Source organism: Variovorax sp. 01T432, assembly GCF_056398605.1.
The window spans coordinates 57,011-106,163 of sequence record NZ_JBFTPS010000022.1; the positions used below are offsets into that span (position 1 = coordinate 57,011).

Here is a 49,153-nt window from a genome sequence, read left to right on the forward strand (position 1 = left end):
ACGGCCGCGCGCGCCGCGAACTCCTCGCGGTAGCCGGCCGGGAAGGCGCCGCCGAGCTGGCGCATCAGCTCGTTGCCTCGCGCCTCGCCGGTGGCCTCGATCAGCGCCGACTTCAGGTCGTCGTCCCATCGGCGGGCGGCGGCGACCAGGCGCTGTTCGAGCTCGCGCACCTCGACGGGCGGGATGCCGCCGGGCCGGGTGCGCACGGTGATCTGGATCAGGGCCAGGGCCGATTCCGACAGCTGCACGTTGAATTCGGAACTGGTGCCGTTGAAGGCCTGGACCAGGATCGCCTGCCACTTCTGGCGCAGCTCGGTCGTGTAGTTCTCGCGCGGCGCGTAGAGCATGCAGGCCACGTAGCGCTCGAAGGGATCGCGCCGCACGAACAGGCGGAAGCGCTGGCGCTCTCCCAGGTGGAGGATGCCCATGGAGGTGGACAGCAGCTCGTCGGCGCTGGTCTGGAACAGCTCGTCGCGCGGATAGGTCTCGAGAATGTTGAGCAGGGCCTTGCCCGAGTGGCTGCCGCCCGGGAGGCCGGCGCGCGCGACCACGTCGGCCACCTTGCGCCGCAACAGCGGAATGTCGGCCGAGCTGGCGCTGTAGGCCGTGGAGGTGAAGAGGCCGAGGAAACGGTCCTCGCCGCAGACCTGGCCGGCGGCATCGAAGCGCTTGACGGCGATGTAGTCGAGGTAGCCCGGCCGGTGCACGGTCGAGCGCGAGGTCGACTTCGTGACCACGAGCAATTCGGGCCGGCGCGCGTAGGCGCGCACCTCCGGCGGCAGCGCGGCGAAGGCGGCGGTCGGATCCTTGATCAGTTCGTGCAGGATGCCGAGGCTCGAATCCGGCACCACCTTGAGCGCGTCCTCGCCGTCGACCTTCACCAGCTCGTGGCTGCGGTGCCCGAGGAAGGTGAAGTGATCGTCGGCCAGCCAGCGCAGGAAGGCCTGGCCTTCGGCGAGTTCCTGCGGCGGGATCGGCGGCGCGCGCTCGTCGAGGCCCTGGACGATGTCCAGCACGCGCTGCCGCATCGCCTTCCAGTCGGTCACGGCCAGCCGCACGTCGCCGAGCACGCGCGTCAGGTCGGCGGCCAGCGCCTGGAGTTCGCCCGCGTCGGCCACGCGGTCCACCTCGACGTGGATGAACGATTCGCGGCGCGCATCGGGCGAGGGCGTTGCCGTCGCCAGGCCCTGCAGCGTGCCGTCGCCGTCGCGGATGACGGCGACCAGCGGATGGATGATCAGGTGCAGGGTCAGACCGTGGCGGTTGACTTCCATCGTCACCGAATCGACGAGGAAGGGCATGTCGTCGTTGACGATCTCGATGATGGTGTGGGTCGACTGCCAGCCGTGCTCCGCGATCGTCGGGTTGAACACCCGCAGCCGGGCGCGCCCCGGCTCGCGCCTGCGCGCGAAGCTCCAATGCGACAGCGCGGCGCCGTACAGGTCGGCCACCTGGCGATCGGCCAGGTCTTCGGGGTCCACCTGGCCGAAGTACTGCCGGGCGAAGCCGGCGAGCAGCTCCGCCTGGTCCGCGGGGACGCGGGTGCGGATCAGGTCGATGACCTCGCCCAGGCGTTCGCCTGGGCGTCCTGTCGCGGGTGCTTCGGTTTCCATGCGTGTCTCCTCATCGGCGCGTTGCCGGGCCATGGTGGAAGCGACTGTGAGGGGACACGCCGCCCTATTCGTAGAACGCGGGCGACAGCTTCTGTGCGTCGCGCTGCGCCTTGTCGTGGTTGATCCAGAGCTCGGCCTTGTCCCTGGCCATGATGTTCGCGAGCCGCTGCATCGAGGCGGAGGTCTGCCGCGCGTCGAAATTGATCGAGGGGACGCGCCGCTGGTCCCAGTTGTCCCTGAAGTGGGCGGCATCGCCGGACAGCAGGACGGCGCCGGTGCGTGGCAGCTTGACGAGCAGCGACTGGTGCCCCACGGTGTGCCCGGGCGTCGAGAGGATGGTGACACTGCCGTCGCCGAACACGTCGCGGTCGCCTTCGAGCAGGGTCACGGTCCCGACGGGCCGGGACCGAAGGGCGCTTCCGGTCGGGGACTCGTATTCGGCTTTCTGCACCAGCAGCATCGCGTTCGGGAACATGTCGACATTGCCGATGTGATCGGGGTGGCTGTGGGACACCGCGACGTACCTGATGTCCGACGGCTTCAGGCCGAGTTCATCGATCTGCGCCGCGAGTGTCCTGGGCCTGTGCCAGGTGATCGCGCGCGGGTCCGAGGGTCGCAAGCCCTCGGGCATGGCGGCGACCGCGTCGGCGAGGCCCGTGTCCCACAGCAGCCAGCCCTGCGCGTGCCTGATGAGGTAGCAGCTGTCGGCGAAGGGCATCGACTGGCCCACGTTGACGCCCGGCGACCAGCGCGAGATGTCCCCCGCCACGCCCTCGCCGCAGTTCAGGATGTAGAGACGCTGCACGCCGGACGGCGGCGCTTGCGAAACGATGGGCTGCGAGCAGGCCTGCAACAGCGAGAGCACCATCGCGAGGCCGGCCACCATCAGGCCGAGGCGCTTGATCGACATCCCGCGTTCCTTTTCCCGAGTTCCTTCTTCTTGTAACAGCTCGGCGTCGAGATGGCAACGTCGCCTCCCTCGGCCGCGATGGGGGCTATGGCGGGGTCCGTGGCTCGGACATCAGGCGGTACACGTAGAGCGACAGGTCGGCGATCAGGCGGTCGTCGTGGGTCGAGAAGTCGAGCCCGGTGAGTTCGGAGATCTTCGAGATGCGCGCGCTGATGGTCTTGCGGTGAACGCCCAGGCGCTGTGCCGCGGCTTCGTGCGAGCAGTTGGCGTCGAAGAAGACGCGCAGTGTCTGCAGCAGCTGGTCCCGCAGTTTCGCGTCCTCGCGCAGGAGCTGGCCGAAGTTGAGTTCCAGGAAGCGCTGCATGCCGGCCTCGTGCCGCAGGCTCAGCAGCATGCCGACCACCCCCGCGCGGTCGTAGACCACGGCGCCCGTGCGCTTGAACTGGCGCGCCACATCCATGGCGATCATGGCCTCGCGATAGGCCACCGGCAGCCCGTGCGCGTGGGCGCAGCGGCTGCTCCCGCCGACGAGAACGAGCCGCCCGCCCAGTTCTTCAGTCAGCCGCTGCGCGACACGGCGCGCCAGGCGCTCGGCATCGTCGAGCGGCTCGTCCGCGCAGAGGATGGCCAGCATCAGGCCATGGGTCGCCACCGCGCGCACGCCGTTCGGCTTGGCGCCCTGGATGACACGGGCGATCTGGCTTCGCACCGCCGAGACCGCGCGATCGGGGCTGCCGGCTGCGGGGCCCACTTCGCAGATGTACAGGCGCAGGGGGCCGCCCAGGTCCAGCCTGACGTCCGACGCCCGGTCGAGGGCGGCCGCGCGGGTTGCTTCGTCGGAGCGCAGCAGGTCCCAGACGATCGCATCGATGGTCTCCGACCGCGCCCGGCTGGCGGCCCGCTGTTCCAGTCGATGCACCGCGGCGATCATGGCCACCTGCGTGAGGGTCAGCTCGGTGATCTCCACGCTGCCGGGGCCGACGCGCCCGAGCACCCATCCGACGTTGTCGCCCTCGACCAGCAGCGGCTGGGCGCACCAGCGGCCGTCGTCGTTCTCGATGACGAGCCGGTCGGTGGTGGCCGATCGCGTGCCCGCGGATGCGTCCAGGGGCAGGTGCCGGACGATTCTCGGCAGCACATCGGCCGGGTCGCTGGCCTCGCTCCAGGCCAGCGAGACGCCTTCGCTGTCGACGATGGCGACTTCCGCCTGCAGGAAGTTGCCGGCGCTGGCCACCATGGCGGCCAGCCCACCTCCTTGCAGCAGGATCTGCATCAGGTTCTGCGTCAGGTTCGACAGGCTTCCGACGGTGTTGTAGCGCTGGCTCAAGGCCTCGTTGGCACGGCCGAGCTCGTCGACCATCTGGCGCTGCGAGGCATAGAGCTCGGCGTTCTCGATGGCGATGGAGGTCAGGTTGGCCAGCGCGACCAGGCGGATGTTGTCCAGTGCCGTGAAGGTCGAGGGCCTGCGGCGCCAGACCTCCAGCACGCCGATCACCGCGTCGCGCCCGAGCAGCGGCGCCGCGAGCGCGGAGCGCACCATCTCGACTTCCGCGAGATGGAAGAAGTCCCGGCTGATGTCGTCGCTGGTGAGGTAGTCCTCGACCGCGGAGGGCTCGCGCCGCTCCAGCACGCGGCCCGCCAGACCCTGGCCCGGCCCCATGCGCAGGCTCGCCGTCTGGGGCGAATGGTTGCCCACGCAGCGCTTCATCACGATCTGGTCGCCTTCGCCGAGCAGGACGCCGCAGATGTCGGCGGACAACAGCCGCTTGGCCTCCTGCGTGATGTGGAGCAGGATCTCGCCGAGGTCGTGGCTCTTCAGGATGCGCGTGGCCACGCGCTGCAGGGCCTGGACTTCGTCCAGGTTCTGCGAGGCGATGCGCTGGCGTTCGCAGGTCTGGAGGGCCAGCGCGACGCACTGCCGCAGGACCCCGATGTCCGCCGATTCCTCGATGCCGCCCATCGGGCCCTCGACCATGAGGCCGAGGGCGCCCGTGACGACGGGAATGAACACGCGCTCTTCGAAGCGGCGCGGACGGTCCCACTCGGACATGCCCTCCGGCGTGGGCGCGCAGGGCCGATCGGCGCCGTCGTCCAGCGCGGACCACTCCCGCCAGCTCCCGCCCGCGTGCAGCAGCACGCGCGCCCGCACGCCCGGGAACATCTGCGCCACGGCGCGCTCGGCCTCGGAGAGCAGCAGTTCGTACTGGCCTCGCATCGCCGCGGAGATGATCGGCTCCAGCACGACGGAGAGGGCCGCGCGCTGCGCTGAGAGTTCGGTGATGACGGAGGCGCCCATGTCGAAGGAGTGTCCCCAATAGGCCGCGGGTCGGCTATGGGGTGACTACGGCCTTCATGAGGGTCTGCGCCGCCAGCTGCCGGTAGAAGCCCGGCGCGTCGGCCAGCGAGCCGCGCGCGTCGATGACCACGGTCGGGTCGAGGGCGCCGCCCGTCACCAGTCGCAACAGGCGCCGGCGCAGGCGGATGCCGTCGCCGATGGCGAAGCTCACCGTGAGTTCGTCGCGGAAGCCGCGCCCGACGGGGAAGCCCCACGTCTCGGCGACATGGGCACCCACCGAGACGATCCTCGCGCGCGGCCGGGCGAGTCTGATCGCCAGGTCCAGCGGCCCGTTGCCGCCCACGGCCTCGAGCACCACGTCCGCGCCGAGCTCGCCGGTCAGGCGGCGCACCAGGGACTCGGCCTGGTCCGGGTGGACGGCCAGCGAGCCGTGCGCCTGCGCGAAGTGCCTGCGCCGCTCGTTCGGCTCCACCACCACCACGATGCCGGCCGCCGCGGCCTGCGCCGAGAGCGCGCACAGCTGTCCCACCGCGCCGCCGCCGATGACCACGACGCAGTCTCCGGGCTCGGTCGCCGCGCGTTCGACGGCGACCCAGCCGGTGGCCAGGTTGTCGCCGATCAGCAGGGCCGCCTCCGGCGAGCAGTTCGCGGGCAGCAGGCCGAGGGTCGCGTCCGCATGCGGCACGCGCACGTACTCGGCCTGCGCGCCGCCCAGGGGCGGGCCGAAGGCCGTGCCGGTGCCGAAGAAGGCCCGGTCGGCGCAGTGCCAATGGTCGCCGCGGTCGCACCAGCCGCAATGGCCGCAGGCCGAGAAGTCGGACGACATGACCCGGTCTCCCAGGCGGATCCTGCGGAGCGCGGAGCCCGCCTCGACCACCTCGCCGACGAATTCATGGCCCACGACCGAGCCCGGCGCCATCCCGGGGAAGTCCCCGCGCACGACGTGCAGGTCGGTGCCGCAGATGCCGGCCAGCGTGACCCGGACGAGGGCATCGGTGGGCTCCACGATCACCGGCCTGGAGACCTCCGCGACGGCGACTTCGCCGGGACTCTTGTAGATCAGGGCGCGCATCGGCCGGCTGCCTGGTTCACGGATGCACCTCCAGTTCGGCAATGCGTTGCGCGATCCGCGACGCGGCTTCGCGCAGCGCCTGCTGTTCCTGCGGCCGCAGCGCGAGCTGCACGATCTCCTTGAGGCCGTGGCGATCCAGGCGCACCGGCAGGCCCACGCGCGTGTCGGCGATGTCGTACGCGCCGTTCGAGCGCACGCATACCGCCATGACCTCGCCCGTGTCCTTCGCCATCGCGCGCACCATCGCCGCGGCCGACTCGGCGGGGGAGAAGTAGGCGCTGCCCTTCTGCAGCAGCTTGACCACTTCGCCGCCCGATTCGCGGGTGCGCTCGACGATCGCCGACAGGGTCTGGGCATCGAGCACCGATTCGATCGGCTTGTCGCCCGCGAAGGCCTGGCTCAGCGGGATCACCATCTCGGGCCCATGGCTGCCCAGCGCCATCGCGCGCACTTCCTGGGGCCGCGCGCGGCCGGTCAGGCCGACCAGCGAGCAGAAGCGCGCCGAGTCGAGCACGCCGGCCATGCCCAGCACGCGCCGTTGGGGGAAGCCGGTGTAGGCGGCGGCCAGGTGGGTCATTTCCTCCAGCGGGTTGCTCACCACGACGACGGTGGCCTCGGGCGCGTGGGTGCGGATTCCCTTGCAGACCGTCTCCATGATCGCGGCGTTGACCGCGGTGAGATCGGTCCGGCTCATGCCTGGCTGGCGCGGCTTGCCCGCCGTGATGACGACGTAGTCGGCACCGGCGAGGGCCGCCAGGTCCTCGCTGCCCGTCAGCGGGGTGGAGAAGCCATAGAGACTGGCGCCGTGCCACATGTCGAGCGCCAGCCCGGCCGCAAGACCGGGCACCACATCCACGAGCACGACGCGGGAGAACAGGTCGCTCTCGGCCAGCCGCAGCGCGGTCATGGCGCCGACGTGGCCTGCGCCGACGACGGCGGCCACGGGGCGCTGCCCCGGCTGTCCCGGCCGCGCCGGCGCACCGGGTGCCATGGCGCCGCGGCGGTACAGCGCGCCGGAGGGAGGCAGGACGAAGGGCGTCCGGCCCGTCGCGGCGGGTGCGGGCTTCGCGCCGGGGGCGGGCATGGCGGCGGGCGTGGCGGCTGGCCGGCTCGCGGCGGCCGGCGGCGCATCGCCGACCACCAGTTCGACGCCCAGTTCCCTGGCGCGGTCGCGCGCCAGGGGCGTCAGGCGGTCGCCCCGCGCGAGCACCAGGCGCGGCCCGGCGGCCTCGACATCGGCGGCAGTCAGCATCTTCATGGCCGGCCCTCCATCTGTTCGATCGCGGCCTTCGCCGCCTCGGCGGCGGCCTGCACGTTGCTCTCGGTGCCGGAGATGAACAGGCGACCGAAGCGGCCGAGCGCGCGCACCTCGATGATGCTGATGTCCGCCGCCTTCTCGGCCTCGTTGGCCGCCAGGCTCACATACGCCGCCGGCGAGAGTTCCAGGACGTAGAGGCTCTGCCCGGGAATCAGCAGGTTGCCCTTGCGCCACTTGTTGATGAGTTGCGCCTGGTAGGGATTGACGTTGGTCACGAAGGCCGAGGAGGCGATCTTCGGCTTGATGCGGTCGCTCGCCTTGAGCTGCAGGTACTCGAGCACCGCCTGCCCGGCCGCCAGCACTTCGGCCTGGGTTCGCGAGTGGATCTCGAGCAGGCCGAACTCGCGCTCCACGACCTGCAGCGCGGGCCGAACGTCGGCCGCCTTCAGCGCGATGTCGGCGCACCGGAAGATCTCGTTGCCGGGGGCCACCTCGATGTAGAGCTCGGACATGCCGGCCACCGGAACGTCTCCCTGGCAGGTGGCCGCCACGTGCGCGGCCGCCTGCGGCTGCATGCGGTCGACGAAGGCATACGTTCGGAGTTGAAATTCCATCTAGCTCACCGCGATTCCAAAAGGTGTGATCAATTCGGCATGGCCGTAGGCCCGTACCGGCCAACCGAGATAGCGCTCGATGACTTCCCCCGCGCCCGGAAGCTGCAGCGCGCCGCCGGCCAGGTGGACGACGCCGGGCCGCTCGCCGCCGCACTGCCGCGCGATGGACGCGGCGATGCGCTCGATGCCGGGGCGCAGGATCGGCATCGCCTCGGCCCCGCGCTCGCGCTTGCGGACTTCGGCTTCCTCGATCGTCAGGTGCAGGGCGCCCGCGAGGATCAGGTCCAGGTGATGGCCGCCGCCCGCGCGGTCGCTGAGCGAGGCGAGCGCGCCCTTGCGGAAGACGCCGACCCCGGTCGAGCCGCCGCCCACGTCGATGACGGCGCCGTCGCGCACGCGCAGCACGGCATTGGCGGCCGTCACCTCGTCGACCAGGTGGCGGCAGTCGATGCCGGCCTGCTGCAACACGAAGGCGCACGCGCGGCAGTCGCTCGGCGGCACGGCCGGCGGATGGGCGGTGGCTGCTTCGCCGACCGCGACGCCCAGCGCCTGCTCGGCCCTGGCCTTGAGTTCGCGCACCGCCTGCGCGGCGCCGTGGAAATCGACGACCACGCCGTCGCGCACCACCTGGGCCCGCAGGAAGTCCCAGTAGACGGGCTGCATGGCTTCGTCGACGGCGCTCAGGACGATGGTGGCGGTGCCCAGGTCGACGCCGAAGCGCAATGCCCCGCGTGCCTCGGCCGGCTGCCGCAGGCGCGACGCGGCGCCGGCCAGGAAGCGCTCGATGCGCTGGTGCTCCGCGGCGGCTGTCTCCGGTGGGCGTCTGGGGGTGGGCTCGGTGCGCATCGGCATCACAGCCCCATGGTCGGAGAGTAGATGTCGCGCCACGGGCGGTTCTCGTGGGCGATGCGCTTGATGTTGATCAGGTGCATCGCCGTCACGTTGTCCGAGACGATGGAGCCGCTCCAGGTGCCGGTGCCCAGCATGAACGACGGGTCGGTGCCGGCGCTGAAGCCCATGCCGCCCAGCAGGCTGGGCGAGTTCACGATGATGCGGGACGCCGGCAGGTCCGACATGCGGGCGATCATGTCCGGGTCCTGCCCGTGCAGGCCCAGGGTGTGGCCCTCGCCGCCGAAGGCCAGCACCTGGCGGCAACGCGCGTATGCCTCCTCCAGGTCGCGCGCGCGGTAGAAGGACAGCACCGGTCCCAGGATCTCCGCCGACAGCGGAGTCTGCGGTCCGACGTCGGTCAGGACGGCGCCCAGCACCTTGGTTCCCGCGGGCACGTCGAGCCCGATGCGCCGGGCGAGCTCGATGGCCGACTGGCCGACGGCGTCGGGGTTCAGCGCGCCGCGTCCCATGAACAGCAGCTCCGACAGGCGGCGCTGGTCGTCGGGCGACAGGAACACGGTGCCGTGCTGCTCGAAGGCCTTGATCGCCGCATCGGCGACGGGCTCGTCGAGCACCACGGCCTGTTCGGCCACGCAGGCCGTGCCGTTGTCGAAGGACTTCGAGACGACGACCATCAGCGCGGCCTCGGCGACGTCGGCCACCGAGCGGTGGATGTAGACCGGCACGTTGCCGGCACCGACCGCCAGCGTCGGCTTGCCCGAGGAGTAGGCCGCGCGCACCATCGCCGCGCCGCCGGTGGCCATCACGAGGGCGATGTCGCGGTGCCCCATCAGTTCGCGGGTGGCCGCCAGCTGGCCGCCCGAGAGGCAGTCGAGCAGGCCGCGCGGCGCGCCGGCCTGCTCGGCCGCGGCCGCCATGAGCTCGACCGTGCGCGCGCAGCACCTGGCGGCGCGCGGGTGCGGCGCGCAGACGATGGCGTTGCCCGCCTTCACCGCGGAGAGGCACTTGAAGATGGTGGTGGAGGTCGGGTTCGTCACCGGGATGATCCCGGCGATCACGCCCATGGGCACGCCGATCGCCGTCACGCGGTTGACCTCGTCGACCCACAGCACGCCCAGGGTGCGCATCCGCATCATCGCGTGGGCGCAGAACCTGGCGTTGAACAGGTTCTTGAGGATCTTGTCCTCGTAGACGCCATAACCGGTCTCGTCGACGGCCAGGCGGGCCAGTTCCTTGGCGGCGTCCTCCGCCGCCCGGGCCATGGCCTGGACGATCTGGTCGGCCTTCGCCTGCGTCACGCCCTGGAAGGCTTCGAAGGCCTGGCGCGCCGATTGCGCCTTGAAGCGCGCCTCGCCGATCGCGGCGAGCTCGGGGTCCATGTATGCCGCGCTGCTCACGTCTTCACCCGCCCTCAGCGCTGCTTCGGCAGGATGGCCTCGACGTCCTCGTGCGGACGCGGGATCACATGGACGGACACGATCTCCCCGATCTTGCCCGCCGCGGCCGCGCCGGCATCGGTGGCGGCCTTGACCGCGCCGACGTCGCCCCGAACCATCACCGTGACCAGTCCGCCGCCGATCTGCTCGCGGCCGACGAGGCGGACATTGGCTGCCTTGACCATCGCATCGGCCGCCTCGATCGCACCGACCAGGCCCTTGGTCTCGATCAGGCCCAGGGCGCCGCGCGGGCCGTCGAAGTCTGTGTTGCTGGGGTTGGAAGTGGTTGCCATCTGGGAGTCTCCGTTTGCGGGTTGGGGAAGTGGGTTGCGTGAAGGGGGCGTGTCAGTGCTTGACGAAGGTGGGCTCGCCGTCGAGCTGCACCGAATCGACGATGGCGATGACGGCCGCGTCGGTCGGGGTCGCCTGCCCGTCCGAGGCCACGCGGGCCGCGCTGCCCAGCGTCACGAGCACCACCTCGCCGACGCCGGCGCCCACGAGGTCGACCGCCACATAGACTGCGGTGGACAGGGCGCTGTTCTCGCCGGCGGCCGTCGGGTTGGCCGCGGCCACCGGCTCCAGCAGCAGGAGCTTGTGGGCGGCGAGGCCCGAGGCCTTGATGGACGCCACGACATTGCCGCGTACGCGAGCCAGTTGCATGTTTGTCTCCGTGATCCCCGGGTTCGGGGCACGACGCAACGGTAAGCGGGCGGCCCGCCAAAGTCATTGGCCATGCTGGCGCAATCGAGGCGCCCTCGATGGCCAGTGTGGCCATGGCGGCGGCAGCGCGCACTCCTTAGAGTTCGATGCAGCGGCTCACGGCAGGGCCGACCATAAGAGAGACTGGAGACAACCGGTGATTCAAGACAGCGACGCGCAATTCCACGGCACCGATGCCGATCCCACCTGGGCCGAGACCAACTTCTTCGGCTTCTACAACGCCGGCGAGCGGCTCAACGTCGGCGTCTACGCGCTGTTCCGACCCAACCTCGGGGTCGTCAGCTCCACCGTCTGCATGAACTCGCGACGCGCCGTCACGCCGTGGGAGGCGGACTTCTGCGACATGCGCGCGGCCATGCCCATTCCCGAGCCGCGCGACCTGCTGGACTTCGAACTGCTCAACAGCCTGCGCATCCGCTGCCTGGTGCCCAACCGGGTCTGGCACATCGCCTACGACGACCGGCAAGGCACGCGCATCGACGTGAACTACGAGGCCCTGATGCCGGCCTTCGACATCCACGACCCGGCGATGGACCCGATGTGCGGCTCGCAGTCGGCCGCCGGCAAGTTCGCATGGGGCACGGCCTACAACGGCCACTTCGACCAGACCGGCCAGTTCACCGGCAAGGTGGCGATTCGCGGCCGCGAAGTGCCGATCGACTGCGTCTCGACGATGGACCACAGCTGGGGCCCGCGCCCCGAGCGCAACAAGCCCAACATGAGCTGGCTGCACGCGCATTTCTCCAGGGACCTGGCGGTGCACGGCATCTTCGGCTTCGACCCGGCGTCCAACGGCGCCGAGCTCTGGCTGGCCCATGGATACGTGCTGCAGGACGGCAAGGTCCACGGACTCAAGGCGGGCACGGGCCGCGTGGCACGGCCCCAGGAGCGCTACCCGGAGCACGTCGTCCTCGAACTGACCGACGCCGCCGACCGCGTCTGGAAGGCCGAAGGCCGCGCGCTCACCACCTTCCCGTGGCAGTGCTGGCCGAACATGGTGTCCTTCAATTCACTCTGCGAGTGGACGATGCAGGGGCGGCAGGGGCACGGCGAGGTGCAGGACTTCTTCGAGCTGCCGCAGCTCAACGCGCTCAACAGCGCCGGCGCGACCGCGCGCCCCTCGCGTCCTCTCTAGGACGCAGGGACCCAAGGCCATCCCATGCCGCGCGCCATCCTGTTCGACCTGGACGGCACCCTCGTCGATACGCGGGCGGCCTCCTGGGAATTGTTCTCGGAGACGAACCTCGCCTTCGCGCTGGGCATCGATTCGCGCGAGGCGTTCTTTCGCGCCTTCGAGGGCAACTTCTTCGAGTCGCTGGCGCGCCTTTGCCCCGACCCGAAGCGCGGTGCCGCGGCCAAGGCCCACTTCATGGAGCTGCTGCGGACGCGCTATCACCCGGCGCTCATCCCCGGAATGGTCGACGTGGTGCGGGCGCTGGCGCCGCACTGCACGCTGGCCGTGATCTCGACCAACGGCATCGAGGCGATCCGCCGGATCCTGGTCGATGCCGGCATCGCCACCTGCTTCTCCCACGTCTTCTCGGGCGATGTCGAGCCGCGCAAGGTGAACTCGATGCGGCGCTTCCTGGGCGACCAGCGCTATGCGGCGCAACGGATGTGTTCGCCGGCCTACCACGACGGGCATGGCGCGGACGGCGCGCTGGGGGCGGATGACGTGGTGCTCGTCACCGACACCGTAGGCGATGTGGTCGAGGCACGCGAAGCCGGCGTGCGGGCCATCGGCGTGGCCTGGGGCATGCACACGGAGCGGCAGTTGCTGGACGCCGGCGCCGAGCGGGTGGCCCTGTGGCCCCAGGAACTGGTCGCGTGGCTGCGGCCGGCGGACTCGGGCGGCGCATCGTGCGCCTGCACCGTGGCCAGCCCGCGGGGCGCGGAAGCATCGGCACCCTGCGCCGCGTGTGCCCCGGCCCCGGCCGGCGCCGCCACCGGCGACCCCGTGCTCGACGCGGGGCGTCTTCGCCGTGACCGGCAGTTGCAGGCCCGCAAGGCGCCGATCGGCACGCTGGCGGGCGCGGTCCCGGCCGCGCCGCGCAAGCCGCGCCTGGAGGCGGATGCGGGCCGTCGCGAGCTGCTGCAGGCACTCCATCGCATCGTCGGGAGCGCCGCGTGAAATGCATGGCGCCCTCGGCTGCCGGCCGGCTGCACGCGCGGAATGCGCCGCGCCGCGCCCGCATCCGCTCCCCGTGACACCGCGCTCCCGGTTGCGGCGGTTTCACCCATTCCCCAGCTGAGTTCAACACAAGGAGACGAGTTTCATGAAAGCCATTGCCGAAGGGTTCAACAGTTTCGAGACGAGCAAGAAGCCGATCGGAAGCATCAAGTACCTGCCCGACCCGAAGTCGGTCATCGCCTTGATCCAGAGCGGAAAGCTCAAGGAGCACATCGTGCTCGCGCAGGGCGGCACGACCACCTTTCTCGCGCCGGCGCTGAGCATGGGCGCCATCGGGGTGATCACCTTGTCCGGTGCGCCGGAGTCCCACCTCGGGATCCTCTCGCGCGAATTCCAGATCCCCTGCGTGATGACCGCCTACCTCACGGACAGCGACTCGCGCTACGTCACGGGCGGCGACAACAAGGCCCACTTCGAGCTGATGATCAAGGCGCTCGACGGGAAGAAGGTTCAGCTGAGCTGCGACGGCGCCGAACTGGGCCAGATCCTGCTGGTGGATTGACAACACAACACGGAGACAACGAACATGGACTATCAGAAACGCTATCAGCCGGGCGACGACGGGCTTCGGTTCCAGGACCTGACCTACGTCGGCAACTTCAAGGGCCTGCCGCCCGTGCCCGACGGCATCCTCGGCGACCGCATGATGAAGGCGCGCGCCAAGAGCAAGGTGCTCGAGAAGGTCAGCAAGGAGGACGTGCTGAGGGACCAGTTCAGCATCGCCGAGCTGAACGATCTCAACAACTACCTCGCCTGGAACATCTGGGACGTGCTGGTGATGCGCGCGACCGAGGGCGCGTCCGGCATGATCCCGCGCCAGGAATACGAGATCCTGGCCTTCATGCACGAGTTCTATCGCTGGCCCGAGATCCTGCGCATGACGACCGACGAGGTCGGCGCGCAGGGCATCGTGGACATCGGCGCGACGGCCCGCTCCGAGGTCGGCACCAAGATCAACTGCGTGCATGACTGGTGCATCGGCGCGGTGGGCTTCGGGATGGGGCGCTGCGGCCTGCTGGCGCTGGAGGTGATCCAGCCCAACGACTACATCGAGGAGAGCAACGAGATCCTCAAGTTCATGCAGCGGGTGCTCTGGGGCAAGCGCCAGGATGGCTGGATCCTCAATTCGCAGGACGCCTATCGCTGCCAGATCCACGAGAAGGCCCTGATCGAGCGCCTGACCTCCCAGCTCGACCGCATGGATTCGGGCTCCGCCGAGCATGAGAGCGTCATCAAGTTCAACGCGGCGGCCGAGCTGCTCTCCTTCCTCGACCACTACGATTGCCGGCTGGGCCTGGGAGACACCGGCCCCTATCCGCTGCCCAACGGCAACCTGCTGATCATTCGCGACCTGTTCACGAACGAGGAAGCCTTCGAGTGGAGCGACGTCTGCGATCACGAGAACGTGCCGCACTGCTACACGATCGTGCTGGAGATCGACCCGAAGCAGATGGGCCTGGACGAGATCCGCGTCAACGACATCTCGACCACCTTCACGCGCCCGAAGAACTACATTCCGGCGATCAAGGCGGCCGCGGTCTTCGTGCGCGAGAAGTGGGACACGCCGATGGCCGAGGTCTACAAAGTGCCGGTCAAGGACCTCGGCAAGCGGCTGGAGGGCATTCAGCAGGCGACCTTCAAGCTCTACTCCAAGCTGTCGCGCCAGTCGCGCCGAACGCTGATCACCAACGGCATGTACGTCTACTACATCGACATGATCCTGCCGCATCTGCGGCGTGCCGGCACCTACGAGAAGGCCTGCACGGACTACCAGTTCTGGGAGATCGACCAGCGCGTGTCCAACTACTACTACGACATCACCAAGCGCGGCTTCGCGCAGGCGACGGTGCCGCAGAAGATCTTCTCGGGGGAGGGGTATCTGCCTTTCGGCGACAACGCGGATCGCCGCCGCTCGAAGTACTTCTGGTCCTGACCGACCGGGCCGACGGGCCGCACCCCGCCCCGATGGGCAGGGTCCGGCTCCCACGTGCAACCCCCTGGGACACCCTGACATGCTGTCTGACACCGACTTCACGACGCTCAACGCGATCTATCTCAAGAAGATGGCCACCGAGGCGACCATCGCCGATGTCACCGGCCTGCCGGCCGAGGTGGTCGAGCAGCATCTGGCGGCCGCGGACGACCACGGCTGGATCATGCGCACCCCCGGCGGCGTCATGCTGCTCACCGAAGGCGCGGCGGAGGTGCTCGCGTACTACGACGCGGCCTATGCGGCCGTTCGCGCCGACCCCGCGCTCGGGCAGTGGTACGAAGGCTTCGAGGCACTCAACACGCGCTTCATCGGCGCGGTGACCGAATGGCAGCAGACGGAGGGCGACGAGCGCGTCGAGCGCCGGCTGCTGCAGGCGGCGGAGAAGCTGGCCAGGGACATCGGCCAGCTGGTGCCCCGCATTCCGCGCTACGCCGCCTACGTGCGGCGGCTGGAGCACGGCATGGATCGGGTCGACCAGGGCCAGCGTGAGTACGTGTGCAAGCCGACGATCGATTCGGTGCACAACATCTGGTTCGAGTTCCACGAGGACATCCTCGCCGTGCTCGGACGCCCCCGGGATACAACGTGACTGGTGCACAACACGCGAACGCAATGGTGGCGGCCCTGATGGCGCAGACATACGCTCAACCCGTCGAGCACATCGACGCGGACGACCTGGCGCGCTTCGGCGGCAAGGCGACCGGCCTGGCGCGAATGGCCGCCGCCGGTATTCCGGTGCCGCCGGCATTCGTGATCGGCACCGACGGCTACCGGGCCTTCCGCGCGGCCGGGTCCTTGCCCGCGGCGATCGTCGCGCAGGCGAAGGAACAGATGGCCCGCCTGGAAGCCGCGACGGGCCGCCGCTTCGGCGCGCGCGATGCGGCCCCGCTGCTGGTGTCGGTGCGCTCCGGCGCGCAGGTGAGCATGCCGGGGATGATGGACACGGTGCTCAACCTGGGCATCACCGCGGGCGGCGCCCTGGCCATGGCACGCGAGACAGCCAACGCCGGCTTCGCGCTGGACACCTGGATGCGCTTCTGGCGCATGTTCTGCGACATCGTCCTCGCCATCGACGGCGAGGCCGTGGCGCGCTCCCTGGCGGCGCAGCTCGACGCGGCGAAGGCCGATCCCCAGGCCGGGACCTTCGAGGCGCTGGAGGCCGCGGTGATCCATGCGATCGCCGACCAGGGCGCGGCAGACGTGCAGGCCGATCCTCATTGGCAGCTGGAGCGCGCCATCGCCGCGGTGTTCGAATCGTGGGACAGCCGCCGCGCACGCGCGTATCGCGCGCATCACAGGATCGCCGACGACCTGGGCACCGCCGTGACGGTCCAGGCCATGGTGTTCGGCAACCGGGACGCCCGCTCGGGCTCGGGCGTCGCGTTCACGCGCGATCCGAACACGGGGGAGCGCAAGCTGTACGGCGAGTTCATGCTGTGCTGCCAGGGCGAGGATCTGGTCTCGGGCGCGGCGACGCCCGCATCGCTCACGCAGCCCGGCGCGCTGAGCGAGCAGCACCGGCGCGAACTCTTCGAGCACGGCCAGCGCCTGGAGCGCATCTACCGCGACGCGGTGGACATCGAATTCACGGTGGAGGGCGCGCGGCTGTACTTCCTTCAGGTACGCGCCGCCAAGCGCACCGCGCAAGCCGCGGTGCGCATCGCGGCCGAGCTGGTGGACGACGGCATCATCGCGCCCGAGGCGGCCTTGCAGAAGGTGTCGGCGGAACAGCTCAAGCGGCTGCTGCGGCCCTCGTTCGAGCCCGCCGCGCTGGCGGCGGCGCTGGTCCTGACCCGGGGCATCGCCGCGTCGCCCGGGCATTCCTACGGCGTCGCCGTGCTCGACGCGGATCGCGCGGCGGCCCTGGCGGCCTCCGGCGAGCGCGTGGTCCTGCTGCGCCCCACCACCAGCCCGCAGGACATCCGCGGCATGCTGGCCTCGCAGGCCATCGTGACCGCGCGCGGGGGCGCGCTCAGCCATGCGGCGGTCGTGTCGCGCGCGCTGGACGTGCCCTGCGTGGTGGGTTGCGAAGCCATGGAGATCGAGCCCGACCACCGGCGATTCAGCGTCGGCGGCCAGGTCTTCGAAGAGGGTGCGCCGCTGTCGGTCGACGGCGCCACCGGCCGCATCTACAGCGGCATCCTGCCGCTGGAGTCGGTGGCCCATGCGGTCGGGCATATCGATCGCATCCTCGCCTGGGCCGATGCGAAGTCGCAGGCGCGCTTCTGGATCGCCGGCGTGAACGGCAGCGACGCCCGCGCGGCGATGCGCCAAAGTCCGGGCGGGCTGGGGGTGATCGCCCTCACGGATCTGCTGATCGGCGCGGGCACGCTGGGCCAGTTGATCGACGCGATCAACGATCTCAGCCAGCAGCCGGAGCACAAGGACACCCAGGACCGATTGACGCGCCTCACCTACGACGCCTGCCGCCACCTGATGCTGGAGTCCTCCGGCGCGCCGATCGATATCCGCCTGCCCAATCTCGGGTCGCCGCGCGCGCAGCGCCTCATCAGCACCTGGGCGTCGCTGGCGCCGCGCCTGTTCCTGCCGCTCGGGCTCAAGGGGCTGTACATCCCTTTGTTGCGCGGCATCGTGGACGCCGCGCGAGACACGGGGCACGCGCAAGTCACGCCCCTGGCGGCCGCCATCACCGGCGTGGAGGAGTTCACGGCCTTTCGCCAGGCTGCCGCCGCACTGGGACTGGCGCGCGTGGGCGCGGCCTTGCAGAGCCCCGCGGGCCTGGCCGCGGCCTCGGACCTCGCGCGGGCGGGCGCGGCCCTCTGGATCGACATCCGCGAGGTGATCCGCACCTACTACGGCTACCCGAGCGCGCTGTCGTTTGCCGACGATGTGTTCGAAGGCTATGTCGTCGACGGCTATCTCCGGTACAACCCGCGAAGCACCCTCGGGCCCCATCTGCGCAGACACCTGGGCGAGCTGGTCGCCGGCGTCGGATCGGTGCCGGGGGCGAGGCTGGGTGTCGAGTGCGGCGACGGCACCGCGCTGTCGCTGCTCGAGGACCTCTACCGGGTGGGAATGCGCACCTTCTCCGTGCCGGCACCGAGCACCGCCGGCATCCGGCTCGGACTGGGCCAACTTGCTGTAAGGGAACCCTCATCATGACTGACTTGCGAGGTAGCGCGCTCGGCTTCGTCGAGACGCTGGGTAAGACGGCGGCAACGCTGGCCGCCGATGCCATGGTCAAGGCCGCGAACGTGCGCCTGGTCACGATGCAGCAACCAGGCGGCGGCATCATCACCGTGGTCGTGCGCGGCGATGTCGGCGCCGTCAAGGCGGCGGTGGACGCCGGCGCCGCGGCGGCGCAGACGGTGGGCAAGGTGCGCTCGGCGCACGTGATCCCTCGGCCGCATGACGATGTCGAGGACCTCCTCGAGCGTCCACCTGTCCGCTGAGGCGCATCGGCGAGACCCATGAGCGACGGCTCTCCCGGGCGGCAGGTGTCGCCATTGCGCGGCGCCTTCAACTTCCGCGACCTCGGCGGCCTGGCAACGCGCGACGGGCGCCGGACGCGGCCGGGGCGGCTGTTTCGCAGCGACACCTTGCAGGCGCTGACGCCGCAAGACATGGCCTATGTGACCGGCGTGCTCGGCCTCCGGGCCGTCGTGGATCTGCGCCTGGCGATCGAAGTCGCGCGGGAGGGACGCGGCCCGTTGGCCGCGTGCGAAGACATCCGCTACGTCAACGCGCCGCTGGGCATGGCCGCGGCGCAAGGCCTGCAGCCTGACGAGGTGCTGAACTCGCTGTATGTGGGCTGCCTGGGCGGCGGATCGATGCTGGCGCATGCCCTCGAGCATCTTGCCGCCTTCGCTGACGCTCCGACCGTGTTCCACTGCGCGGCGGGGAAGGACCGGACCGGCGTGCTGTCGGCGCTCGTCCTGCGGCTGCTGGAGGTCGATGACGACGCGATCGTCGCCGACTACATGGCCAGCGCCCACAACATGCCGCGCATGCTGGAGCGCTTCGCCACCTGGCCGCGATACCGCGACCACCTGGCGGCGATGCCGCCGCAGGTCTATGCGGTCGAGGAGCAGCCGATCCGGCGCTTTCTTTCCGAACGCGACGCACGGCATGGAGGCGCGCGCGCCTGGGCGCTCGCCAACGGCGTGCGCGCGGAGTCGCTGGCCCGCCTGGAGCGCGAGCTGCTGAGGGCTGCGTAGGCAGACTCGGTCGATGGCGGCCCTGTCCTGATCGGCAGATGGCCCGCGGATCGGTGAACCATTTCACGAATCGTGGCGCGACGCGAAGCGGCGTTGCCGTCTCGATACGTTCGGCCAGAGTTGCTCTGCCTAAGATGATTTCCTCATCCCCTCTCTGGAGGTCATCATGGACAGAGTTCCCGCCAAGGCGCAGCCGCAAGACCCCGTCGCAGCCAGACTGGGTGAATACATCTCGCGAGCCGGAGTCCTTGTCGCCGTCGTCATCGGCCTCGCTTCCTTCTTCCGGGGCTAGACACAAGGAGAGGGCGCGCGAGGCATATCGGCAAGAGGTGTGAGGCCATTGCTTGTGGCAAGCCCGAATGCTGCCTAGACTCGCCCTCATGCCAGCCAGCGTCCTTGCCTTCACCCACCTCGCCATCGCGGCGCTGCTCCTCGCAGCGACGCTCGCGCGCGCGGTCGCGATGAACAGGGCGCGTCGCCAGCTGACGCCAGCACATTCCTGAGCCCGGCGGTCCGCTCTCCCCCCTTCAGCGCAACCATCCACCGCCGGGCCTGACCTTCGCGCGGTCGCGGCCGCTGCCTGCAACAGGGCAGCCCGCATTTGATGGAGTGCGTCCATGCATGCAACGATTCACGGCGAGCGCACGCTCACCGATCTTGATTTCGCCCGTCTGAGCCGACTGCTCGGGCGCCACCTGCCACCCAGCCTGGCGGACCTTCTCGCGTGTGCGGAGGTCACCAGCTCGAGAGCCGTTCCCGCGGACATCGTGACGATGTACTCGCGCGTCGAGCTTGTCGACCTGCACACGCGCCGACGGCAGACGCTGACGCTGTGCTATCCCGCGGACGCGGAGCCTGCGGCCGGCTTCATCTCCGTGCTGTCGCCGGTGGGGAACAGCCTGCTCGGGCTGAAGGCCGGGGACATCGCGCGGTGGCAGACCCCGACAGGCGAAGCGTGCGCCGCGGAGATCGCGGCCGTCCTGTTCCAGCCCGAAGCGACGGGCGACTACGCCACGTAGCGCCATGACGCCTCGATCCATCCTCGCCGTGACCGACCTGGCCGCCGGTTCGGCGCACGTTCTCTCGCGCGCGGCCCATCTGGCCGCCGAGCACAGGGCAACCCTCAAGTTGCTCCATGCGGCCACGCCCGGAGAGCCGTCGACCCCCGATGCCGCATGTCGATTGGCGCAGCTGGCCTTGCAGCTTGGCCAGCGCCACGGCCTGTGCGTGCGAACGGCAAGCCGGACGACGAGCACCCTCGCGGACCTGGCGAGCGAAGCGCGCTGTGCCGATCTCCTGGTCGTGGGCACGATGGCGCAGCGCAGCCTGTGGTCCTTTCTTCGCGGGCAGCCCTCGGAGCGCCTGCTGCGGATGACACGACGGCCCCTTCTGGTGGTGCGGCAGGCAGCTGTCCGGCCTTACCAGCGCGTGCTCGTCGCCGTGGACTTCACGCCAGCCTCCCGCAAGCTGGTCGAGCATGCGTTGGCGATCGGCACATCGGCGCAGCTCGAACTCTTCCATGCCATCAGCACCGCGAACGAGGGCAAACTCCGCCACGCGGAGGTCTCGGAGCAGGCCATCAAGGCCTATCGGCACGAATGCAGGCGCTATGCCCAGGACCGGATGTTCTGGCTGACGGATTCCTCGGCCGCTCGTCGCAACCGCGTGTACTCTTCCATCGGGCATGGGGACCCGGCCCGCCAGATCGTGGTTCAGCAGCAGCACGGCGGCGCCGAACTCATCGTGGTCGGCAAGCACCCCGCATCGGCGCTGGCGGACTTCGTCTTCGCGAGCGTGGCACAACGCGTTCTGCGCTACGCCGCCGGCGATGTCCTCGTCGTGCCCCACGATGCCCAGCCTGCATCAGGGATGGCTGCCGTCCGCCGCCTGCAGCCCGAACGCGCGGTCACGCGGCGAATCCGAGCCGGCGCGCCCCCTTCACCGGAAGGCCCGGACGATTCCCGTCGACGATCCTCCTCATGGTGATCACGGTGATCACGGCGTCTGGAACGTCAAGTCCGCCCGCTCATTGCCGTTGACGACGAAACGCGTGACCTTGAGGGAAACGAATTGCAGGGTGCCGCTGATGTCGACGCGAAACGTCGTCTGCGCATCCGCGGTCTTGACGTTGTTGTCGTCGAAGTCGGCCTCGATGAAGGTGACGAGCAGGCTGCTCGTGGTGTCGGCTGCGACGCTGTAGGAAAGGCTGATGCTGCCGATCCTGCTGGTCTGGGCACTGCTGGAATACTCAGTGGCCGTCATGAGGGGACCCGCGTCGCCCGCCCTCACCGTGGATGGATAGACGTAATCGGGGAAGACGATGTAGGCACCGGCCATGTCTTCGGCGATCTCGGCGCAAGTGGCGGAATTCCGGTAGATGGTTCTCGCGGAAGAAAACGTGGCCGACGTTCCGTTGGCCATGAGGGTCCCCGAGAGATGCTCCGTCGTCTTGAGCACGGAGACTCCGTTGAGTGTGGCGGCGACAGCCGGGTCGTCCGCCAAGGTGCCCGATCCGGTCACGGCGGCGCCCGCGACGGTGCCGGAGACTGAAAAGCCGACGGTGATTCCCTTGTTGACCTGGTTTGCAACGGCAGTCTGCAGGGGGACGGACAAGCCTTGCATTGCCGGAACGCTGGCCGAGCCGCCGCCTCCTCCGCCTCCACAGCCGTCGAGCAGCATGGTCAGGAGGAGGGCCGCCCCATAGAGCTTCTTGTTCATGGTTTCTTTCAAATCGTCTCGGCATCATTGTTGGCGCCTCATGATGGGCAGTCTTGATGCAACGCAAGCAATGGGCATGGCGGACGGCTTCGACTGCAGGCTGTGCGACGTTCCCGCGATGTTCGCCACGCCACTGCAAGGCTTCGCAGAAGATGTCCGCCGCTCCGTGCCTTCGCCGACGCCGTGCTTCTGCACCGCGCTGCGCTGCTCGCGATGCGCAGTGGCCGGAGTCAGGGGGATTTCGCGCTTCTCTTCGGCCATTCGATTCTTCGCTCCCTGCCTTACGCTCTGCTCTGAAGAGATCAAGCACGAGACGAACCACGAGACAAGCCGAGAACAGCGCATGAGGTCCATCCTCCATCCGATCATCCGCGACCAGGCCGGCGCGCCGGAGCCGCTCTCGGCCGCGATCGCCGCGATTTCCGGCCAGCCGCTGAGCGCCGTCACCCGGGCGCTCAAGGCCGCCTGCCGCGATCTGCGGGGACTGGCGGGCATTTCCAGGGCGGTCGCGATCGAGGACGCTGCGCACATGGTGCTGGCTCGCTTCGGCTTTTCTCCTTCCCGGCTCTACGCCGATGCCCGGCGACGGCCGGCGCTCATCGAGCTGCTGCGGGTGTACGCCCGCGCGCCCGGCGCCTCGCCGCAGCGCCTGCTGGTCCTGTGCGAGGGCGGGGCCGCCTACGCGGTGCGCGGTGGCCAGATCGCGGCCTGCGGGTGCGCAGCACCGCGAGAGCTGGACACGGCGATTTCGGACGGCCTGGTCGATCCGCAGGCGCGGGTCAACTTCGCGCTGACCTTCGTCGTCAGGGCCCGGGTGCCGGTCGCGCAGCCAGACCATCGTTTTCTCGAACAGGCCGCCATTGCCGCCTACGCGCTCGCCGAGGCGTACGGCATCGAGGTCGTGCCCTTCGACTGGCCCTATTGGAGCATCAGCTTCCCTGGCGAGCTCAGCGACGGCGCGCCGGGATCGGAAACCACGCTCGTGTGCGGAGAGCACGAACTGCTCTCGGCGATCAGCGGCCGCGTCTGTCAGCATGAAACGGCAGCCGAGGCGACCAGGCTCACCCTGCAGCGCCTCTCGTTGTGTTGAACACCTCCCGCCCGACGCCACGCGCATCCTTCGGGCGCCTCGCTGGGTTTTCTGGTCGTTTGACCATGCCGGTGACGAAGTCGATACTGCGCGAGTAGATCGCAGGTCCACGACTGGAATCGCTGCCGTTGAAAGACCCAACCGTCAAACACAGGCTGACGGCGATCCTTGCCGCGGACGCCGCCGGATTCTCGCGCCTGATGGCGGTCGACGAAGGCGCGACCGTCGCCGCCCTCGATGCGGCGCGCATTGTGTTCCGGCAACACATCGAGGCTCACCACGGGCGTGTCATCGACATGGCGGGCGACTCGGTGCTCGCGGTCTTCGAGACCGCCGCCGGCGCCGTCGACGCCGCATTGGCGATTCAGCAGGGCCTGGCCCGCGCGGACGATGGCGTTGCGCAAGACCAGCGCATGCGCTTTCGCATCGGCGTGCACCTGGGCGATGTCGCCGAGAAGGATGACGGCACCGTGTACGGCAACGGCGTCAACGTCGCGGCGCGGCTTCAGGCGCTCGCCGATCCGGGTGGCGTCACCGTGTCGGACGCAGTGCGCGGCGTGGTCCGGGGCCGTGTCACCGCCACCTTCACCGACCGGGGCGAACAGCAACTCAAGAACATCGCCACGCCGATCCACGCCTATTCGATCGACCTCGCCATCGAAGCCGCACCTGCCTCCGCGCCGGCGCCGCGCCCGTCCAGGCGTTCCTCGAGCCTTTTCGTCGGGCGGCGGCAGGAGATGCTGCAGCTCACCAGGGCGCTCGACAGCGCCCGAAATGGGCGCGGGCAGGTCGTGCTGCTGTCCGGCTCGGGTGGCATGGGCAAGACGCGGCTGGCGCAGGAGATGGCCGCGCACGCTGAACAGGTCGGAGTTTCCGTCCTATGGGGTCGCTGCCTCGAAGAGCCTGGCGCTCCACCGTACTGGCCCTGGCGCCAGTTGATTCGCAGCTACCTGCAAAGCGCGGGCGACCCCCATCCGCAAGAAACCCTGGGCAACGGACTCGCCGACATCGCGAGCATCGTTCCGGAAGTGGGCGAGGCCTTCGCGTCGCAGCCACCGGGCGTCGAAGCGGCCCACAACGCGCAGTCCCGCTTCAAGCTGTTCGATGCGGTCGCCGGCTTCTGGCGGCGTGCCTCGCGGCGGCTCCCGCAAGTGCTGATCTTCGAGGACCTGCACTGGGCCGATGCCACCTCGTTGCGGCTGTTCGCATTCCTCGTCGCCGAGTTCGAGGACAGCGCCCTGCTGCTGGTCGGCACGTATCGCGATGCGGAGCTGTCGCGCCAGCATCCGCTGTTCGACACGCTGGCCGAACTCGGGCGATCGTCGGCATTTCGCCGGATCGAACTCTCCGGCCTGAGCGAGCGCGAGACGGCGGAGTTCATCGCCGCGGCGAGCGGCGGCTCCGCGAACGCCAGGCTGGTCGACGCGATCCACCTGCGCACCGAAGGCCATCCGCTCTTTCTCGAGGAGACGATGCGCTTCATGACGGAGACGCGCGCCCCGAGCGCCCCGGGCACGGCCGACGACGATTGGCGGCTGCTGCAGAAGGTCCCCACCGGCGTGCGCGAAGTGATCGGCAAGCGCCTCAACCGCCTGAGCACTTCCGCCGGAAGGCTGCTCTCCATCGCGTCCTGTATCGGGCGCGTCTTCGGGCTCGACCTGCTCGCGCAACTCGACACCGACAAGTCCGAGGACGACGTGCTGGTCGCGCTGGAGGAAGCCATGGCGGTGCACCTGATCGAGCCGGTGCCGCAGACGCAGCAGTTCAGGTTCAGCCATGCCTTGATTCGCGAATGCATCTACGACGAGATGCTGGGACTTCGCCGTGCCCGGCTGCACCTGCGCATCGGTGAAATACTCGAAGAGCGATCGGGCGCCGACGACCCGATCGTGCTCCCGCAACTGGCCTACCACTTCAGCGAGGCCGGACCCGGCGCCGTCGTCAAGGCGCTGGCCTATGCGCGACATTCGGCGGAGCACGCCGCGAAGTTGCTGGCTTTCGAGGAGTCGGTCCGCCTGTACCGGCTGGCGCTTCACCTGCAGAAGCAGAACTTCTCGAAAGACCTGGCCCAGCGCTGCGAATTGCTGCTCGATCTGGGAGAAGTCGAGTGGCTGGTCGGCGCCGGCGAACTGGCGCGCGCGGCCTACCAGGAGGCAGCCGAGCTGGCGCGCGACGAGGGCCTTGCCCTGCTGTTCGCCCGCGCCGCGGTGGGCTATGAAGCCAGCAACGTGGCCGCCGCGCGATCCGGCGAGGTGTCGGTGGCCCTGTTGCTGGAGGCGATCGCGCTGCACCAGGCCGATGACCCCTTGCGGGTCGAGTTGCTCGCGCACCTGTGCCGCGCCTATACCTACTGCAATCGCGCCGACGATGCCAGGCAGGCGCATCGGCGCGCCGTCGCCCTGGCCCGCCGTATCGGTGACAGCCGTGGACTTTGCCTGGCCTTGACCACGATCGCCTCGGCCGTGTATTGGCCCGACCAGCTGCATGAACAGTTGTCGGTCGCCCAAGAGGCCTGGGGCATCGCGGAGCGCATGAAGCTGCACCGCTTCATGCTGCAACTGCTGCCGTATTTCATGATGAACCTGGTCCGCGCCGGCGACATGCCCGCGCTCGCGCGCCTGAAGGCGCAGGGCTTGCGGATGGCGCGGCAGGAGGGTTCGCTGCACGACCAGGCGATCTGCAACTTCGTCGAAGGCGTGGTCGCCATCAACGAAGGACGCTTTGCCGACGCCGAGGCGTGGGCCGGCAAGGCCCTGGCGATCGGCCGTCGCGTGGCCGAAGATCTGGCGGTCGGCGTCTATGGAACACAGATGTTCTGCCTGCGGCGCGAGCAGGGCCGGCTGCGCGAGACGCTGCCTCTGCTGCAGCACTTCGTGCGCACGACGCCGATGTCGCAGACCTGGGTGCCCGGCCTGACCCTGCTCTATGCCGAACTGGACATGCGCGCCGAATGCGCAGCCCAGTTCGAGAGCCTGCCCTGGCAGCGCGCTTCGACCGCGCCGACCGACGCCAGCACGATGACGGTCATGATGTTCGCCGCCGAGGTCTGCGTCTATCTCGGCGACGCCAGGCGCGCGGCGCTGCTGTATCCGTTGCTGAAGGACCATGCCGGCGCCAACCTGGTGGCCGACTCGGGCGGGCCGTGCCTCGGCTCTGCCGACCGGGTGCTGGGCAGCCTGGCCACCGTCATGCGCCAATGGGTGGTCGCGCAGCGCCATTTCGAGGCCGCGCTGGCGATGGACCTCAAGACGGGCTCGCGCGTCTGGCTCACGCACAGCCGGTACGCCTATGCGGTGATGCTGCAGCGGCGCGCGCTGGCCGGCGACCTGGACCGCGCGCGCGCGCTGCTCGCCGAGGCACTGGCCGAAGCCACCGCGCTGGGCATGAGCGCCCTGGCGCCGCGCATCGCGGCGCTGGCCGACCGCATTGCCGCGCCGTCTCCCGCCTTTCCCTGCGGCCTGACGGAGCGCGAAGTCGGCGTGCTCCGGTTGATGGCGATGGGCCGCAACAACCGCGAGATCGGCCAGGTGCTTCAGATCAGCCCGAACACCGTCGCCAACCATGTCCGCAGCATCCTCGAGAAGACCTACACCTCCAACCGCACCGAGGCCGCCGCATTCGCCAGCCGTGAGGGCCTGCTGAAGGACTAGGCGCGACGCCTTGCGCTCACTGCGGCCGGATGTTCTGGTTGACCCGGAACAGGTTTTCGGGGTCGTACCGCCGCTTGATCTGCGCCAGGCGCTGGTAGTTGCCGCGATAGGCGGCGCGGATGCGCTCGTCGCCTTCGTCCATCATCATGTTCACGTAGGCACCGCCGGCCGAATACGGATGCAATGCGTCCCAGTAGTTCTTGGTCCAGGCGGTGATCTCGGCACTGTCCTTCGAATCGGGGCTGACGCCGACGATCACCTCCGCCCAGGACGCGTCGCGGTAGGCGAAGGGGGTGTCGGCGGCCTTGGGCCGATGCGCCGCGCCGTCGATCGGATAGAGATGCATCGTGGACTGGCCCGATGGCAATTGCGCGGCAAAGCGCTGATGCTCGGCAATCGCGGCATCCGAAAGTTCGTTCACGAAGTCGGCGCGCCAGTACCAGTAGTGGCCCGGGGGATAGAGCCCGTCGAACGCGGCCTGCAGGGCCGGGAACGGCATGGGCTGCACGCCGTGCATCAGCGGCGTACCGAACTCGCGCACCGGCTTGAAGACCGCGTCGGCCGCCTCCACCGCCCCGGTGTAGCACCACACCACGCCACACACCTTCGTGCCATGCAATGCCTCCGGAAACGGCGCCACCGGCGGCACCGTGAGGAAGGCGAAGAAGCCGTTCAGGTCTTCGGGCGCGTTGACGATGAAATCGCGGTACCAGCGCATCACTTCGCCCGCCTTCTCCAACGGCCAGAAGGTCGGGCCGGCGACCACCATCGAGACCGGATGCAGGCGGAACAGGAACGACGTCACGACGCCGAAATTGCCGCCGCCGCCGCGCAGCGCCCAATAGAGATCGGGGTTTTTGGCGGCGCTGGCGGTGACCAGCGAGCCGTCGGCCAGCACGACGTCGGCTTCCAGCAGGTTGTCGACCGAGAGGCCGCACTTGCGCGTCAGATGGCCGATGCCACCGCCCAGGGTGAGGCCGCCGACGCCGGTCGTGCTGATGATGCCGCTGGGCGTGGCCATGCCGAAGGCGTGCGTCGCATGGTCGACGTCGCCCCAGGTGCAGCCGCCTTCGACCCGCACGGTCCGCGCCTCGGGGTCGACGCGGATGCCGTCGAGAGCCGACAGGTCGATGACCAATCCGTCGTCGCAGGTGCCCAGGCCGCCGCCGTTGTGCGCACCGCCGCGCATCGCCAGCAGCAGCGAATGGTCGCGTGCGAAGTTGACGCTGTTGATCACGTCGGCCACGTCGCGGCAGCGCACGACGAAACGCGGGTTGCGATCGATCATGGCGTTGTAGACGCGGCGCGCCTCGTCGTAGTCGGCGTCTCCGGCCTGAACCAGGTGGCCGCGCAAGGTGGAGGAAAACCGGGCGATGGTGTCGGGGGTCAGCATGGCGTATCTCCAGGAATGGTGCGTCCGGTTGGACGCGAATCCACTGCGAAGTTGTACGCATCACCCCATCGCGGCGGAATAGTCAGTTCTGACCATCGCGACGCCGGCGCCGCCTTCGAACGCTCAGGCGGCCGCGGCGAGCATCAGTTCCGGACGGAACTGCGACACCTCGATGATCACGTCGGCCGGCACGTCCGCACGTCGCGCGGCCTCCCGGATGGCCTCCGGGTTGGCCGCCTCGTAGAGGCAGTAGGACTTCCGCTTGTCGGCACTCAGGAACGAGAACAGCCAGTTGACGCCTTCCTCGCCGTTGATCTTCGAAATGGCCGACACGCCGGCGTGGTTGAGCTCAAGCTTTTCCGCGAAGTTGCGCTCGATAAGGAACAGCGGCATAGGGGTCTCCATGAACGGGTTGCTGGCGGTACGCCACTGCGAAGCGTTGTAGCGGGTGCATCTGCCTTTGGCAATTTGCCGGAGAGCCTAGCCAACTCGGCCAGGACCGACGGCCAGCCTGTGTCAAGGAATGCACGAGCACGCGGGAGCGACGCGACTCCTTTGGCGTCAACGTCGGATCCATTTGCGAGCAGTACGCCTTACAGCGCCACCCACTCGCCGATGGGTTGGGCCCTGTGCCTATATGCCCAGCAGATTGCGTCGAACGTGTACGAGATGCGCGAGGGTGGCTTGCTTCGCTCCTGACGCGTCGCGATCGCGCAATGCCTCGACGATCTTCCGGTGCTCGGCTTGATAAGCAAGGCGTCGCTCCGGCGTCACACTGCGCTTCTTCAGCAGGCCCCACTCGCCCTGCGCGCGTGCTTGATTCATGAGGCGAAATACATTCAGGAAAAAGTCGTTGTGCGCCGCCTCGGATATGACTTCGTGGAGCATTCCATCCCAATGCTCAAACTCTTCGAGCGAGGTTGCCGCTTCGGCCTTCTCGCAGCAAACAAGCATGCGCGCGAAATCGGCCTGGGTTCCCTTCCCCACCACCAGCTCGACGATCGCTGGCTCGAGGACGAGCCGCGCTTCCATCAAATCCGCAGGGCTTGTCGCAGCCGCATCCTCGCGCGCCACATCGCCGCCGAGTAGGCGCGCGATGTCGTCGCTGACATATGTGCCGCTGCCAACGAGTTGACGAATTAGATTTCGCTTCTTCAGTTCGCCAAGGACACGGCGAACGGTTGAGCGGCTCACGCCGAAATCCTCGCCAAATTGCCGCTCGGTGGGCAACTTCTCGCCGGCGCGCCAGCACCCGGTGCGTAGCTTCTCTTCGAAGGCGGTTCGAAATGTCTCGGCAGCTTTCATGGTGAATGGCTCGTTCAGGACAGAAAAGAATGATACCAAGTTCAACCAATTCTTCGACCAGCCAGGAGCTCTCTCGTCGGGCGAGGACAACGTTCTGGCGATTCCTGAATGACCAGGGAAAATCCCGATTAATTGGTATCTTCTGATGCATGCCACTTGGTATGTAAATCGACCCATTATGGATACCATTCGAGGCCACCAAGTTATCACCTTCAGGTCAATTCATGAGTCTTCTTCGCCTGCCTTCATCTGCCATCGACATTCGCGGCCAGGGGCAACCCGTGGTCATGGTTCACGGGCTAGGAGGAACGCTGAATGTGTGGGAACCGCAGGTGCGCGCATTGTCGTTTGAGTATCAGACGGTACGTTTCGACCTTCGGGGCTCGGGGCGCCATCCCTCTGAGGGTCCTTTGTCCGTTGAGGCATGGGCGGAGGATCTGGCCGGACTCATGGACGAATTGCATTTCGAACGCGCCCATTTGATCGGTCATTCCCTTGGCACTCTCGTTGTTCAGACCTACGCCGCGCGCAATCTCGAACGAGTCGCCTCGATGTCACTGATCGGCGTCAACCGGGCGCCGCCAGACGCGCGCCGCGAAGCGGTCCGCCGCCGCGCGGCGGAAGTGCGCAGCAACGGGATCGCGTCCGTGGTGGACGGTCTGTTGGATTCCGTGCCAGCGCCGCGCACGCGTTCCGAGCAGCCGGTCGTCATGGCGGCGATCCGGGAAATGATCATCGGTCAGAGTGACGAGGGTTACGCGGCGACTTGCGAATCCATGGCGGCATCAACGCGGCCTGATCTCCACGCCTATGCAGGCCCCATGTTATTGATCGCGGGCGAACAGGACACTGTGAGCCCACCCGATCTATCGCGCGCAATGGCTGCCGAGTTCAAGAGCGCTGAACTGCTGGTCCTGCCCGACTGCGGGCACTGGATTCCTCTCGAGCAGGCGGCCGCTGTTAATGCCGCTCTCGCCTCATTTCTCCGCCGGACCGGCGCGTCGGCATGTCAATGACACGTCCCCACTTCAGACACTACAGGAGCACCTCCCAATGACAACCGCCTTTACTCCCAACGCCAAGAATCACGCGAACCTCGGGCCCTTGGCCTCTCGTGTCGTCCAGGCCAACGACATGCCGTGGGAGCCCATCAACTACCCCGGTGTGTATGTGAAGACGCTAATGCTCGACAAGCAGAGTGGCCTGCTGACCGTGTTGCTCAAGATGGATCCGGGCGCCGAACTTCCGGATCACGAGCACGCCCTGATGGAGCAGACCTACGTGATCGAAGGTCGCCTTGTCGATAGGGAAGGCCCCGAAAAGGGCCTCGCCGTCGGCCCCGGTGAATTCGTGTATCGCCCGGCGGGCAGTCGGCATTCAGCCTACACGCCCGAGGGCGGACTGATGGTTGCAATCTTCCAGGTTCCCAACAAGTTCTACGAGAAGGATGGCCGGGTCATCGACTTGATCGGCAACGAATGGGGTGCCCATTGGGGACACGTCCCGCTGAAGAACGAATGAGTCGCTGGCAATCGCAGCAGACACCGCACGAAAACAAACAATAGGAGACAAACCCATGAGCAGTTCCGCTTCAGGCGCACATTCATCGTCGCCCGCTATCGATGCTTCCGCGAATCAGTCGCGCGGGGGCGTATTTGGCTGGTACCGCGAGCTCGGCCAGAAGGAGCGAAAGACATTCTGGGCCTGCTTTGGCGGCTGGTCGCTCGACTCGATGGACGTGAACCTCTACAGCTTCGTCATTCCGACGCTCATGGTGCTGTGGGGCATGACGCGCGCCGATGCAGGCATGCTCGCCACGGGTGCACTGTTATCGTCCGCACTCGGCGGCTGGCTGATCGGGATCTTGGCTGATCGGATCGGGCGGGTGCGCGCGTTGCAAATTACGGTACTTTGGTTCGCGGTATTCACGGCGTTGAGTGCTTTCACGAACTCATACTCGCAATTGATGGTCGTCCGCATCCTGCAGGGCTTCGGCTTCGGCGGTGAATGGGCGGCAGGTGCGCTGCTGATCGGCGAAATCATTCGCCCGGAACATCGTGGCAAGGGCAGCGGAGTGGTGCACAGCGGCTGGGCAGTTGGCTGGGGTGTTGCCGCTCTCTTGTACACGTTGCTGTTCTCCGTGATTCCGCCAGAACTCGCATGGCGCGCGCTGTTCGCCGTCGGCGTGCTGCCGGCCTTCCTGGTGTTCTTCGTTCGCCGGTTCGTCGATGAGCCCGCCAGTTTCGTCGCGATGCAGAAGCGCTACGCCGCGGGCCAGCAACGCCGAAGCAGCCTGGAGATCTTTTCGCCGCGCTACCTTCGCATCACGGTCCTGGCCTCGTTGCTGGCCGTCGGCGCACAAGGCGGCTTCTACGCGATCATGACGTGGCTGCCAACCTATCTGAAGACCGCGCGCAACCTCTCAGTGCTGAATACCGGCGGCTACCTGATGGTAGTCATCGTGGCGTCATTTCTGGGCTATGTGGTGAGCGCCTACCTGACCGACGTCATCGGACGCCGTAGAAGCTTCTATCTTTTTTCGATCTGCAGTATCGCGACGGTACTCGCCTATACGTTCCTGCCGATCAGCAACGCTGCAATGCTCTTCCTGGGATTTCCGCTCGGCTTCTTTGCCTCTGGGATCTACAGCCCGATCGGTGCGTTCTTCAACGAACTCTACCCGACGGAGATCCGCGGCTCTGGAGTCGGCTTTTGCTTCAATTTTGGCCGCGCGGTGGGCGCGTTGTTCCCTGCGCTGGTCGGGCTGTTGAGCGCGTCGATTCCGCTTGGCGAGGCGATTGGATTTTTCGCTGTGGGCGCCTACGGCCTGATCATGATTGCAGCCCTCATGCTGCCCGAGACTTTGGGTCTGGCGCTGAAGGACATGAATGGCAGGCCTGCTGCCTGAACGGATGCCTGCAACAACTTTGGAGACTCGACTTGAAACTAGTCACGTATCGGTACCAAGATCGCCCCTACTTCGGGGCGGTCAGTTCAGACGGTCAATCCGTTCAACCTTTCGATGTGCCTGCCCACAAGGCGGAGCGCGCTGCGCTGGAATGGATCGAATGCACGAGCCGGGGAGACAAGCGGCCCGATCCGCTGAAGCAGGAAAGTGTCGCGATCGGCGACGTGACCCTCATGTCGCCGATCCCGCGCCCACGGCGCAACGTCTTCTGCGTGGGCCGAAACTACCACGCACACGCGAAGGAATTGTCCGCGTCCGTGTTCAAGGATAACGATGCGAATCCTGAATCCTGGCCAATCGTCTTCACCAAAGTGCCAGAGTGCGTGATCGGCGCCTTCGACGACGTTCTGATCCCCGCAGGTGTGTCGGAATGCATTGACTACGAAGCGGAACTGGCCGTGGTCATTGGCCGCGGTGGCAAGAACATCTCTCGCGTGGACGCCATGAGCCATGTCTTCGGCTATACGGTGGTCAACGACGTGACCGCGCGCGACGTGCAGATGCGCCACCAGCAATGGGATCTGGGCAAGTCGTTCGATACGTTCTGCCCGATGGGCCCGTGGATCGTGACCGCCGATGAGGTGGATGGCCAGAACACGCGCGTTCGTTGTTGGGTGAACGATGTCCTGCGCCAGGACGCCAGCACACAGGACTTCATCTTCGACATCCCGGCACTCATTGAAGCCTGCTCGCGTGGAATCACGCTCTACCCAGGGGACATCATCGCGACAGGTACGCCATCGGGAGTCGGCCAAGGCATCAACCCGCCGAGCTTCCTGCGTGCCGGCGACGTGGTGCGTGTCGAAATTGACGGCGTCGGGGCGATCAGAAACCGCTTCGTCTGACGCCCGACATCGGGATTCCAGGGGTGGACGGCCGTGGCGGGCGAGGGCGGCGAACGACAATGACGCCCCCAAAGAAGCATCGCATCGCCGGATGCTTCGGACGCGCGGGACAGCGACATCAGGCGTTGTCCGACACGCGCGTTCTCGTGGCCGGACAGAGTTGGCGACCATGTCAAACGTAACCAACGCGATCAAGCGGCGCCTTCCTGCCCCCATCCTCCACGCTCTGCGCACCTATCGCGGGAGGTCCAAGCTGAGAGAGTTCTCGGGCCTCTCGACGAAGGCCGTCTTCACCAAGATCTACGAGGACGGGGTCTGGGGCGGCGATGGCGACCCCGATCAGAAATACTTCTCCGGAAGCGGATCGCGCGATGTGGCGGTGGAGAGCTATATCGAAGCGGTAGGGAAGTTCCTTCGATCGCTCGGCCGCAAGCCCGACGTCGTGGACCTCGGTTGTGGCGACTTCCACGTGGGGTCCAGAGTGCGGCCCCTGTGCGCCAGCTACATCGCCTGCGACATCGTGGACTCGCTGATCGCGTCCAATGCCGAGAGATACAAGTCGATGGGCGTCGACTTCAGGACGCTGGACCTCACGCACGATGAACTGCCGGCCGGGGATGTGGTCTTCGTTCGACAGGTTCTTCAGCATCTGTCGAACGCCGAAATCGCGCGCGCGGTGCGGAAGATCCCGGCGAAGTATCGGTATCTGGTCCTGACCGAGCACGTGCCGCCCGAAGCCTTTCCGCACAATCTCGACAAATCCGCGGGTCCGGACAACAGGCTCGCGATCAACAGCGGCATTGTCTTGACGAGCGCGCCGTTCAACATGGAAGCGATGGAGCAGACCGTCCTGTGCGAGGTCGAGGAATGGGGCGGGATCATCCGGACAATGGCCTATCGATTCAGGTAGATCTGCTCCTGGCACGGATGGGTCGCCTCGCTTCGCCACGCGGCAGGCGCGCGGGCGCGCGCGGCGCTATGCCTGGCGCTCTTCGATCCAATGGGTGTCGGGGCCGAAGAGGCGGTTGCCCATGTAGGCGGCGAAGGCCAGTCTGTCGCGGTTGCGCGGCGTATCGGGGTGCCACAGCCCGAGCGGGATCACCGTCTTGTCTTCCTCGATCACCTCGTCCGTCCAGCGCAGCCGGAGCTCCATCAGGACACGTCGTGATTGCCGATACATCATTCGACTGCTCCATGAACGAATGGCGGGCGCACCTGGCGACTCGCCTGGGCGCCCGCGCTCAGACTGCCTTGTGGAAGTGCCGGCGAGATCGTGTCTGTCACGACCGCTCCTCGTCCCAATCGATTCATCGTCCAGGACTTCCACCACCGGGGCCGCCGCCACCGGGGCCGTCGCCGCCGGATGCGCCACCACCTGAAGCAGCGCTACCGGAACCCGCGCCGGGTCCGACGCCAGAGGAACCGCCGCCGCTACCGCCGGGATCCGCGCTGGCAATTCCGACGGTCCCGCCCGTGGCAGAACCCTTGGCGACAACGGCCGAACCGGCCGCGCCGGGGAAGCCGGTGAGCCCGGGAGGAGCACCGGAGCCGCCGAACTGCTGCGATACCGCCAATGGACTTGCCGGCATGCTGTTGAAGCAAGGCGCCTCGCCGAAGGGGTTGTATCGGTCGCAGGCGGCGGGGCTTCGTGTTCCCGCAGGAGCCGTGGAGGCCTGCACCCGGGTCCCGGAGCGCGCCATCGCACGCGCGTCGCCGACGCTGGGGCGCGCATCCGCATTCGCAACCGTCGACCTCGCCGGCGCCGGCGCCGGAGATGGTGCCGCAGGCGCGGCGGCCCTGGCTTCGAATGCGTCTGTCCTGGGGGAGGCGGGCGCGGGGAAGCGCCGCACTCCTGGCATCGGTGCCGGCATCGGTCCTGGTGTCGGCGTTGACGCGGGCGTTGGTGTCGGAGTCGGCGCGACTCGCGCTGTTCTGGGCGCCACGTCGGCGGTCACCACGACGGTTCGGGCGGGCTCGGCAACGAGGTCGTCCTCGGCGATCGAGTCGGACGGTGCTGCCTGCGAAGGCAGGCTGGAAGGAGCCAACAAGGAGCGTCGTGCCGGTTGCGCCCAGCGCGGCTTGCTCCCGGTGGTGTCGAAGCTCGTCGCGCCCGTGCGGATGCCCGAGAACTTGCCCGCACAGCCGCTGCAGTACTTGGCGCGATCCCTGTTGGCGGTATGGCACGACTCGCAAAACTTCGTCATGGCGGTGTTCCTCCGGTCGGGACATCATTTCCTCCGTGAGAAGGCGCCTCGATGTGAAGGCTTCACATTCGCAGTCGTGCTCTTGTCCTCTGTTGGCTTGCGTTTGTTTGTAAGACAGCGACTGATGTCGTTGTCCACGAGGTGGTGTGCCCCACCGGGGTCATCCATCCTCTATATCGCCAGGGCCTGAACCCGTCCGGCGCCCGGCCCCTTGAGGCGGCGGACCATCTCGCTGACGATCTCGTCCTGCTCGGGCGGCAGCAGGCTGGCCCGCAGCAGCTGTTCGCGCTCGAACTCGCGCATGCGCCACTCCATCTCGCCCACGAGCGTCATGATTTCCACGTACACGCGCGGATCGCGCAGCGCGGCGAGTTCCATGATCAGGGGTTTCGGGTCATGGGTATCCAGGCCGGTGCTCGTGAACGAGGCCTGCATGCGCAGCATGCGTTGCAGCCCGAGCTCCAGTACCTTGCGCAGTCGCTCATCCGCATCGGCGATGTGCCCCTCGATCCAGGCACGCGATTGCCCGAACCTCTCCAGCGCATCGGCCAGGCGCCCGATGCGAGAGACGGCTTGCTCCAGCGGCGCGGCCATGGCGAGTTCGACCGGCTCGTCCGGCGCCTCCTGCGCCGCCGAGGAGACGATCTCGAGCAGGGCAGGGCTGAACTCGCCGGGGATGAGCCGTCCGGCCATGCGGGCGCGGGTCACCGGCGAGCGGCCCGACTCGACGAGCCCCATCAACCATTCCGCGGCGGCGAGGATCTGACCATCCATGGTGAACGCGCTTGCGGAGATGCCGCGCGGGTAGCCGAAGCCATCGAGCCGTTCGTGGTGAAGCAGCACAGCGTCCGCCACCGCCTCGCCCGCGCCCACCATGTCGCGCAGGACGCGATGCCCCGTGATCGGATGCGCCACGATGTGGCGCCATTGATCGGCGGCCAGGCGCGTCCCGGGGCGCAGATAGTCCGGGTCGATGTAGAGCTCGCCGACATCGTGGACCAGACCCGCGGTCGCAAGCACGCGATGATGCTCGGTGTCGGCCGGCCGCAGCCGGCGCGCCAGGGACATCGCGAGCATGGCGACGCCCACGGTGTGATCCAGCCGGTCTTCCTTGAAGCGCGCGAACACGGTGAGCAGCGATTGCATGGACGGCGACAGCGTGAGCGCCGCGACGGATGCCGCCGCGCCTCGTTCGCCATCCGATGCCGCGCACAGCGCGCGCAGCAGCGGATGCCTTTCGAGCAAGGCCTCCCCGACGGGCTCGAAGCGCGCCGGAACGACGCCGCCCATGACCTGCACGCAGTTCTCCAGGGGCTTGCGCAGCTTGTGCAGCAGCAGCCGTTCGCGCGAATCGGCGTCGATGCGCGCGCCCTTGGCCAGCAGCTTGATGCCGTTGCCGGTGACGATGTCTTCGGTGGTCTCGACCTCGTGCGTGCTCGCCGTGGCGACCACATGGTCGAGGTAGTGGGCGTTGACGCCCTCGGGCAATTCAGGCTTGTTGTTCATGGAGGTGGCAAGGGTCATCCGGGCGCATGGTCTTCGAATGTGCGCGATCAAGCTGCCCGGTCCGGGATGGGGGCCGCATCTGCGCACGCGCTTGCGTGATGTTTTGCATGTTCGCCCGCGCGATGCGGTACCAGATCGCGCCGAGGCGCGTCCGAAGCGGCGCCCCCTCGACGAACGGATCGCCGTGCCGGGCCGGAGCTAGGCCGCTTGCGCGCGCGCGCGCAGCGCATCCAGGCGCGCCAGCAGCGCCTCCGGGTATTCGATCTCGACTTCCGCGGCCCCGGCGTAGACGGCGCCCTCGTTGCCGTCGAGCGTGAGCAACTCGCCCTCCCGCAAGCAGGTGCCGCCGATCCGGATGGCGCGCGCGGCCTCGTCGACAGAGAGTTCCGCGCAGCCGACGAGACAGACCTTGCCCAGCTGGCGCGCCACGACCGCCGCGTGCGAGGTGCGGGCGCCGCGCTGCGTCAGCAGGCCCGTGGCCGCATCGAGCGCGGCGAGGTCGCTGGTTTCGGCGTCGCGGCGCACCAGGACCACCGGCACGCCCGCGCCGTGGCGTGCGGTGGCGCGCGCTTCGTCCAGGGCGATCTCGCCGACGGCGACGCCGCTGCTCGCGCTTGCCGCGCGGCCCAGGGGAAGCAGCGCCGCGCCGCCGCTTCGAGTGACCACGCGCGGCCGTGCCAGCGTCTGCCGATCCAGTCCGGCGGTGCGCTCCAGCGCCAGGTCGCGCCCAATCAGCCCCTCGTCGAGAAGATCCAGCGCAATGCGCGCCGCCGCCTGCGGCGTGCGCTTGCCGGCGCGGGTCTGCAACATGAACAGGCGCCCGTCCTGCACGGTGAACTCGAAGTCCTGCATGTCGCCGAAGGCATGCTCGAGCTGCTCGGCGGCTTCGGTCAGTTCGTGCCAGACCTCGGGCAGCACGCCGGCCAGTTCGTCGTGTCCGTTCGCGCTTCGCCGCCCGGACACCACGTCTTCGCCCTGTGCGTTGAACAGGAAATCCACCCACGGGGCCGGCTCGCCGCTGGCGGGGTCGCGGGTGAAGCCGACGCCCGCGCCGGACTGCCCGCCCGCATTGCCGAACACCATGCACTGCACCGTCACGGCGGTCCCGATGCCGTCGTCGATGCCGTTGAGGCGCCGGTATTCGCGCGCCTTCGGGGACTGCCAGGAGGCGAAGACGGCCTCGATCGCCCCGGCGAGCTGCTCGCCCGGATCCTGCGGGAAGGGCTGTCCCGCGCCCCGCGCGTAGACCTCCAGAAATCGCCGCGTGAGCGAGCGAAGATCGGCGAAGTCGAGCTCTCGTTCGTCGCGGCCGTCGAAGAGCGCCGCGGCGGCTTCTTCGAAGACCTGTGCCGGCAGGCCGGCGACGACCTCGCCGTAGGTGGCCACGAGGCGCCGGTAGGCGTCCCAGACCAGGCGCGGATTGCCGGTCTGGCGCAACAGGCCGCCCACGGTGCGCTCGCACAGCCCGATGTTCAGCAGCGTCTCCATCATGCCCGGCATCGAGACCGGCGCGCCGGATCGGACCGAGACGAGCAAGGGGTGGCGCGCGTCGCCCAGTGCCAGGCCGGCCGATCGTTCCAGCGCGTGCAGGGCGGCCTTCCACAGTGCCGGCCCGCCCGCCAGTGCCCGCGCCGCCGGTGCCACGCAGTAGCGCGTTCCGATGACGAAAGCGGCCGGAACGGGCAGGCCGAGCCGGGCCATGCGCAGCAGGTTCCAGGCCTTGAAGCCCATCGTCTGCGCCGATGCCGAGGCAGCGTCCGCCGCGGCGCCCGCGCAGCCGATCAGATAGACCTCCGGCGGCAAGCTCTCCGGTTCGCTCATCCTCGAACTCCGGCCTTGTCGAAGGCCAGATCGCGAAGCGCGTAGGCCGCCGCCAGCAGGCGGTCGGAGGCCTGTTCCAGGGCGATCGCGAGATCGTTGGCGAGCATGAGCGAGGGCGCGTCCTGCACCGTGCCGAGGATCACGCGGCGTGCTTCGCGCAGCAGGGCGTCGCATTTCCGCTCCGCCTGCAGCACCCGCCAGGTCGCGCCGAGAAATGCGTCGTTGTCGGCCGCTTCGCTGTTGGTGCCCAGCGTGCGCGCGATGGCGAGCGCCTTCACCTGGTCCTGGGTCGCCTGCAGCACCGTGGCCGCCAGGCGGGCGAGCGCCTTGCGGACCTCGTCGTTCCAGCCCTTGAGATGGTGGTCCGCGATGAGGCTGATCAGGAAGGCCGCCTCCTCCAGCGCATCGGCCACGTCGTCGGACTGCTCGATCAGCCTGGCCACGGGCCGCCAGCGCGCCTGGCGCTCGGCCTTCTCGCGCGCCTGCATCACCAGGTGGTCGGCCTTGCGCTCCCACGCCTTCGAGCGTGCGGCCAGTTCCACCGCGGCCTTGCCCGAGCGTTCGGCACCGTGCGCCAGGCCATCGCTGACCGCCTGCGCCAGGGCCTGGCAGTACGACGCATGCTCGGTCAGCAGATCGAACTCGCTGGTGCGCTGGCGCACGTGCTGCGCCAGCAGCATGCGCGTCTCGTCGGCCACCAGGGCGGCCGGTTGACCGCGGCGCAGGGCATCGCAGGCGAGCCGCATGACGGCGACCAGAAATGCGTGCGCATCGGCGACGCCGATGACTTCGTCCAGCCGGTCGCCGATGCGGAACGCGCCTTCGCCCGCGGCCTGCATGGCGGCGAAGATCAGGCGCTCGCCCCCCACCTGCAGCCAAGCCCGGTGGCCGATGTCCAGCCGGGCCGACTCCGCCAGCACGGCGATCGCGTCCTCCTTCGCGACGAAGGCCTGCAGGCGCTTGCGGGCGTGGTTCCAGTCGATGAGGAACACGATGCGCGAACCGATGCCTTCCAGCGCCGCCTCCACGGCGGCGTCGTCCGCGCAATCGAAGCGGGCCGTGCCCACGGCGTAGGCCTCTCCCTGGTTGAGCTCGGCGTTCGTGCGCGATTCCAGGCCGGACCACCGGGCCCCGAAGGGCTCCAGCAGCGTCCGGAAGAAGTCGAGGCGCACACGGTGGAGGTCGGAATAGGTCAGCGTGATCTCGCGGTCGGCCACCTGCAGCACCAGCACATGCGCGTCGTTGGTGCCGATGTCGTTCTGCAGCAGCAAGCGCGCGCCGTCGCGCGTGGCGGCCGTCTCCAGCCCGGGGTGGTCGAACTTGAGCATCGCGGTGCGGCGCAGGCCGCGCATGAACGCGGCGACGCGCGGGCGGTCCTGGGGCTGCAGTTCCCACACGTGCGCACCGTCGATGACCTCGCTGGCCAACTCGCCCGACAGGGCGTTGATCTTCTTGTGAAGGTCCATCACCAGCAGATGCAGGCTGTCGGCGCCCCCATGCCGGCCATCGGTCAGCTCCGCGATCAGCTTGTCGCTCAGGCGATCGGCAGGCAGCGCGTGGAGCCGGTCGAGCCAATGCTTCACGCGCGCATGAGGCTGCGCGCCGGTCGCCGTCGTCTCGAGCACCGGGCGCGCCATGGTCGTCAGATCCTCCTCGATGCTCCCGACCAGCTTCGGCATGTCCGGGATGAGAAGGTCGTCGTCGACGCGGCGCGCGGCGGCCACCATGTCGTGCAGCCAGGCGGCGTTCATCCCGGCCGCGGCGATCTCGTTCGCGAGATCGGGCAGCTCGCGCTTCGGGTGCGCGGCGCGGGACGAGGCCGCCTGGAGCACCGTCAGGTAGACCTTGAGGCGGTCGTTGGCGGACAGCGCGGCCTTGACCCAGGCCGGCAGCATGAGTCGGTGCTGGCCGAGCGCGGCCACCGCCTGGGTCTTTGACATCGAAGTGTTCCCTTGCCGATTCCAGCGCCCGACGGGGCACCGCACGCTGGAGGCTCAGGACCAGTGTGGGAAGCGTTTGTGACGAACGCGTGACACGAAGACCCTGTCGAGCCGCGACTTGACCTGCGTCAAGTCATCGGCCGGCGATGGCCTGCTTCGAGGCGTTCTCGTCGCGCCCGATGCGTCGCGAGATCTCGAGCGCGCACTGGCGCAAGGGTGTGGCGATGGTGCCCTCCCACTGGCTGTCGAAGGTCGCCGCCGGTCCCATCACGAGGAGGCCGAGCACGATGTGTCCCTCCGAGTCGAACACCGGCGCGCACAAGGCGTCGATGCCGGGGATCGGCTGGCCCAGCGTGCGCGAGAGTCCGTGCCTGCGGGTCTCCGCAAGGGCGGCTTCGAGCGATTCGTGCAGGGCGGCGGCCGCCTCGGCAGTCCCGTGGCTCAGGCGCGCGAGTTCGTCGGACAGCAGGCGTTCAACCGTCTTGGGGGGCATGTAGGCCGCGAAGAGTCGACCTGTCGCGGTATTGGTCAGCGACATGACCGTGCCGGTGCGCAGGTTGACGTGCAGCGGCTCGATCGGCTCCTCGAGCCTGACGATGGTGGGGCCCATGTTGCCCCACACCGCGACGGCAACGCTCTGGCCGGTGTCGGCCGCGAGGGCCTCGATCAGTTGCGAGGCTTCCTTCACCGGGTCCATGCGCCGCAGCCGGGTGAGGCCGAGCTGAAGCGCCAGGGGGCCCAGCTCGTAGTGCCCGGCCTCCGTCTGCGTGACGAACCCCACCTTCAGGAAGCTGACCATGTATGGATGGGCCTTGCCGGCCGTCATGCCGGCCGCCTTGGCGAGATCCTTCAGCGCGAGCGGCCGGACATGACGCGCGAGCTGCACCAGCAACCCGCTGCCGAGCTCGATCGATTGGATGCCGCGCCGGCTTTTTTCCATGGGGGGGACCGCAAGACGAGAAGCTTGGAGTGTATCCATCAGGGTTTTCCATGACCATTGCAGATTACTTCGATGTAATCATACGGTTAGATAATATCGAATCTACTGACAATGATCAGATGACTCTGGAAATTCGCCACCACCTACCGAGCTTGGAGACTTCGTGACTCAGGAAAACATCACAGTGGACGTTCTCGTCGTGGGCACCGGTGCCTCCGGCATGGCGACGGCGGTCACCGCGGCATCGCAGGGACTGAAAGTGCTGGTGGTCGAGAAAGAGGCCCGTTACGGCGGAACGACGGCCCGCTCGGGCGGATGGCTCTGGATCCCCGGGACCCGGCTGGCGACCGAGCAGGGCATCACCGAGCCGCCCGGCGCCGCCAAGGCCTACCTCAGGCACGAAACGACCACCCACTTCGACGAGAAGCGCGTGGACGCCTTCCTCGAGAACGGACCGAAGGCAATCGACTTCTTCACGAAGAACACCTGCGTGCAGTTCGACATGCCCGCGGTGTTCCCCGACTACCACGCCGAAGCGCCTGGCGGGCAGCCGGGCGGGCGTTCGATGGTGACGCGTCCCTTCGACGGCAGGGAACTCGGTCCGCGCATCAAGCAGCTCGCGCCGCCGCTTCCCGAGCTCACCGTCTTCGGAATGATGTTGGGCTCGGGGCCGGAGATCAAACACTTCATGCGGACCTTCAAGTCGCCGACGTCCTTCGTGTATGTCGCCAGGCGCTTGACCCGGCACTTCCTCGACGTCATGGCCAACGGCCGCGGGATGACGCTGACCAATGGCAATGCGCTCGCCGGGCGGTTGGCGAAGGCGGCCATGGACCTGGACATTCCGGTGTGGCTCTCGTCCCCGGTGGAGAAGCTGGTCGCCGAGTACGACGGCGTGGCCGGCGCCCTGGTGCGGCATGAAGGCAAGACCGTCCGCGTCACCGCGACGCGCGGCGTGGTCCTGGCCTGCGGCGGCTTTCCCCACGACGTCGAGCGCCGGAAACAGCTGTTCCCGCACGCGCCGACCGGCAAGGAGCATTACTCGCCCTCGCCGGAGTCCAATACCGGCGACGGCCTGCGCCTGGCCGAGTCGGTCGGCGGCCGGGTCGACCCGAGCATTCCGCATGCGGCGGCCTGGGTGCCGACGTCGGTCACGACCCGGCCGGACGGTTCCAAGGGCGTGATGCCCCATTTCATCGACCGCGCGAAGCCGGGTGTGATCGCCGTCACGGCCAAGGGCCAGCGCTTCACCAACGAGGGCAATTCGTACCATGACTTCGTCCAGGCCATGGTCAAGGCCTGCGAAGGCGAGCCCGAGGTCTGCGCGTGGCTGCTGTGCGACCACAAGGCGCTGCGCGCCTATGGCCTGGGCTGCGTCGCGCCGGCGCCGCTGCCCATCGGGCGTCATCTGCGAAGCGGCTATCTCAAGCGCGGCGCCACCGTGGGCGAGCTGGCCAGGCAGATCGGCGTCGCGCCGGCCACGCTGGAAGCCACCGTGGCGCAGTTCAACGCGTCCGCCGGCAGCGGGCAGGACCCGGCGTTCGGCAAGGGCAGCAAGGCATACAACCGCTACCAGGGCGACGCGCTCGTCGCGCCCAACCCCTGCGTGGCACCGCTGGCGCACGGCCCCTTCTATGCGATCAAGCTGGTCGTCGGCGACATCGGCACCTTCGCGGGCCTGGTGACGGATGAGAACACCCGCGTGCTCGATGCGGCGGGAAAGCCGATCAAGGGCCTCTACGCCGTCGGCAACGACGCCGCGAGCGTCATGGGCGGCAACTACCCGGGTGCCGGCATCACGCTCGGCCCGGCCCTGACCTTCGGCTACGTGGCGGCCATGCAGTTGGCGAAAGCCGAGGCGGCAGCGGCGGTCGCGCTGCAGGCCGAGCGGCGAGAACCGGTCACGGTCGGCCGTTCGGCCTGACGCACCGATCCACACCCAAGGAGACAACATGATGTATCCAGAGACGGTCGCCCCCCGGTTGCTCGCGGGACGGCTGGCCATGATCACCGGCGCGGGCCAGGGCAACGGGCGCGCGCTCGCGCTGGGCCTGTCCCAGGCCGGCGCGCGAGTGATCGTGACCGACATGAACGAAGCCACGGTCGAGGAGACGGCCGCGCTGGTCAGGCGCGAGGGCGGCGAGGCATGGGCCTTCGTGCTCGACGTGACCGTGTCCGACGCCTGCCGCGCCCTGGCGCGGCGCGTGGGAGAGGAGATCGGGCAGGTCGATCTCCTGGTCAACAACGCCGGCATCATCATTCGCGAGACGACTTCCAGCGACAGGGCCGAGGCGAACTGGAAGAAGACCATCGACGTCAACGTGCACGGCACCTTCAACGTGACGATGGCCTGGCTTCCCGCGATCAAGTCCACGAAGGGCTCGATCATCAACATCGCCTCGATCGCCGCCTACGCGGGCCAGGGCGCGAGCCTGGGCTACGCGCCCTCGAAGGGCGCGATCAAGATGCTGACCCAGTCGCTCGCGCAGGAACTCGCGCCGGCGGGCGTGCGGGTGAACGCGCTCGCGCCCGGCGTCATCGAGACGCCGATGACCGCGGCCACCAGGGACGACCCGGCCCGCCTCGCGTCCTTCATGACGCGCATCCCGATGGGCCGTGTCGGCCAGACGGAAGACCTCGTGGGGCCGGTGATCTTCCTCGCCTCCGACATGTCCCGCTACGTCACGGGAATCACGCTGCCGGTCGATGGCGGATTCCTCGCGGTTTGATCCCGACCGATTGCTTTCAACACTGAAGGAGACAACATGAAACTGACCCGCCTGTGCGCCGGCTTCCTGGCCGCCACTGCATTCACCGCCTTCTCAATGGGCGCCTCGGCCCAGGAGATCAAGCTGGGCTACAACGGGGATCTCTCCGCATCGCCTTCCGCCCAGAGCGGCCAGGCGGCCGTCCTGGGGATGGAGGCCGCCATCGCCGACATCAATGCGGCCGGCGGCCTGCTCGGGCGCAAGCTCGCGCTGGTCACGCGCGACGATACCTCCGCGCCTCCCAAGTCGATCCAGAACATGAGCGACCTGATCGACAACGAGAAGGTCGTCGCCGTGTTCGGCCCGACGAACTCGGGCAATGCGATGGCGTGGAAGCACATTGCCAACCAGAAGAAGATCCCGGTGCTGGGCAACGTGGGCTCCGGCACGGACATCACCAAGCCGATGAGCCCGGGCGCGGACAACTACATGTTCCGCGTCTCGATGGTCGACCGCGAGCAGGTCGCCGCGCTGATGGCCTACGTCAGGAAGAACGCCGCCACGTCGAAGGTGATCGGCCTCATGGCGGAGACCACCGGCTACGGGCAGGGCGGGCTCAAGGACATGCAGGAGATCGCGGAACTCCAGGGCATCAAGCCGGCGGCGACCGAGCGCTTCGGGGTGGGCGACACGGACATGACCTCCCAGCTGAGCAAGATGAAGGCCGCCGGCGTGGACACGGTGGTGGTCTGGGCCCAGGGCACGCCCATCGCCCAGCTCGTTCGCAGCATGGAGAAGATCAACTACTTCCCGCTGACCCTGACCTCCTGGGCCGCCGACAACATCACCTTCTTCGATGCCGCCGGAAAGACCCTGGCAGAGAAGCCGCTCTTCATGCGCACGGTGAGCGAGACGCGCACGCCCGCGCAGCAGAAGCTGTTCGACCGCATCGGCTCGAAGCTGAAGGCGCCGGGCTCCTTCTCGTTCGCGCTGCACGGCTACGACTCGGTCCTGCTCTACGCGGAAGCGGTCAAGCAGGCCAGGACCACGGACGGATCGGCCGTGCGGCTGGCCCTGGAGGACCTGAAGACGCCGGTGCAGGGCGTGCTCAAGAGCTATGACAAGCCTTTCAGCAAGACCAACCACGAAGCGCTCACCGCCAAGGACCTGGTCTGGATCCGCTGGAAGGACGGCAAGCTGATGCCCTACAGCGACGCGCTGATCGCCTCGCTCGCGCCGGCCGACTTCAAGCAGTAAACCGTTCGACAGCGGCCCCGGGCTGGCGACAGCCCCGGGGTGCGACAGGAGACACAACATGGCGGAAGCGCTCTTGCAGGCGATCATCAGCGGGCTGGCCGTGGGCGGGGCCTATGCCCTCGTGGCGCTGGGTTTCAGCATCACATTCACCACCACCAAGACCCTCAACTTCTCCCATGGGGAATTCGTCTCGGCCGGCGCCTTCATCGGGATGAGCGCGCTCTTTCTGGTGCTGGGCCTGCCGGTCACGGCGACCAGCTTCGGCGAGGCGATGCCCGGCGCCGGCGCCCAGCTGCTGGCGCTGGCCGCGGCGCTTGGCGTCATGGGCCTGCTCGGCTGGCTGCTCTACGTGATCGGCGTGCGGCCCTTCGCCGGGCGGCCCGGCATGGCATGGGTCATGAGCACGCTGGGCTTCGGGGTCATCCTGCAGAGCATCGGACTGGCGATCTGGGGCCCCAAGCCGGTGGTGGTGCCGGGGCCGGTGGGGGACGCGGTGATCCGCCTGCTCGGCGTCGGGGTTCGTCCGCAGGAGCTGCTGACGCTCGCCGTGGCCGTGGTCATCATGCTCGGCTTCGACTGGGTGATGAACCGCACGATGGTGGGCAAGGCCATGCGTGCTGTGGCCGCCAACGGCGACGTCGCCAGCCTCATGGGCATCAACACCAACGCCGTCATGATCGGCGCCTTCGTCGTCAGCTCCGCCCTGGCCGGGCTCTCGGGTTTCCTGCTGGCGCCGATCGCGCAGGCATCGCTCTTCATGGGCCTCACGGTCGGTCTCAAGGGCTTCTCGGGCGCGATGATCGGCGGCCTGAGCAATCCGCGGGGCTGCGTGATCGGCGGCTTCGTCCTGGGCGTGTTCGAGTCGCTGGTGAACCTCTGGCAGGCGCAGTGGCGCGAGGTGGCCGTGTTCGGCCTGGTGATCCTGGTGCTCGCCTTCCGCCCGACCGGCCTGTTCGGCAAGAAGCTGGTGGAGAAGGTATGAAGCGCGGCTCGCAGGCCCTGGGCGTCGTGGGGGTCGCCGCCGTCCTGATCGGCATCACCTCCCTGCTCGCCAACGACTACTACCTGCGCATCGTCTTCATGATGTGCGTCTACTACCTCTGCGCCGCCGGCATGAACGTGCTGGTGGGCTACGCCGGGCAGAAATCGCTCGGCCAGGCGGGCCTCTTCGCCGCGGGCGCGTATGCCGTCGCCCTGCTGACGACCCGCACCGAGATGAACCCCTGGCTCGCGCTGGCGGCGGCGGCGGCGATTTCCGGCGTGTGCGGCGTGCTGATCGCCTTGCCCTCGCTGCGGGTGAAGGGCCCCTATCTCGCGATGGTGACGCTGGCCTTCGGCATCGTCGTCGAGAAGCTGGTGGGCGAATGGACCGAGGTGTTCGGCGGCGCGCAGGGGATCTACGGCATCAAGGCCCTGACCTGGAACGACCAGCCGCTGAGCTCGCAGCAGTGGGTGTGGCTCGGCATCGGTCTTTGCGCGCTGGCGCATCTGCTGCTGGGCAACCTCCTGCAGGGCCGCTTCGGCCGCGCGCTGCTCTCGCTGCAGGCCGACGAGATCGCGTCGGCATCGGTCGGCGTGCGCGTCTACCGCGCCAAGGTGATCGCGTTCGTCGTCGCGGCGGTCACCTGCGGCATCGCGGGCGCGCTGGTCGCGCAGCAGAACCAGTACATCAACTCCGACTTCATCACCTTCAACCTGTCGATCTTCATCCTGCTGCTGGTGCTGTTCGGCGGCGCCGGCTCGAAGTACGGGCCGCTGGTCGGCGCCGTGGTCCTCACGGTGGTCGATGCGCTGCTGGCGCGGTGGCCCTCGGCGCAGCACTTCCTGTACGGCTTCCTGCTGCTCTTCGCGCTCTATGTGATGCCCGGCGGGGTGGTGGGGCTGTTCTCCACATGGTTTCGCCGGCCCGCCGGTGCCCCCGCGCCTTCGAGCGCTGCCGCCGGGCCCACGCGCATCGGCCCCGGGGGCAGCGGGGACCTGCTGGTGGTCCAGGGGGTCACCAAGAACTTCGGCGGCGTGAAGCCGGCGCAGAACGTCTCGTTCCGGCTCCAGCGCGGGCACATCCATGCGTTGATCGGGCCGAACGGCGCCGGCAAGAGCACGATGATCAACATGCTCACAGGCCTGATCAGCCCGACCGAAGGCTCGATCCGGTTCCTGGACCAGGAGGTGTCGGGCCGGCCGGCGCACTCGATCTGCTGCATGGGCATGGGCCGGACCTTCCAGAACCTGCGCCTGTTCGCCGAGCTGTCGGTCCTGGACAACGTCATGCTGGGCCGTCACAGCCGGATGACGAACGGCTTCTTCGCCTCGCTGCTCGCGCTGCCCGGCGCCCGCGGGCAGGAGGCGGCGACGCGTGCCCGCGCGCTCCAGTTGCTCGAACTGGTCGGCCTCCCGCACCTGGCGCATCACCCCGCCGGCAGCCTGCCGTATGGCCTGCAGCGTCGCGTCGAACTGGCGCGCGCGCTGGCCACCGAGCCCCAGCTCCTGCTGCTCGACGAGCCGGCCGCCGGGCTCAATCCGCAGGAGACGGCCGAGCTGGGCCAGTTGCTGATCCGGATCGGCAAGTGCGGCGTCAGCATCCTCATGGTGGAGCACCACATGGATCTCGTGATGTCCGTGTCGGACCACGTGATCGTGCTGGACTACGGCATCAAGATCGCCGAGGGCAAGCCCGCCGAGGTGCAGGCGAACCCCCGCGTCGTCGAGGCCTATCTCGGTGTCGACGAGCCCGAAGCGCTCGCGGCCTGAAGCGAAAGTCACACATGCTGAAACTCGAATCAGTCAAGGTCGCCTACGGGGCGATCCAGGCGGTGAAGGGCGTGAGCCTCGAAGTGCGCCGGGGCGAGGTGGTCACGATCATCGGCGCCAACGGGGCCGGCAAGAGCACCCTGCTCAGGAGCATCTGCGGACTGGAGCCGGTCGCCGAGGGCCGCATCCTGATCGACGGCCAGGACCTTGCCGATGTCCGGGCGCACCAGCGCGTGGGCCTCGGACTGGCCATGTCGCCGGAAGGCCGCGGCGTCTTCGCCGACCAGACCGTTCGGGAGAACCTGATGCTCGGTGCCTATACGCGCAGGAAGGATGCCGCGGCGACGCAAGCGGCGATCGAGCGCGAGTTCCGCCGTTTCCCGCGGCTGCGCGAGCGCCAGGACCAGTTGTCCGGAACGCTCTCGGGCGGCGAGCAGCAGATGCTGGCCATCGCGCGCGCCTTGATGAGCGAGCCGCGCCTGCTGCTGCTCGACGAGCCCTCGCTCGGACTGGCGCCCCTGATCATCAAGGACATCTTCAACGCCATCCGCCAGCTGCGCGAATCCGGGCTGACCATCCTGCTGGTCGAGCAGATGGCCAAGCAGGCCCTGGGCGTGGCCGACCGCGCCTACGTGCTGGAGACCGGCCACATCACCCTGGAGGGCTCGGGCCGCGAGCTCCTCGACGATCCCAAGGTCAAGGCGGCCTACCTGGGCACGCATTGACCGCCATCCCACCATCCACAGAGGACCACGCCATGAACCCCACCAAGACATTCGCCAGCCAGGCCGACCTCGAAGAGAAGAAGATCACCTTCAGCCAGATCTCGGAGCACGCCTGGGCCTACACGGCGGAAGGCGACCCCAACACCGGCATCGTCATCGGCGACGACTGCGTGCTGGTGGCCGACACCCAGGCCACGCC

General features: G+C 68.3%; 46 protein-coding genes and 1 pseudogene (1 of these 47 only partly in view). 27 read left to right on the plus strand and 20 right to left on the minus strand.

What is annotated here, in order from left to right; all coding sequences use genetic code 11:
- The 10 genes from AC1DNF_RS17860 to AC1DNF_RS17905 form a co-directional block, all read right to left on the minus strand.
- On the minus strand, positions 1-1,613 hold the start of the coding sequence (locus AC1DNF_RS17860) for an NAD-glutamate dehydrogenase (protein ID WP_478149945.1). Its footprint begins 3,217 nt before the window's first position; only the first 1,613 of its 4,830 coding nucleotides appear in the window; its start codon is at positions 1,611-1,613; its stop codon lies beyond the left edge, outside the window.
- A 64-nt stretch (positions 1,614-1,677) separates the two neighbouring features.
- Positions 1,678-2,523: an N-acyl homoserine lactonase family protein gene (locus AC1DNF_RS17865; protein WP_478149946.1), complete on the minus strand. Its 846-nt coding sequence runs from the start codon at positions 2,521-2,523 to the stop codon at positions 1,678-1,680.
- Between the two features lie 85 nt (positions 2,524-2,608).
- Complete coding sequence (locus AC1DNF_RS17870; protein ID WP_478149947.1) at positions 2,609-4,819, minus strand: helix-turn-helix domain-containing protein; 2,211 nt, start codon at positions 4,817-4,819, stop codon at positions 2,609-2,611.
- A 34-nt stretch (positions 4,820-4,853) separates the two neighbouring features.
- Complete coding sequence (locus AC1DNF_RS17875) at positions 4,854-5,891, minus strand: alcohol dehydrogenase catalytic domain-containing protein (protein WP_478149948.1); 1,038 nt, start codon at positions 5,889-5,891, stop codon at positions 4,854-4,856.
- 16 nt (positions 5,892-5,907) lie between these two features.
- A complete protein-coding gene (locus tag AC1DNF_RS17880; RefSeq protein ID WP_478149949.1) occupies positions 5,908-7,149 on the minus strand; it encodes a malate dehydrogenase in 1,242 nt (413 codons plus the stop codon).
- On the minus strand, positions 7,146-7,763 hold the full coding sequence (locus AC1DNF_RS17885) for a BMC domain-containing protein (RefSeq protein ID WP_478149950.1): 618 nt from the start codon (positions 7,761-7,763) through the stop codon (positions 7,146-7,148). The genes AC1DNF_RS17880 and AC1DNF_RS17885 overlap by 4 nt, the downstream gene beginning before the upstream one ends.
- Positions 7,764-8,615, minus strand: a complete 852-nt coding sequence (gene eutJ, locus AC1DNF_RS17890) for an ethanolamine utilization protein EutJ (RefSeq protein WP_478149951.1) — start codon at positions 8,613-8,615, stop codon at positions 7,764-7,766.
- Positions 8,615-10,012, minus strand: coding sequence for an aldehyde dehydrogenase family protein (locus AC1DNF_RS17895; protein WP_478149952.1), 1,398 nt, complete (start codon positions 10,010-10,012; stop codon positions 8,615-8,617). Before AC1DNF_RS17895 ends, eutJ begins: the two co-directional genes overlap by 1 nt.
- Positions 10,013-10,026: 14 nt before the next feature.
- Positions 10,027-10,344, minus strand: coding sequence for an ethanolamine utilization microcompartment protein EutM (eutM, locus tag AC1DNF_RS17900; RefSeq protein WP_478149953.1), 318 nt, complete (start codon positions 10,342-10,344; stop codon positions 10,027-10,029).
- 52 nt (positions 10,345-10,396) lie between these two features.
- Positions 10,397-10,711: a EutN/CcmL family microcompartment protein gene (locus AC1DNF_RS17905; protein ID WP_478149954.1), complete on the minus strand. Its 315-nt coding sequence runs from the start codon at positions 10,709-10,711 to the stop codon at positions 10,397-10,399.
- A gap of 196 nt (positions 10,712-10,907) precedes the next feature.
- On the opposite strand from AC1DNF_RS17905, the gene AC1DNF_RS17910 reads away from it, so the two are divergent.
- From AC1DNF_RS17910 to AC1DNF_RS17965, 12 genes are all read left to right on the plus strand, one after another.
- On the plus strand, positions 10,908-11,906 hold the full coding sequence (locus tag AC1DNF_RS17910) for a DUF7064 domain-containing protein (RefSeq protein WP_478149955.1): 999 nt from the start codon (positions 10,908-10,910) through the stop codon (positions 11,904-11,906).
- A 24-nt stretch (positions 11,907-11,930) separates the two neighbouring features.
- Positions 11,931-12,902 carry an HAD family hydrolase gene (locus AC1DNF_RS17915; protein ID WP_478149956.1) on the plus strand — a complete coding sequence of 324 codons (972 nt, stop codon included), beginning with the start codon at positions 11,931-11,933 and terminating at the stop codon, positions 12,900-12,902.
- A 145-nt stretch (positions 12,903-13,047) separates the two neighbouring features.
- Positions 13,048-13,464, plus strand: coding sequence for a PEP-utilizing enzyme (locus tag AC1DNF_RS17920; protein WP_478149957.1), 417 nt, complete (start codon positions 13,048-13,050; stop codon positions 13,462-13,464).
- A gap of 24 nt (positions 13,465-13,488) precedes the next feature.
- Positions 13,489-14,895, plus strand: coding sequence for a hypothetical protein (locus tag AC1DNF_RS17925; protein ID WP_478149958.1), 1,407 nt, complete (start codon positions 13,489-13,491; stop codon positions 14,893-14,895).
- A 79-nt stretch (positions 14,896-14,974) separates the two neighbouring features.
- Positions 14,975-15,544: a hypothetical protein gene (locus AC1DNF_RS17930; protein ID WP_478149959.1), complete on the plus strand. Its 570-nt coding sequence runs from the start codon at positions 14,975-14,977 to the stop codon at positions 15,542-15,544.
- A 38-nt stretch (positions 15,545-15,582) separates the two neighbouring features.
- Positions 15,583-18,078, plus strand: a complete 2,496-nt coding sequence (locus AC1DNF_RS17935; RefSeq protein WP_478149960.1) for a pyruvate, phosphate dikinase — start codon at positions 15,583-15,585, stop codon at positions 18,076-18,078.
- Positions 18,075-18,368, plus strand: coding sequence for a BMC domain-containing protein (locus AC1DNF_RS17940; RefSeq protein WP_478149961.1), 294 nt, complete (start codon positions 18,075-18,077; stop codon positions 18,366-18,368). Before AC1DNF_RS17935 ends, AC1DNF_RS17940 begins: the two co-directional genes overlap by 4 nt.
- Positions 18,369-18,386: 18 nt before the next feature.
- The gene (locus AC1DNF_RS17945; RefSeq protein ID WP_478149962.1) at positions 18,387-19,133 is read left to right on the plus strand and encodes a tyrosine-protein phosphatase; all 747 of its coding nucleotides are present in this window, start codon (positions 18,387-18,389) and stop codon (positions 19,131-19,133) included.
- A 166-nt stretch (positions 19,134-19,299) separates the two neighbouring features.
- Positions 19,300-19,425, plus strand: a complete 126-nt coding sequence (locus AC1DNF_RS17950; protein ID WP_478149963.1) for a hypothetical protein — start codon at positions 19,300-19,302, stop codon at positions 19,423-19,425.
- 88 nt (positions 19,426-19,513) lie between these two features.
- Complete coding sequence (locus AC1DNF_RS17955; RefSeq protein WP_478149964.1) at positions 19,514-19,636, plus strand: hypothetical protein; 123 nt, start codon at positions 19,514-19,516, stop codon at positions 19,634-19,636.
- A gap of 114 nt (positions 19,637-19,750) precedes the next feature.
- Positions 19,751-20,152 carry a GreA/GreB family elongation factor gene (locus AC1DNF_RS17960; RefSeq protein WP_478149965.1) on the plus strand — a complete coding sequence of 134 codons (402 nt, stop codon included), beginning with the start codon at positions 19,751-19,753 and terminating at the stop codon, positions 20,150-20,152.
- Positions 20,153-20,156: 4 nt separating this feature from the next.
- A complete protein-coding gene (locus AC1DNF_RS17965; protein WP_478149966.1) occupies positions 20,157-21,119 on the plus strand; it encodes a universal stress protein in 963 nt (320 codons plus the stop codon).
- 9 nt (positions 21,120-21,128) lie between these two features.
- Here the strand turns inward: AC1DNF_RS17965 and AC1DNF_RS17970 are convergent, their stop codons facing one another.
- Together AC1DNF_RS17970 and AC1DNF_RS17975 are read right to left on the minus strand one after the other, a co-directional pair.
- A complete protein-coding gene (locus tag AC1DNF_RS17970; RefSeq protein WP_478149967.1) occupies positions 21,129-21,851 on the minus strand; it encodes a hypothetical protein in 723 nt (240 codons plus the stop codon).
- 24 nt (positions 21,852-21,875) lie between these two features.
- Complete coding sequence (locus AC1DNF_RS17975; RefSeq protein ID WP_478149968.1) at positions 21,876-22,112, minus strand: hypothetical protein; 237 nt, start codon at positions 22,110-22,112, stop codon at positions 21,876-21,878.
- 82 nt (positions 22,113-22,194) lie between these two features.
- On the opposite strand from AC1DNF_RS17975, the gene AC1DNF_RS17980 reads away from it, so the two are divergent.
- Together AC1DNF_RS17980 and AC1DNF_RS17985 are read left to right on the plus strand one after the other, a co-directional pair.
- On the plus strand, positions 22,195-22,941 hold the full coding sequence (locus AC1DNF_RS17980) for a hypothetical protein (protein ID WP_478149969.1): 747 nt from the start codon (positions 22,195-22,197) through the stop codon (positions 22,939-22,941).
- A gap of 128 nt (positions 22,942-23,069) precedes the next feature.
- Positions 23,070-26,591 (plus strand): helix-turn-helix transcriptional regulator, encoded by a 3,522-nt coding sequence (locus tag AC1DNF_RS17985; RefSeq protein ID WP_478149970.1) that lies wholly within the window; start codon positions 23,070-23,072, stop codon positions 26,589-26,591.
- A gap of 16 nt (positions 26,592-26,607) precedes the next feature.
- Here AC1DNF_RS17985 and AC1DNF_RS17990 read toward each other — a convergent pair whose 3' ends face one another.
- The 3 genes from AC1DNF_RS17990 to AC1DNF_RS18000 all read right to left on the minus strand — a co-directional run bounded on the left by AC1DNF_RS17990 (position 26,608) and on the right by AC1DNF_RS18000 (position 29,289).
- Positions 26,608-27,984, minus strand: coding sequence for an FAD-binding oxidoreductase (locus AC1DNF_RS17990; RefSeq protein WP_478149971.1), 1,377 nt, complete (start codon positions 27,982-27,984; stop codon positions 26,608-26,610).
- Positions 27,985-28,107: 123 nt separating this feature from the next.
- Complete coding sequence (locus tag AC1DNF_RS17995; RefSeq protein ID WP_478149972.1) at positions 28,108-28,377, minus strand: DUF4242 domain-containing protein; 270 nt, start codon at positions 28,375-28,377, stop codon at positions 28,108-28,110.
- Positions 28,378-28,617: 240 nt separating this feature from the next.
- Entirely contained in the window at positions 28,618-29,289 is a 672-nt protein-coding gene (locus AC1DNF_RS18000) for a FadR/GntR family transcriptional regulator (protein ID WP_478149973.1), read from the minus strand.
- 224 nt (positions 29,290-29,513) lie between these two features.
- Between AC1DNF_RS18000 and AC1DNF_RS18005 the strand changes: the two genes are divergently transcribed.
- From AC1DNF_RS18005 to AC1DNF_RS18025, 5 genes are all read left to right on the plus strand, one after another.
- Positions 29,514-30,305 carry an alpha/beta fold hydrolase gene (locus tag AC1DNF_RS18005; protein ID WP_478149974.1) on the plus strand — a complete coding sequence of 264 codons (792 nt, stop codon included), beginning with the start codon at positions 29,514-29,516 and terminating at the stop codon, positions 30,303-30,305.
- A 37-nt stretch (positions 30,306-30,342) separates the two neighbouring features.
- Positions 30,343-30,810, plus strand: coding sequence for a cupin domain-containing protein (locus AC1DNF_RS18010; protein ID WP_478149975.1), 468 nt, complete (start codon positions 30,343-30,345; stop codon positions 30,808-30,810).
- Between the two features lie 55 nt (positions 30,811-30,865).
- Positions 30,866-32,197, plus strand: coding sequence for an MFS transporter (locus tag AC1DNF_RS18015; RefSeq protein ID WP_478149976.1), 1,332 nt, complete (start codon positions 30,866-30,868; stop codon positions 32,195-32,197).
- A 194-nt stretch (positions 32,198-32,391) separates the two neighbouring features.
- The gene (locus AC1DNF_RS18020) at positions 32,392-33,102 is read left to right on the plus strand and encodes a fumarylacetoacetate hydrolase family protein (protein WP_478149992.1); all 711 of its coding nucleotides are present in this window, start codon (positions 32,392-32,394) and stop codon (positions 33,100-33,102) included.
- 169 nt (positions 33,103-33,271) lie between these two features.
- The gene (locus AC1DNF_RS18025; RefSeq protein WP_478149977.1) at positions 33,272-34,012 is read left to right on the plus strand and encodes a class I SAM-dependent methyltransferase; all 741 of its coding nucleotides are present in this window, start codon (positions 33,272-33,274) and stop codon (positions 34,010-34,012) included.
- A 66-nt stretch (positions 34,013-34,078) separates the two neighbouring features.
- Here the strand turns inward: AC1DNF_RS18025 and AC1DNF_RS18030 are convergent, their stop codons facing one another.
- Positions 34,079-34,285, minus strand: a complete 207-nt coding sequence (locus tag AC1DNF_RS18030; protein WP_478149978.1) for a hypothetical protein — start codon at positions 34,283-34,285, stop codon at positions 34,079-34,081.
- Positions 34,286-34,689: 404 nt separating this feature from the next.
- Here AC1DNF_RS18030 and AC1DNF_RS18035 point away from each other — a divergent pair, with 404 nt between their 5' ends.
- Complete coding sequence (locus AC1DNF_RS18035) at positions 34,690-35,496, plus strand: hypothetical protein (RefSeq protein ID WP_478149979.1); 807 nt, start codon at positions 34,690-34,692, stop codon at positions 35,494-35,496.
- Here the strand turns inward: AC1DNF_RS18035 and AC1DNF_RS18040 are convergent.
- The 4 genes from AC1DNF_RS18040 to AC1DNF_RS18055 all read right to left on the minus strand — a co-directional run bounded on the left by AC1DNF_RS18040 (position 35,478) and on the right by AC1DNF_RS18055 (position 41,513).
- Positions 35,478-36,812 carry an HD-GYP domain-containing protein gene (locus tag AC1DNF_RS18040; protein WP_478149980.1) on the minus strand — a complete coding sequence of 445 codons (1,335 nt, stop codon included), beginning with the start codon at positions 36,810-36,812 and terminating at the stop codon, positions 35,478-35,480. The two genes, AC1DNF_RS18035 and AC1DNF_RS18040, sit on opposite strands and share 19 nt — an antisense overlap.
- A gap of 198 nt (positions 36,813-37,010) precedes the next feature.
- On the minus strand, positions 37,011-38,633 hold the full coding sequence (locus AC1DNF_RS18045; RefSeq protein WP_478149981.1) for a PEP/pyruvate-binding domain-containing protein: 1,623 nt from the start codon (positions 38,631-38,633) through the stop codon (positions 37,011-37,013).
- A complete protein-coding gene (locus tag AC1DNF_RS18050) occupies positions 38,630-40,573 on the minus strand; it encodes a DUF47 domain-containing protein (protein WP_478149982.1) in 1,944 nt (647 codons plus the stop codon). Before AC1DNF_RS18050 ends, AC1DNF_RS18045 begins: the two co-directional genes overlap by 4 nt.
- Before the next feature lie 133 nt (positions 40,574-40,706).
- Complete coding sequence (locus AC1DNF_RS18055; protein WP_478149983.1) at positions 40,707-41,513, minus strand: IclR family transcriptional regulator; 807 nt, start codon at positions 41,511-41,513, stop codon at positions 40,707-40,709.
- A gap of 163 nt (positions 41,514-41,676) precedes the next feature.
- Between AC1DNF_RS18055 and AC1DNF_RS18060 the strand changes: the two genes are divergently transcribed.
- The 7 genes and pseudogenes from AC1DNF_RS18060 to AC1DNF_RS18090 all read left to right on the plus strand — a co-directional run.
- Positions 41,677-43,437 carry an FAD-dependent oxidoreductase gene (locus tag AC1DNF_RS18060; protein ID WP_478149984.1) on the plus strand — a complete coding sequence of 587 codons (1,761 nt, stop codon included), beginning with the start codon at positions 41,677-41,679 and terminating at the stop codon, positions 43,435-43,437.
- 28 nt (positions 43,438-43,465) lie between these two features.
- On the plus strand, positions 43,466-44,242 hold the full coding sequence (locus tag AC1DNF_RS18065) for an SDR family NAD(P)-dependent oxidoreductase (protein ID WP_478149985.1): 777 nt from the start codon (positions 43,466-43,468) through the stop codon (positions 44,240-44,242).
- A gap of 36 nt (positions 44,243-44,278) precedes the next feature.
- Positions 44,279-45,478 carry an ABC transporter substrate-binding protein gene (locus tag AC1DNF_RS18070; protein WP_478149986.1) on the plus strand — a complete coding sequence of 400 codons (1,200 nt, stop codon included), beginning with the start codon at positions 44,279-44,281 and terminating at the stop codon, positions 45,476-45,478.
- A gap of 58 nt (positions 45,479-45,536) precedes the next feature.
- Positions 45,537-46,460 carry a branched-chain amino acid ABC transporter permease gene (locus AC1DNF_RS18075; RefSeq protein ID WP_478149987.1) on the plus strand — a complete coding sequence of 308 codons (924 nt, stop codon included), beginning with the start codon at positions 45,537-45,539 and terminating at the stop codon, positions 46,458-46,460.
- Entirely contained in the window at positions 46,457-48,229 is a 1,773-nt protein-coding gene (locus tag AC1DNF_RS18080) for a branched-chain amino acid ABC transporter ATP-binding protein/permease (RefSeq protein WP_478149988.1), read from the plus strand. Before AC1DNF_RS18075 ends, AC1DNF_RS18080 begins: the two co-directional genes overlap by 4 nt.
- 14 nt (positions 48,230-48,243) lie before the next feature.
- Entirely contained in the window at positions 48,244-48,954 is a 711-nt protein-coding gene (locus AC1DNF_RS18085) for an ABC transporter ATP-binding protein (protein WP_478149989.1), read from the plus strand.
- Positions 48,955-48,986: 32 nt separating this feature from the next.
- Positions 48,987-49,153, plus strand: a pseudogene (locus AC1DNF_RS18090) (MBL fold metallo-hydrolase); the annotation flags it as partial.

Excerpts from the sequence above, each read along its gene's own strand:
- AC1DNF_RS18080 (WP_478149988.1), top strand. The coding sequence starts at position 46,457 with ATGAAGCGCGGCTCGCAGGCCCTGGGCGTCGTGGGGGTCGCCGCCGTC.
- eutJ (WP_478149951.1), bottom strand. The coding sequence starts at position 8,615 with ATGCCGATGCGCACCGAGCCCACCCCCAGACGCCCACCGGAGACAGCC.
- AC1DNF_RS17920 (WP_478149957.1), top strand. The coding sequence starts at position 13,048 with ATGAAAGCCATTGCCGAAGGGTTCAACAGTTTCGAGACGAGCAAGAAG.
- AC1DNF_RS18035 (WP_478149979.1), top strand. The coding sequence starts at position 34,690 with ATGCTGTTGAAGCAAGGCGCCTCGCCGAAGGGGTTGTATCGGTCGCAG.
- AC1DNF_RS18040 (WP_478149980.1), bottom strand. The coding sequence starts at position 36,812 with ATGAACAACAAGCCTGAATTGCCCGAGGGCGTCAACGCCCACTACCTC.
- AC1DNF_RS17975 (WP_478149968.1), bottom strand. The coding sequence starts at position 22,112 with ATGGCCGAAGAGAAGCGCGAAATCCCCCTGACTCCGGCCACTGCGCAT.
- AC1DNF_RS18075 (WP_478149987.1), top strand. The coding sequence starts at position 45,537 with ATGGCGGAAGCGCTCTTGCAGGCGATCATCAGCGGGCTGGCCGTGGGC.
- AC1DNF_RS17980 (WP_478149969.1), top strand. The coding sequence starts at position 22,195 with ATGAGGTCCATCCTCCATCCGATCATCCGCGACCAGGCCGGCGCGCCG.
- AC1DNF_RS18050 (WP_478149982.1), bottom strand. The coding sequence starts at position 40,573 with ATGTCAAAGACCCAGGCGGTGGCCGCGCTCGGCCAGCACCGACTCATG.
- AC1DNF_RS17880 (WP_478149949.1), bottom strand. The coding sequence starts at position 7,149 with ATGAAGATGCTGACTGCCGCCGATGTCGAGGCCGCCGGGCCGCGCCTG.
- AC1DNF_RS17960 (WP_478149965.1), top strand. The coding sequence starts at position 19,751 with ATGCATGCAACGATTCACGGCGAGCGCACGCTCACCGATCTTGATTTC.
- AC1DNF_RS18085 (WP_478149989.1), top strand. The coding sequence starts at position 48,244 with ATGCTGAAACTCGAATCAGTCAAGGTCGCCTACGGGGCGATCCAGGCG.
- AC1DNF_RS18015 (WP_478149976.1), top strand. The coding sequence starts at position 30,866 with ATGAGCAGTTCCGCTTCAGGCGCACATTCATCGTCGCCCGCTATCGAT.
- AC1DNF_RS17935 (WP_478149960.1), top strand. The coding sequence starts at position 15,583 with ATGGCGCAGACATACGCTCAACCCGTCGAGCACATCGACGCGGACGAC.
- AC1DNF_RS17905 (WP_478149954.1), bottom strand. The coding sequence starts at position 10,711 with ATGCAACTGGCTCGCGTACGCGGCAATGTCGTGGCGTCCATCAAGGCC.
- AC1DNF_RS17885 (WP_478149950.1), bottom strand. The coding sequence starts at position 7,763 with ATGGAATTTCAACTCCGAACGTATGCCTTCGTCGACCGCATGCAGCCG.
- eutM (WP_478149953.1), bottom strand. The coding sequence starts at position 10,344 with ATGGCAACCACTTCCAACCCCAGCAACACAGACTTCGACGGCCCGCGC.
- AC1DNF_RS18030 (WP_478149978.1), bottom strand. The coding sequence starts at position 34,285 with ATGATGTATCGGCAATCACGACGTGTCCTGATGGAGCTCCGGCTGCGC.
- AC1DNF_RS17865 (WP_478149946.1), bottom strand. The coding sequence starts at position 2,523 with ATGTCGATCAAGCGCCTCGGCCTGATGGTGGCCGGCCTCGCGATGGTG.
- AC1DNF_RS18045 (WP_478149981.1), bottom strand. The coding sequence starts at position 38,633 with ATGAGCGAACCGGAGAGCTTGCCGCCGGAGGTCTATCTGATCGGCTGC.
- AC1DNF_RS17870 (WP_478149947.1), bottom strand. The coding sequence starts at position 4,819 with ATGGGCGCCTCCGTCATCACCGAACTCTCAGCGCAGCGCGCGGCCCTC.
- AC1DNF_RS17995 (WP_478149972.1), bottom strand. The coding sequence starts at position 28,377 with ATGCCGCTGTTCCTTATCGAGCGCAACTTCGCGGAAAAGCTTGAGCTC.
- AC1DNF_RS18000 (WP_478149973.1), bottom strand. The coding sequence starts at position 29,289 with ATGAAAGCTGCCGAGACATTTCGAACCGCCTTCGAAGAGAAGCTACGC.
- AC1DNF_RS17940 (WP_478149961.1), top strand. The coding sequence starts at position 18,075 with ATGACTGACTTGCGAGGTAGCGCGCTCGGCTTCGTCGAGACGCTGGGT.
- AC1DNF_RS18005 (WP_478149974.1), top strand. The coding sequence starts at position 29,514 with ATGAGTCTTCTTCGCCTGCCTTCATCTGCCATCGACATTCGCGGCCAG.
- AC1DNF_RS18010 (WP_478149975.1), top strand. The coding sequence starts at position 30,343 with ATGACAACCGCCTTTACTCCCAACGCCAAGAATCACGCGAACCTCGGG.
- AC1DNF_RS18025 (WP_478149977.1), top strand. The coding sequence starts at position 33,272 with ATGTCAAACGTAACCAACGCGATCAAGCGGCGCCTTCCTGCCCCCATC.
- AC1DNF_RS17915 (WP_478149956.1), top strand. The coding sequence starts at position 11,931 with ATGCCGCGCGCCATCCTGTTCGACCTGGACGGCACCCTCGTCGATACG.
- AC1DNF_RS17955 (WP_478149964.1), top strand. The coding sequence starts at position 19,514 with ATGCCAGCCAGCGTCCTTGCCTTCACCCACCTCGCCATCGCGGCGCTG.
- AC1DNF_RS17945 (WP_478149962.1), top strand. The coding sequence starts at position 18,387 with ATGAGCGACGGCTCTCCCGGGCGGCAGGTGTCGCCATTGCGCGGCGCC.
- AC1DNF_RS17925 (WP_478149958.1), top strand. The coding sequence starts at position 13,489 with ATGGACTATCAGAAACGCTATCAGCCGGGCGACGACGGGCTTCGGTTC.
- AC1DNF_RS18055 (WP_478149983.1), bottom strand. The coding sequence starts at position 41,513 with ATGGAAAAAAGCCGGCGCGGCATCCAATCGATCGAGCTCGGCAGCGGG.
- AC1DNF_RS17970 (WP_478149967.1), bottom strand. The coding sequence starts at position 21,851 with ATGAACAAGAAGCTCTATGGGGCGGCCCTCCTCCTGACCATGCTGCTC.
- AC1DNF_RS17930 (WP_478149959.1), top strand. The coding sequence starts at position 14,975 with ATGCTGTCTGACACCGACTTCACGACGCTCAACGCGATCTATCTCAAG.
- AC1DNF_RS18070 (WP_478149986.1), top strand. The coding sequence starts at position 44,279 with ATGAAACTGACCCGCCTGTGCGCCGGCTTCCTGGCCGCCACTGCATTC.
- AC1DNF_RS17990 (WP_478149971.1), bottom strand. The coding sequence starts at position 27,984 with ATGCTGACCCCCGACACCATCGCCCGGTTTTCCTCCACCTTGCGCGGC.
- AC1DNF_RS17965 (WP_478149966.1), top strand. The coding sequence starts at position 20,157 with ATGACGCCTCGATCCATCCTCGCCGTGACCGACCTGGCCGCCGGTTCG.
- AC1DNF_RS18065 (WP_478149985.1), top strand. The coding sequence starts at position 43,466 with ATGATGTATCCAGAGACGGTCGCCCCCCGGTTGCTCGCGGGACGGCTG.
- AC1DNF_RS17875 (WP_478149948.1), bottom strand. The coding sequence starts at position 5,891 with ATGCGCGCCCTGATCTACAAGAGTCCCGGCGAAGTCGCCGTCGCGGAG.
- AC1DNF_RS17950 (WP_478149963.1), top strand. The coding sequence starts at position 19,300 with ATGGACAGAGTTCCCGCCAAGGCGCAGCCGCAAGACCCCGTCGCAGCC.